This window comes from Polynucleobacter necessarius, assembly GCF_900096765.1.
Lineage (GTDB): Bacteria > Pseudomonadota > Gammaproteobacteria > Burkholderiales > Burkholderiaceae > Polynucleobacter > Polynucleobacter necessarius_F.
Map to the genome: position 1 here is coordinate 225,624 of NZ_LT615228.1, position 55,694 is coordinate 281,317.

63 protein-coding genes and 3 pseudogenes (2 of these 66 cut by a window edge) are annotated in these 55,694 nt (G+C 45.0%); 44 read left to right on the top strand and 22 right to left on the bottom strand.

Annotated features, from left to right (window positions below; genetic code table 11):
* The 8 genes and pseudogenes from DXE33_RS01190 to DXE33_RS01220 form a co-directional block, all read left to right on the top strand.
* Positions 1 to 192, top strand: the 3' portion of a protein-coding gene (locus DXE33_RS01190; RefSeq protein ID WP_162785389.1) for a hypothetical protein. It extends 3 nt beyond the left edge of the window; 192 of the gene's 195 nt are visible here — the last part of the coding sequence; the start codon falls outside the window, past its left edge; it ends in the stop codon at positions 190 to 192.
* A 2-nt stretch (positions 193 to 194) separates the two neighbouring features.
* Positions 195 to 857 carry a CoA transferase subunit A gene (locus DXE33_RS01195; protein WP_114638289.1) on the top strand — a complete coding sequence of 221 codons (663 nt, stop codon included), beginning with the start codon at positions 195 to 197 and terminating at the stop codon, positions 855 to 857.
* A 9-nt stretch (positions 858 to 866) separates the two neighbouring features.
* On the top strand, positions 867 to 1,547 hold the full coding sequence (locus DXE33_RS01200; RefSeq protein WP_114638290.1) for a 3-oxoacid CoA-transferase subunit B: 681 nt from the start codon (positions 867 to 869) through the stop codon (positions 1,545 to 1,547).
* Positions 1,540 to 2,091, top strand: coding sequence for a GNAT family N-acetyltransferase (locus DXE33_RS01205; RefSeq protein WP_114638291.1), 552 nt, complete (start codon positions 1,540 to 1,542; stop codon positions 2,089 to 2,091). The genes DXE33_RS01200 and DXE33_RS01205 overlap by 8 nt, the downstream gene beginning before the upstream one ends.
* Positions 2,092 to 2,211: 120 nt before the next feature.
* Positions 2,212 to 4,554, top strand: a complete 2,343-nt coding sequence (locus DXE33_RS01210) for a DUF3141 domain-containing protein (RefSeq protein ID WP_114638292.1) — start codon at positions 2,212 to 2,214, stop codon at positions 4,552 to 4,554.
* A 66-nt stretch (positions 4,555 to 4,620) separates the two neighbouring features.
* On the top strand, positions 4,621 to 4,998 hold the full coding sequence (locus DXE33_RS09700) for a MaoC/PaaZ C-terminal domain-containing protein (protein ID WP_197711958.1): 378 nt from the start codon (positions 4,621 to 4,623) through the stop codon (positions 4,996 to 4,998).
* Entirely contained in the window at positions 4,947 to 5,969 is a 1,023-nt protein-coding gene (locus tag DXE33_RS01215) for a bifunctional enoyl-CoA hydratase/phosphate acetyltransferase (RefSeq protein ID WP_331851812.1), read from the top strand. The genes DXE33_RS09700 and DXE33_RS01215 overlap by 52 nt, the downstream gene beginning before the upstream one ends.
* Before the next feature lie 17 nt (positions 5,970 to 5,986).
* A pseudogene (locus tag DXE33_RS01220) lies at positions 5,987 to 7,209 on the top strand (acetate/propionate family kinase).
* A 73-nt stretch (positions 7,210 to 7,282) separates the two neighbouring features.
* Here DXE33_RS01220 and DXE33_RS01225 read toward each other — a convergent pair.
* The gene (locus DXE33_RS01225; RefSeq protein WP_114638293.1) at positions 7,283 to 7,702 is read right to left on the bottom strand and encodes a hypothetical protein; all 420 of its coding nucleotides are present in this window, start codon (positions 7,700 to 7,702) and stop codon (positions 7,283 to 7,285) included.
* A 151-nt stretch (positions 7,703 to 7,853) separates the two neighbouring features.
* Here DXE33_RS01225 and DXE33_RS01230 point away from each other — a divergent pair, with 151 nt between their 5' ends.
* Positions 7,854 to 8,126, top strand: a complete 273-nt coding sequence (locus DXE33_RS01230; RefSeq protein ID WP_114638294.1) for an HU family DNA-binding protein — start codon at positions 7,854 to 7,856, stop codon at positions 8,124 to 8,126.
* A 73-nt stretch (positions 8,127 to 8,199) separates the two neighbouring features.
* Here the strand turns inward: DXE33_RS01230 and DXE33_RS01235 are convergent, their stop codons facing one another.
* On the bottom strand, positions 8,200 to 9,102 hold the full coding sequence (locus DXE33_RS01235; RefSeq protein ID WP_231970286.1) for a hypothetical protein: 903 nt from the start codon (positions 9,100 to 9,102) through the stop codon (positions 8,200 to 8,202).
* Between the two features lie 14 nt (positions 9,103 to 9,116).
* Here DXE33_RS01235 and DXE33_RS01240 point away from each other — a divergent pair, with 14 nt between their 5' ends.
* The 11 genes from DXE33_RS01240 (at position 9,117) to DXE33_RS01290 (ending at position 18,354) form a co-directional block, all read left to right on the top strand.
* On the top strand, positions 9,117 to 10,127 hold the full coding sequence (locus DXE33_RS01240) for a CorA family divalent cation transporter (RefSeq protein WP_114638295.1): 1,011 nt from the start codon (positions 9,117 to 9,119) through the stop codon (positions 10,125 to 10,127).
* Between the two features lie 426 nt (positions 10,128 to 10,553).
* Positions 10,554 to 10,796 carry a hypothetical protein gene (locus tag DXE33_RS01245; RefSeq protein WP_114638296.1) on the top strand — a complete coding sequence of 81 codons (243 nt, stop codon included), beginning with the start codon at positions 10,554 to 10,556 and terminating at the stop codon, positions 10,794 to 10,796.
* A 351-nt stretch (positions 10,797 to 11,147) separates the two neighbouring features.
* A complete protein-coding gene (locus DXE33_RS01250; RefSeq protein ID WP_331851783.1) occupies positions 11,148 to 11,795 on the top strand; it encodes a ferritin-like domain-containing protein in 648 nt (215 codons plus the stop codon).
* Positions 11,796 to 11,818: 23 nt separating this feature from the next.
* Positions 11,819 to 13,687 (top strand): B12-binding domain-containing radical SAM protein, encoded by a 1,869-nt coding sequence (locus DXE33_RS01255; RefSeq protein WP_114639683.1) that lies wholly within the window; start codon positions 11,819 to 11,821, stop codon positions 13,685 to 13,687.
* Between the two features lie 65 nt (positions 13,688 to 13,752).
* Entirely contained in the window at positions 13,753 to 14,451 is a 699-nt protein-coding gene (locus tag DXE33_RS01260) for a hypothetical protein (RefSeq protein WP_114638298.1), read from the top strand.
* Between the two features lie 2 nt (positions 14,452 to 14,453).
* Positions 14,454 to 15,155 carry a hypothetical protein gene (locus tag DXE33_RS01265; RefSeq protein WP_114638299.1) on the top strand — a complete coding sequence of 234 codons (702 nt, stop codon included), beginning with the start codon at positions 14,454 to 14,456 and terminating at the stop codon, positions 15,153 to 15,155.
* 27 nt (positions 15,156 to 15,182) lie between these two features.
* Positions 15,183 to 15,836, top strand: coding sequence for a 7-carboxy-7-deazaguanine synthase (gene queE / locus DXE33_RS01270; protein ID WP_114638300.1), 654 nt, complete (start codon positions 15,183 to 15,185; stop codon positions 15,834 to 15,836).
* 29 nt (positions 15,837 to 15,865) lie between these two features.
* Positions 15,866 to 16,330, top strand: a complete 465-nt coding sequence (gene queD, locus DXE33_RS01275) for a 6-carboxytetrahydropterin synthase QueD (protein WP_114638301.1) — start codon at positions 15,866 to 15,868, stop codon at positions 16,328 to 16,330.
* Positions 16,331 to 16,789: a tRNA adenosine(34) deaminase TadA gene (tadA, locus tag DXE33_RS01280; protein WP_114638302.1), complete on the top strand. Its 459-nt coding sequence runs from the start codon at positions 16,331 to 16,333 to the stop codon at positions 16,787 to 16,789.
* The gene (locus DXE33_RS01285; RefSeq protein ID WP_114638303.1) at positions 16,786 to 17,730 is read left to right on the top strand and encodes an LD-carboxypeptidase; all 945 of its coding nucleotides are present in this window, start codon (positions 16,786 to 16,788) and stop codon (positions 17,728 to 17,730) included. Before tadA ends, DXE33_RS01285 begins: the two co-directional genes overlap by 4 nt.
* Positions 17,731 to 17,850: 120 nt before the next feature.
* Positions 17,851 to 18,354: an SOUL family heme-binding protein gene (locus DXE33_RS01290; RefSeq protein WP_197711960.1), complete on the top strand. Its 504-nt coding sequence runs from the start codon at positions 17,851 to 17,853 to the stop codon at positions 18,352 to 18,354.
* On the opposite strand, the gene DXE33_RS01295 is transcribed toward DXE33_RS01290, so the two are convergent.
* From DXE33_RS01295 to DXE33_RS01315, 5 genes are read right to left on the bottom strand one after another with little or no spacing between them, the layout of a single operon-like run.
* Positions 18,351 to 19,223 (bottom strand): 23S rRNA (adenine(2030)-N(6))-methyltransferase RlmJ, encoded by an 873-nt coding sequence (locus tag DXE33_RS01295; protein ID WP_114638304.1) that lies wholly within the window; start codon positions 19,221 to 19,223, stop codon positions 18,351 to 18,353. The genes DXE33_RS01290 and DXE33_RS01295 overlap by 4 nt on opposite strands.
* Before the next feature lie 6 nt (positions 19,224 to 19,229).
* On the bottom strand, positions 19,230 to 20,021 hold the full coding sequence (locus DXE33_RS01300) for a phosphatase PAP2 family protein (protein ID WP_114638305.1): 792 nt from the start codon (positions 20,019 to 20,021) through the stop codon (positions 19,230 to 19,232).
* Positions 20,022 to 20,026: 5 nt separating this feature from the next.
* Positions 20,027 to 21,286, bottom strand: a complete 1,260-nt coding sequence (locus DXE33_RS01305; protein WP_114638306.1) for a glycosyltransferase family 9 protein — start codon at positions 21,284 to 21,286, stop codon at positions 20,027 to 20,029.
* A gap of 18 nt (positions 21,287 to 21,304) precedes the next feature.
* Positions 21,305 to 22,348, bottom strand: coding sequence for a lysylphosphatidylglycerol synthase transmembrane domain-containing protein (locus DXE33_RS01310; RefSeq protein WP_114638307.1), 1,044 nt, complete (start codon positions 22,346 to 22,348; stop codon positions 21,305 to 21,307).
* A 49-nt stretch (positions 22,349 to 22,397) separates the two neighbouring features.
* Positions 22,398 to 23,894: a glycosyltransferase family 39 protein gene (locus DXE33_RS01315; protein ID WP_114638308.1), complete on the bottom strand. Its 1,497-nt coding sequence runs from the start codon at positions 23,892 to 23,894 to the stop codon at positions 22,398 to 22,400.
* A 47-nt stretch (positions 23,895 to 23,941) separates the two neighbouring features.
* Here DXE33_RS01315 and DXE33_RS01320 point away from each other — a divergent pair, with 47 nt between their 5' ends.
* Entirely contained in the window at positions 23,942 to 24,739 is a 798-nt protein-coding gene (locus DXE33_RS01320; protein ID WP_114638309.1) for a DUF3047 domain-containing protein, read from the top strand.
* Between the two features lie 14 nt (positions 24,740 to 24,753).
* Here the strand turns inward: DXE33_RS01320 and DXE33_RS01325 are convergent, their stop codons facing one another.
* Complete coding sequence (locus tag DXE33_RS01325; protein ID WP_114638310.1) at positions 24,754 to 27,042, bottom strand: heavy metal translocating P-type ATPase; 2,289 nt, start codon at positions 27,040 to 27,042, stop codon at positions 24,754 to 24,756.
* A 51-nt stretch (positions 27,043 to 27,093) separates the two neighbouring features.
* Between DXE33_RS01325 and DXE33_RS01330 the strand changes: the two genes are divergently transcribed.
* The 13 genes from DXE33_RS01330 to DXE33_RS01385 all read left to right on the top strand — a co-directional run bounded on the left by DXE33_RS01330 (position 27,094) and on the right by DXE33_RS01385 (position 38,106).
* Positions 27,094 to 27,288 (top strand): heavy-metal-associated domain-containing protein, encoded by a 195-nt coding sequence (locus DXE33_RS01330; RefSeq protein ID WP_114638311.1) that lies wholly within the window; start codon positions 27,094 to 27,096, stop codon positions 27,286 to 27,288.
* A 188-nt stretch (positions 27,289 to 27,476) separates the two neighbouring features.
* Entirely contained in the window at positions 27,477 to 28,565 is a 1,089-nt protein-coding gene (apbC, locus tag DXE33_RS01335) for an iron-sulfur cluster carrier protein ApbC (protein ID WP_114638312.1), read from the top strand.
* Positions 28,566 to 28,589: 24 nt separating this feature from the next.
* A complete protein-coding gene (locus DXE33_RS01340; RefSeq protein ID WP_231970287.1) occupies positions 28,590 to 29,111 on the top strand; it encodes a DUF3305 domain-containing protein in 522 nt (173 codons plus the stop codon).
* The gene (locus DXE33_RS01345) at positions 29,111 to 29,671 is read left to right on the top strand and encodes a DUF3306 domain-containing protein (protein ID WP_114638314.1); all 561 of its coding nucleotides are present in this window, start codon (positions 29,111 to 29,113) and stop codon (positions 29,669 to 29,671) included. Before DXE33_RS01340 ends, DXE33_RS01345 begins: the two co-directional genes overlap by 1 nt.
* The gene (locus DXE33_RS01350; RefSeq protein WP_114638315.1) at positions 29,668 to 31,758 is read left to right on the top strand and encodes a 4Fe-4S binding protein; all 2,091 of its coding nucleotides are present in this window, start codon (positions 29,668 to 29,670) and stop codon (positions 31,756 to 31,758) included. Before DXE33_RS01345 ends, DXE33_RS01350 begins: the two co-directional genes overlap by 4 nt.
* Positions 31,755 to 32,012: a hypothetical protein gene (locus DXE33_RS09705; RefSeq protein WP_197711961.1), complete on the top strand. Its 258-nt coding sequence runs from the start codon at positions 31,755 to 31,757 to the stop codon at positions 32,010 to 32,012. The genes DXE33_RS01350 and DXE33_RS09705 overlap by 4 nt, the downstream gene beginning before the upstream one ends.
* 1 nt (position 32,013) lies before the next feature.
* Positions 32,014 to 32,349 (top strand): TorD/DmsD family molecular chaperone, encoded by a 336-nt coding sequence (locus DXE33_RS09710; protein WP_197711962.1) that lies wholly within the window; start codon positions 32,014 to 32,016, stop codon positions 32,347 to 32,349.
* A 161-nt stretch (positions 32,350 to 32,510) separates the two neighbouring features.
* Positions 32,511 to 32,759, top strand: coding sequence for a formate dehydrogenase (locus DXE33_RS01360; RefSeq protein ID WP_114638316.1), 249 nt, complete (start codon positions 32,511 to 32,513; stop codon positions 32,757 to 32,759).
* A 33-nt stretch (positions 32,760 to 32,792) separates the two neighbouring features.
* The gene (locus DXE33_RS01365) at positions 32,793 to 35,771 is read left to right on the top strand and encodes a formate dehydrogenase subunit alpha (RefSeq protein ID WP_114638317.1); all 2,979 of its coding nucleotides are present in this window, start codon (positions 32,793 to 32,795) and stop codon (positions 35,769 to 35,771) included.
* Between the two features lie 27 nt (positions 35,772 to 35,798).
* Entirely contained in the window at positions 35,799 to 36,455 is a 657-nt protein-coding gene (gene fdh3B, locus DXE33_RS01370; protein WP_114638318.1) for a formate dehydrogenase FDH3 subunit beta, read from the top strand.
* Positions 36,455 to 36,694, top strand: coding sequence for a hypothetical protein (locus DXE33_RS01375; RefSeq protein ID WP_114638319.1), 240 nt, complete (start codon positions 36,455 to 36,457; stop codon positions 36,692 to 36,694). Before fdh3B ends, DXE33_RS01375 begins: the two co-directional genes overlap by 1 nt.
* 77 nt (positions 36,695 to 36,771) lie before the next feature.
* The gene (locus DXE33_RS01380; RefSeq protein WP_114638320.1) at positions 36,772 to 37,797 is read left to right on the top strand and encodes a formate dehydrogenase subunit gamma; all 1,026 of its coding nucleotides are present in this window, start codon (positions 36,772 to 36,774) and stop codon (positions 37,795 to 37,797) included.
* A 27-nt stretch (positions 37,798 to 37,824) separates the two neighbouring features.
* A complete protein-coding gene (locus tag DXE33_RS01385) occupies positions 37,825 to 38,106 on the top strand; it encodes a hypothetical protein (RefSeq protein ID WP_231970288.1) in 282 nt (93 codons plus the stop codon).
* Here DXE33_RS01385 and DXE33_RS01390 read toward each other — a convergent pair whose 3' ends face one another.
* Positions 38,107 to 38,814: an ATP-binding cassette domain-containing protein gene (locus DXE33_RS01390; RefSeq protein ID WP_114638322.1), complete on the bottom strand. Its 708-nt coding sequence runs from the start codon at positions 38,812 to 38,814 to the stop codon at positions 38,107 to 38,109. It abuts the gene before it with no gap.
* Positions 38,807 to 39,502, bottom strand: a complete 696-nt coding sequence (locus DXE33_RS01395; RefSeq protein ID WP_114638323.1) for an ABC transporter permease — start codon at positions 39,500 to 39,502, stop codon at positions 38,807 to 38,809. The genes DXE33_RS01390 and DXE33_RS01395 overlap by 8 nt, the downstream gene beginning before the upstream one ends.
* A gap of 67 nt (positions 39,503 to 39,569) precedes the next feature.
* Here DXE33_RS01395 and DXE33_RS01400 point away from each other — a divergent pair, with 67 nt between their 5' ends.
* The 4 genes from DXE33_RS01400 to cls are packed head-to-tail and all read left to right on the top strand — an operon-like array spanning position 39,570 to position 41,995.
* Entirely contained in the window at positions 39,570 to 39,770 is a 201-nt protein-coding gene (locus DXE33_RS01400) for a hypothetical protein (protein ID WP_114638324.1), read from the top strand.
* Positions 39,770 to 39,964 (top strand): endonuclease/exonuclease/phosphatase family protein, encoded by a 195-nt coding sequence (locus tag DXE33_RS09930; protein ID WP_231970290.1) that lies wholly within the window; start codon positions 39,770 to 39,772, stop codon positions 39,962 to 39,964. Before DXE33_RS01400 ends, DXE33_RS09930 begins: the two co-directional genes overlap by 1 nt.
* Positions 39,937 to 40,521 (top strand): endonuclease/exonuclease/phosphatase family protein, encoded by a 585-nt coding sequence (locus DXE33_RS01405; protein WP_231970293.1) that lies wholly within the window; start codon positions 39,937 to 39,939, stop codon positions 40,519 to 40,521. Before DXE33_RS09930 ends, DXE33_RS01405 begins: the two co-directional genes overlap by 28 nt.
* Before the next feature lie 43 nt (positions 40,522 to 40,564).
* A complete protein-coding gene (gene cls, locus DXE33_RS01410; RefSeq protein ID WP_231970295.1) occupies positions 40,565 to 41,995 on the top strand; it encodes a cardiolipin synthase in 1,431 nt (476 codons plus the stop codon).
* Here the strand turns inward: cls and DXE33_RS01415 are convergent.
* Complete coding sequence (locus DXE33_RS01415; RefSeq protein WP_114638326.1) at positions 41,992 to 43,176, bottom strand: CaiB/BaiF CoA transferase family protein; 1,185 nt, start codon at positions 43,174 to 43,176, stop codon at positions 41,992 to 41,994. The two genes, cls and DXE33_RS01415, sit on opposite strands and share 4 nt — an antisense overlap.
* Positions 43,177 to 43,190: 14 nt before the next feature.
* Positions 43,191 to 44,357: pseudogene (locus tag DXE33_RS01420) on the bottom strand (acyl-CoA dehydrogenase family protein).
* 256 nt (positions 44,358 to 44,613) lie between these two features.
* On the opposite strand from DXE33_RS01420, the gene DXE33_RS01425 reads away from it, so the two are divergent.
* Both DXE33_RS01425 and DXE33_RS01430 read left to right on the top strand, forming a co-directional pair.
* Complete coding sequence (locus DXE33_RS01425) at positions 44,614 to 45,063, top strand: YqaA family protein (RefSeq protein ID WP_231970296.1); 450 nt, start codon at positions 44,614 to 44,616, stop codon at positions 45,061 to 45,063.
* A gap of 54 nt (positions 45,064 to 45,117) precedes the next feature.
* Positions 45,118 to 45,894 carry a 3-hydroxybutyrate dehydrogenase gene (locus DXE33_RS01430; protein WP_114638328.1) on the top strand — a complete coding sequence of 259 codons (777 nt, stop codon included), beginning with the start codon at positions 45,118 to 45,120 and terminating at the stop codon, positions 45,892 to 45,894.
* Between the two features lie 69 nt (positions 45,895 to 45,963).
* Here the strand turns inward: DXE33_RS01430 and DXE33_RS01435 are convergent, their stop codons facing one another.
* Positions 45,964 to 46,902 (bottom strand): Bug family tripartite tricarboxylate transporter substrate binding protein, encoded by a 939-nt coding sequence (locus DXE33_RS01435; RefSeq protein WP_231970297.1) that lies wholly within the window; start codon positions 46,900 to 46,902, stop codon positions 45,964 to 45,966.
* 197 nt (positions 46,903 to 47,099) lie between these two features.
* On the opposite strand from DXE33_RS01435, the gene DXE33_RS01440 reads away from it, so the two are divergent.
* Positions 47,100 to 47,693, top strand: coding sequence for a urate hydroxylase PuuD (locus DXE33_RS01440; RefSeq protein WP_114638330.1), 594 nt, complete (start codon positions 47,100 to 47,102; stop codon positions 47,691 to 47,693).
* Here the strand turns inward: DXE33_RS01440 and DXE33_RS01445 are convergent.
* From DXE33_RS01445 to DXE33_RS01455, 3 genes are all read right to left on the bottom strand, one after another.
* Positions 47,690 to 48,922 carry an NAD(P)/FAD-dependent oxidoreductase gene (locus DXE33_RS01445; RefSeq protein ID WP_197711963.1) on the bottom strand — a complete coding sequence of 411 codons (1,233 nt, stop codon included), beginning with the start codon at positions 48,920 to 48,922 and terminating at the stop codon, positions 47,690 to 47,692. The two genes, DXE33_RS01440 and DXE33_RS01445, sit on opposite strands and share 4 nt — an antisense overlap.
* A gap of 60 nt (positions 48,923 to 48,982) precedes the next feature.
* Entirely contained in the window at positions 48,983 to 49,147 is a 165-nt protein-coding gene (locus tag DXE33_RS01450) for a rubredoxin (RefSeq protein WP_114638331.1), read from the bottom strand.
* 65 nt (positions 49,148 to 49,212) lie between these two features.
* The gene (locus DXE33_RS01455) at positions 49,213 to 49,695 is read right to left on the bottom strand and encodes a rubrerythrin family protein (protein WP_114638332.1); all 483 of its coding nucleotides are present in this window, start codon (positions 49,693 to 49,695) and stop codon (positions 49,213 to 49,215) included.
* A gap of 157 nt (positions 49,696 to 49,852) precedes the next feature.
* Between DXE33_RS01455 and DXE33_RS01460 the strand changes: the two genes are divergently transcribed.
* Together DXE33_RS01460 and DXE33_RS01465 are read left to right on the top strand one after the other, a co-directional pair.
* Positions 49,853 to 50,779, top strand: coding sequence for a hydrogen peroxide-inducible genes activator (locus DXE33_RS01460; RefSeq protein ID WP_114638333.1), 927 nt, complete (start codon positions 49,853 to 49,855; stop codon positions 50,777 to 50,779).
* Positions 50,780 to 50,859: 80 nt separating this feature from the next.
* A complete protein-coding gene (locus tag DXE33_RS01465) occupies positions 50,860 to 51,960 on the top strand; it encodes an alkene reductase (protein ID WP_114638334.1) in 1,101 nt (366 codons plus the stop codon).
* A gap of 62 nt (positions 51,961 to 52,022) precedes the next feature.
* Here DXE33_RS01465 and DXE33_RS09660 read toward each other — a convergent pair whose 3' ends face one another.
* The 6 genes and pseudogenes from DXE33_RS09660 to DXE33_RS01485 all read right to left on the bottom strand — a co-directional run bounded on the left by DXE33_RS09660 (position 52,023) and on the right by DXE33_RS01485 (position 54,994).
* The gene (locus DXE33_RS09660) at positions 52,023 to 52,199 is read right to left on the bottom strand and encodes a hypothetical protein (protein WP_174222279.1); all 177 of its coding nucleotides are present in this window, start codon (positions 52,197 to 52,199) and stop codon (positions 52,023 to 52,025) included.
* Positions 52,200 to 52,211: 12 nt separating this feature from the next.
* A complete protein-coding gene (locus DXE33_RS01470; protein ID WP_114638335.1) occupies positions 52,212 to 52,754 on the bottom strand; it encodes a cytochrome b in 543 nt (180 codons plus the stop codon).
* 98 nt (positions 52,755 to 52,852) lie between these two features.
* Positions 52,853 to 53,041 carry a hypothetical protein gene (locus tag DXE33_RS01475; protein WP_114638336.1) on the bottom strand — a complete coding sequence of 63 codons (189 nt, stop codon included), beginning with the start codon at positions 53,039 to 53,041 and terminating at the stop codon, positions 52,853 to 52,855.
* Between the two features lie 23 nt (positions 53,042 to 53,064).
* Positions 53,065 to 53,574: a bestrophin-like domain gene (locus DXE33_RS10760; protein WP_456299488.1), complete on the bottom strand. Its 510-nt coding sequence runs from the start codon at positions 53,572 to 53,574 to the stop codon at positions 53,065 to 53,067.
* Complete coding sequence (locus DXE33_RS09940; RefSeq protein WP_231970300.1) at positions 53,495 to 53,788, bottom strand: hypothetical protein; 294 nt, start codon at positions 53,786 to 53,788, stop codon at positions 53,495 to 53,497. The genes DXE33_RS10760 and DXE33_RS09940 overlap by 80 nt, the downstream gene beginning before the upstream one ends.
* Before the next feature lie 60 nt (positions 53,789 to 53,848).
* A pseudogene (locus DXE33_RS01485) lies at positions 53,849 to 54,994 on the bottom strand (alpha-hydroxy acid oxidase).
* Between the two features lie 144 nt (positions 54,995 to 55,138).
* On the opposite strand from DXE33_RS01485, the gene DXE33_RS01490 reads away from it, so the two are divergent.
* A protein-coding gene (locus DXE33_RS01490) for a DMT family transporter (protein ID WP_114638337.1) crosses the window boundary here: on the top strand, positions 55,139 to 55,694 show its 5' portion. It continues 359 nt past the right edge of the window; 556 of the gene's 915 nt are visible here — the first part of the coding sequence; its start codon is at positions 55,139 to 55,141; its stop codon lies beyond the right edge, outside the window.

Here is a 55,694-nt window from a genome sequence, read left to right on the forward strand (position 1 = left end):
CTTAGTAACAATTTGCCTGACGATCATGAACATTTTCACAAGCTGGCCACTTTGAAGGGCCTGATTTTGTTGAGAGGCCATATTCATGCGCTACGTGCTGAGCATGGCGTACCTGATGACAAGAGCCCATTGGATGAAAATGTATTTCAACAATTGCACTTAAGTCATTTTGTATCAAAGAAGGAGAATTAAAAATGAAAAAGGCTGTTCCTGTTGAAGAGCTGGTTGCTAGGATACCCTCTGGTTCTACTTTGATGATTGGCGGATTCATGGGAATTGGTACACCACATCGAATCATTGATGCTTTAGTTGCTACAGGTACTGGTGAGTTGACGGTCATTGCAAATGATACTGGGAAGCAGAATTATGGAATCGGAAAGTTAATCTCTAGTGGGCAAGTAAAACATGTGATTGCAAGTCATATTGGTCTTAATCCTGAGACTCAGTCAAAGATGTTTTCTGGGGACATTACCGTTGATCTTGTTCCCCAAGGAAATCTTGTTGAACGTATTCGTGCCGCTGGATTTGGTTTGGGCGGCGTCTTAGTTAAAACGGGTATTGGCACATTGGCTGAAGAAGGAAAGCAAAAGGTGGACATCAATGGAGAGCAGTGGTTATTGGAGCTACCAATTTTTGCTGAATTTGCTTTGATTCATGCTCATCAGGCTGATTATCTCGGTAATCTTGCATATCAATTAACGGCTACTAACTTCAACCCTGTAATGGCAATGGCTGCATCAACAGTGATTTGTGAGGCGAGCGAAATCGTTCCTGTCGGCATGATTACACCAAATGATGTAGTAACTCCAGGCGTTCTGGTATCAGAGCTAGTGGCAATGCCGCATCGTCATCATTAGGAAAAGCATATGATTAAAAAATTGTTACCCAATGAAGTAATCGCTATGCGAGTTGCACAAGAACTTTCTGATGGTATGTTGGTAAATCTTGGCATTGGATTGCCTACCCAAGTGACCAAATATTTGCCTAATGGAATGCTGGTTTATTTGCAGTCTGAAAATGGACTTATCGGCTTAGGCGCAAGACCGCCAGAGGGAATGGAGGACGAAGATTTAACCGATGCTGGTGGGGTCTCTGTCATGGCCATACCTGGTGCCACAAGAATAGACTCGGCACTGTCATTCGGGTTGATTCGGGGAGGCCATTTGGATAGGACGGTATTGGGCGGATTGCAAGTTGATGCTCGCGGAAGATTAGCCAATTGGATGATTCCCGGGAAAATGGCGCCCGGTACGGGCGGCGCTATGGATTTGGTAACGGGTGCCAAGAGAGTGGTGGTGGCTATGCAACACGTTGCAAAAGGGGAGCCCAAGATTCTTGAGGAATGTACATTGCCCCTGACATCAACTAGACCAGTTAGTCTAATAGTTACTGAATTGGCAGTGATAGAGCCAACGGAAAATGGCTTAGTGCTACGTGAATTAGCGCCAGGCGTTTCTACTGATGAGGTAATCAATGCCACAGCTGCAAAATTGATTGTTGCTGAAGATTTAAAGCCAATGCCTATTATGCGAGATAGTAATGAGTGACTTAGAGATGAAAAATGAGGCCTTAAATTCCCAATTTATTAGGGTGTGGCCCTTGGTTCATGGCGGTGAGTACCAAATCAGACCAATTACAAATAGTGATCGCAGCGCTGTCTTAGATTTATTCGATCACCTGTCCTTAAAAAGTCGGTATTTTCGGTATGCGCATGCTATGTCGACACTGCCTAATGATTTATTAAATCAAATTATTAGCGCAACAAGAGTTAATGATTTTGCATTGGTCGCTATAGTGCAAAAGCCAGGTGAGCCGGAACGTCTGGTAGGAATTTCACGCTACGTTAGAGATGATCAAGGTTCTCAAGGTGAATTTTCTCTGTCGGTCAGTGATGATTTTCACCATGAGGGAATAGGTTCGCATTTGATGCAAGGCATTTTGGATTGCGCAAAATTAAATGGCTTAACTCAAATATACGGATATGTATTAAAAGAAAACCAGGATATGTTAATTCTCATGCGTCATTTGGGGTATGAGTTACATACTGATGAAGATGACTCAAAGATGTATATAGCGAGCCATCAGACATAAAAAATATGTAATAAATATGTCGTAATACTGTCATATTCAATTAGTCATAAACATTACACATATTTGTCATGCTAACTCTCTAGAGTATTCAATGAAGCTCTAACAACTTTGGGGAACAGCATGATCGAATTCAATCAATATAACCCTATTTCATCTTTGCAAAATTTGCTCAAGAGAAATATGGATGCAGCTGAAGTTGTAAAAAAGGAGCAGCAACAGGCTGTCCATAAAATCTCAGAATTGGCCACACTCAATCTTCGAAAGATGCAGGAGATTGCGCTGGGTGAGCCCAAAAAAATTGAGCACGCTTTGGACAGATCCAAGGAAAGCACTCAGAGTTTGCTTTTTTCTAATCCGGTGGAAATGTGGAAATCCTGGAATGAGTACCTAACCGACTCCAATCAGCGTAAGGCTTTGGTTTTTGAGACCTTACGTAAGCGTGGCAACATTTATGTTGATCACGTTGAGTCTGGTATGCCGCCGGTCTTAGATTTTAAGTATGAAATCATTATGGATGGCAAGGATTTAAGCTCTCCAGTCAATTACCTCTTATTGAAAATTGTTCCTCCACAAGGTGTAACTATTGACGAAGGACGTGCGCCAGTCATGATCATTGATCCTCGGGCTGGTCATGGTGCAGGTATTGGCGGCTTTAAACCAGATAGTCAAGTGGGGGATGCTTTTGCTGATGGGCATCAAGTCTATTTTGTTGCATTTAGACCGATGCCAGAGCCAGGGCAAACTTTGGCAGACGTTTGTGATGCTGAAATCATGTTCTTGCAGGATATTATTTCGCGTCATCCAAACTCACCAAAACCTATTGTGGTGGGCAATTGTCAGGGTGGCTGGGCTGCAATGTTACTGGCAGCATCCGCACCCCAGTTGGCTGGTCCCTTGGTTTTGAATGGCTCCCCTATGTCATATTGGGCTGGAAAAATAGGTGAGAATCCTATGCGCTATACCGGTGGAGTTAAAGGTGGGGCTGTGCCTGCACTGTTTTTAGCTGATCTAGGCAATGGCTTATTTGATGGCGCAAATTTAGTAGCTAACTTTGAGTCTTTAAATCCCAGCAATAGCTTCTTTGGTAAGTATTACAACTTATATGCCAATGTTGATACAGAAGCACAGCGATTTCTTGATTTTGAAAAGTGGTGGGGCGGCTATTGCTTTTTAACTGAATCAGAGATGCGATGGATATTAGATAATCTCTTTATCGGTAATAAATTAGCTAGTGGTGACGCAGTCTTGGGATTAGATAGGATTGATTTAAAAACCATTCAATCCCCAATTATTGTGTTCGCCTCTCATGGAGATAACATTACGCCTCCTCAGCAAGCTTTAAATTGGATTCCAGATCTATATGCTAGCGTCGAGGAGATTAAAGCGAGAGGGCAGCGTATTGTCTATATGCTGCATGATTCAATTGGCCACTTAAGTATTTTTGTGTCCAGTGAGGTTGCCGGTAGAGAGCATGTCGCTATTACCGATACTGTCAGAGCAATTGAGGCACTTTCTCCAGGTTTATATGAGATGAAGCTCGATGACGAAGAGGATCGACTTCATATCAGATTTGAGCCTAGAGGTATGGGTGATATTTTGGCTCTGGGTGATGGTAGGGACGATGAGGAGCTATTCTCCGAGGTCGCTGAAATGTCTAATATCAGCACGGCCATCTATGATCGATTTGTTCGACCAGTTGTCAAGAATGTAGTAAGCCCTGAAGCGGTAGAGCTGATGCGTGAATCACATCCTTTGCGCACTCAACGACTGATTTTTTCGGATAAAAATCCATTGATGCCAATGATGGATAAAGTAGTTGAGGGTGTCTCACAAGAAAGAAATCCTGTGAGCAAGAATAATCCCTTCTTGATGGCAGAAAAAATAACAACTACCTTAGTTGAAACGCAGCTGAATCTATATCGCAATATGCGGGATGCGATGACAGAAACCCTTTTCTTTTCCATCTATACCTCCCCATTCATTAAAGCTTCGATTGCGCCAAAAGGTGTTGAAGTGCCGAAACGTCATCATGTGGATGTACGTCAAATGCCAGAAGTACATTCAGCCCTATCAAGCATTGAGGAAGGCGGATTGGCCGAGGGCGTAGTGCGGATATTGCATTTATTAAATAGTGCACGTGGATATGTAAGACGAACACGCTTAGAACGTGAATTAATTGCGTTGGGACATTCCGCACTATTTCCAGATATGTCTCATGAGGATATTGTGAAATTAGTTCACCAGCAATCCATGATTGTTGATTTTGAACCAAATAAAGCATTCGATACCTTGCCGATTCTTCTAAATACTGTTGATAAGCAGAAAAAAGCGCTAGCACTGGTAATGGATATTGCAGGGCCTCGCGAAACAATGCACCCATATGTTTTGAAAATGTACGGCCAAATTGAAGAGATGCTGTCTAAAAAACACCATCGGCCAAAACAAATCGAGCAATCAGAATGAATTTGTCAGAGTCTGGTTTTAAAAACCATACATGGGATGAGTTACAAGTAGGGCAAAGTGCTTTTATTGAGCGCCGCATTTCTGCGCGTGATTTATTTTTTATTTGCTCATGCATCTGGAAATTTAAATCCTCTTAATATTCCTCTTCCCGCAGAGCAAGAGGTCGAAGATAATGAAGCGGTTGCCCCTTCAATGTGGGTGGGCTCGCTCATATCTAGCGTCTTGGGGAATATTCTTCCAGGGCCCGGCACATTGTATCGATCTCAAGATTTCAATTTTTTAAATTATGCGCATGTTGGTGATTTACTCAGGGTAGAAGTCAAGTTAATTGAAAAAAAGAATGTCCGCAAGTCGTATTTGAAACGCATGTTCATAAGCAAGATGGAATCTGCATCGCAAGTGGACTGGCAGTGGTCGACGCACCAACAAGCACGATTTATTTGAAGCCTCATGAGTTACCAGGCTTGTTATTGTCAGAGCACGATCATTTCCATCGCTTAATAGAAGAGGCGAAAAGCTTGCCTCAAATGCCTACCGCCGTCGTATGTCCAGATGATGCTAATTCATTGGCGGGAACACTTTTGGCTATGAATCAAGGTTTGATTAACCCAATATTAATTGGCTCTCAAATTGCAATACAAAAAGCTGCTCAATTGGGTTCTATCGATATATCGAACATGCAGCTAATCGACATTGCGGACCATAAACAAGCAGCGGCAAAAGCAGTCGAGTTAGTTCATCAGAAACAAGTTGCAGCCATTATGAAGGGTAATTTACATTCTGATGTGTTGCTTTCTCAAATCGTTAAAAAAGATGGGGGTCTGAGAACCTCCAGAAGAATCTCGCATGTCTTTGTATTGAACGTGCTGACATTCGAGCAACCATTGTTTATTTCGGATGCGGCAATCAATATCGCTCCAGACCTTGCTACTAAAGTTGATATTGTTCAAAATGCGATAGACCTTGCTCGGGCATGCGGCATTGTTTTGCCACATGTAGCCATTCTGTCCGCTGTAGAGACTGTCAGCTTAAGCATTCCATCCTCAATGGATGCTGCAATTCTCGCCAAAATGGCTGATCGCGGCCAAATCACTGGGGGTCAAGTGGATGGTCCGCTAGCCATGGATAACGCGATTGATATGTCTGCGGCGCTCACAAAGCATCTCAATTCACCAGTTGCTGGTAAGGCTCAGGTTTTAATCGTGCCCAATCTTGAGGCTGGGAATATGCTGGCTAAAGAATTGACTTTTGTTTCTCATGCCCAGCCAGCAGGCCTTGTACTGGGAGCGCAGGTGCCCATTATGTTAACTAGTCGAGCTGATAACGAGCGCGCAAGATTGGCATCCTGTGCTCTAGCCCAGCTTTATCATCAATTTCAATTAAGTGGTTACTCAAGCTTTAATTTGAGTGAATAATCATCGTAGATCTTGTTATGAGCATCAATACTCTTATTTCTGGCCCATGCATTTTGACGATCAATGCAGGATCGTCTTCTATTAAATTTTCCTTATTCACTGTCCCCCAAGAAAATCAAGTCATTGTTGGGCAAATAGACGGCATCGGAGCCAAAAACGCAATCTTTGAAGTGCGGTGGGCGGGCGCAGGTGATAAGGAGGTGCTTTCATGGTCAAACGACGATGAGCCTAAAAATCACCGTGAAGCGCTCAGTTTTTTAGTTGGATGGATCAACAACCGATTCAATTATATTGATATTGCGGCAATTGGACACTGTGTGGTACATGGCGGCCAAAAATATCTTGCCCCGACGCTGATCAATGAAGAAATCATGCATGAACTTGAATCACTCATGGCGCTGGCTCCCTTGCATGAGCCGCATAACTTAGCTGGAATTAGGGCGGCCCAAGAGAATTTCCCCAGCGTTCCTCAGGTTGCCTGCTTTGATACCGCATTTCATCGAACGCATTCATTTGTTGACGATTGCTATGCAATCCCCAGAAGCTTTTATAACGCAGGAGTTTGTCGCTACGGCTTTCATGGACTCTCCTATGAGTACATTACAGAGCGTTTGGTTGGAATGTTCCCCAAGGAGTCAAGAGGCAGGGTGATCATTGCTCACCTAGGGAATGGGGCCTCAATGGCTGCATTAAAGAACTGCATTTCCGTTGCCTCTACGATGGGGTTTTCTTCCTTAGATGGGTTACCCATGGGGACTCGCTGTGGTGAGATTGATCCTGGAGTATTGCTCTATATGATGCAGCACGATGGGCTTAATGCAGATCAAATTGCCAATATCCTGTACAAAGAGTCTGGCTTAAAAGGCCTATCTGGCGGTTTATCGAATGATATGCGTACATTAGAAGCCTCTGATAAGCCAGAAGCTAAAGAGGCTATGAATATTATGTGAAGGAAGTAAAGCGTGAGATCGGCGCATTGACAGCACTTTTAGGCGGCCTAGATGTATTAGTCTTTACTGGTGGGATCGGTGAAAATTCTGCAATGATCAGAGCAAGAGTGTTAAAGGAGATGTCCTGGATTGGCATTGATCTCGATGAAGACAGCAATCTTGCGGGTGAGACTATCATTTCTTCCGACAATTCAAATGTGCTTTGCCTGAAGATGCACACGGATGAAGAGCGCATTATTGCCAGGCATACCTATGAGCTCAGTAAAAACCAAGAGTTGGTGGTCTCTTAGGCTAAGAAGTCTGCGATCTTCAAAGTACCGCTATTAAACAAGCATCCAATCTCTCTAAAGAGTGAGTGGGCAATCACTTGTAGGATAGCTGAAGATCGTCAATTTCTTTAATTTCAAGCTGACCGAAGATAAAGCTTTCCGACTTGATCAATTTCCACTCTAGATCCTGAAAAACATCCTGATAAGGCCCTGAGAATTTACGAGAAATGCCATAGAAGATATCAGTTAGCTCTTCCTCAAGCGCCTCTGGAACGGTCTGCGAAAAGTAAATCACTTTCTCACCATTATAAGTTTCGCTAATGCTAGCCCCTTTGATATCTTCAATACAAATACCAACTTCAGGCCGGTAGTTTTTTATGAAGGTTGGCCTAGAATTAGTCAGTACCGAGCCTAATTTCCAGACTAGGCCACATTTGATTTCCATGTTTTCTTTTTGAAACACTTCTCGATCAACAATAGAGCCAATTTCAAGTGGAATGATCTGGTAAGGCATTGTGCTACCCCCTTGATTACATGGAAACAGACTTAGATAAATTGTTTCATTGCTTTGTGACAAAACGATGATGTGATGATTTATTGATGTCATATAAGCATGATAAATTTCAATTTAACGAATACGTAATTCGCCTCCCAAATGAATCCAAATGAATAAAGCTGAACTCATTGATCATATTGCGACGGGAGCAGATATTTCAAAGCTTGCGGCCGAAAAAGTGCTCAATTCAATTATCTTTCGCATCACCACTACTGTGGCGATGAACGAAGAGGTGCGTATCATCGGTTGGGGTTCATTTATTCCTGCGCCCAGAAGTGCCCGCATAGGGCGCAATCCAATTACTGGTGATGCTGTTCAGATTGCCGCTAGCGTGAGTGTGAAATTTAAACCTGGAATTGCATTTAGAAGTGCCCTGAATTAGTCGGAATAAAAAAGGGCTAAGTTGATTCTTCTGGGTACGTAACAAGTTCTCGAAAAATTATGAATGCGATTTTCTAAAATCGCCAAGTGACGCCAATCTCTGAGCGGGTAGCATTGGGTCCGCTCGCAGATACTACGGTTCCGAAATTGCTGGCACTGCGCATTGCCGAGAGGCCGATATCAATATCATTGGCAGGGGAGATAATAAGAGCCATCAGGCCGTAGGTGCTTAAGTACTGCTCGGGTATTGGCGGATTGGTGGTTGCGCCAATATCAAGCGCTACTTTGATTCCTGGCATCAATGTCCATACAGGCGCGAATGACATCAAGAAGATATTCGTGCGGTTCAGATCCATACTTTGACCAACGGCATAGTTGGTGTTGTAAGGTGAATGCATATAAGACAGGTTCAAGTGAACTTCGATCTGATCCCAGTAGCGAGAGGCAATGAAATTGGCCCCGTAATTGAATGCGGCTAACCCAAGTCCATTGACTTGTTGTAATTTGCTGGCAGGAAAAATCAGCGTAGGCTTGATAGCAAGGGCATATTGGTTTTCTTTATCCTCAAAAAAACGCCACTTCATGCCAAGCATTGAATTTGAGAACCTGGTGTAGCTTCCAGTAGGCTCGGTGTAATAAGTTGTTGCTATAGAGGCTTCAAGTGATTCATTTAAGCCTCTGGTGTAGGTAAATGGAAATGCTTTGGCGCCTCCCTGTCCTGCAAACTCCTCTCCTGGGGTCACAATGTCAATTGGCGCTGTATTGGTGCTGCCATGTCGATTGATCGCAAAAAAGTACTGCTCAATTTGATTTCTGCCTGCCTCAACGGTACCTGCGTCATCAGTATTGAGTGGCTCAAAGGCTAACGCCGTAGATGAAGTCAGCAGTAGAAGAATAATGAATTTAAGCACTGTAGGGGGTGGGCAAATGAAATATATGACCTTAAATTGCTCTGATGACAGCCTGATGTCTGTCATACAATACGGCCTATATGAATGATCTCGCCCACAATTCTTTTCCAGTTGATGGTGTCGTTTTCGCCTGGGGTATGAATAGCTCTGGCAAAAACTATGAAATTCCATTGGATGAAATTACTGAGAAGTTAGATGATCCCGAGCAGTCAATGTGGCTGCACTTGAATCTATCGCATTCACAAGTGCAACGATGGCTGGATAAAACCAACTTAGTGCCAGAGCGAGTAGTAGAGATGATTCGAGAAGGTGTTACTCGAAGTCGTTTGGAGCGCATTGAAAAGTTAGACGACTGCTTGCTGATGGTGATGAACGATTTTCATCAAGAATTTGGCTTTAAAGAGGGTGAGGCTACCTTAGGAACCTTATGGGCAATCCTCACTCCACGCTTAATGATTTCTTTAAGAAATAAGCCGCTCAATACAACCGATAAACTCAGGGCGGATTTAAGGGCTGGGCAACTGCACCCACATTCTGCCATTGAGTTGTTTCATGAGCTGATTGATTTACGGGCTGAGTATTTGAGGACTCTATTGATTGGATTGTCTGAAAAGATGGATGATCTTGAAGAAATGCTACTCAAAGGCCGCGATATTCCAGAGCATGAAAACTTAGGCCGAATTCGTATTCACTGCAGTCGTTTGCGACGTCAGTTTGCTCCAGAGCTGGTGGCTCTTCATCGATTGCAAAAACACTTACCATACTGGTTCTCTGCTCAAGATAAGGCAAGACTGAGCGACGATGTAGATTTGTTGTCCTTTCTGGTGCAGGACATTTCCAATCTCTATGACAGGGCAAAGGTATTGCAAGATGAACAGGCAGCGCACGTAGCAGAATTTAATGCTCGTAACTTGCAAGTCTTGTCTATTATGACGGTCATATTTCTCCCAATGACTTTATTAACAGGAATTATGGGGATGAATATGGAGGATCTACCAGGCCTTAAAGGTTCATTCTATGAAGTCATGATGCTGATGGTTGCTGCTGGTAGTCTTGTTTACATAGGATTGAAGTACAAAAAGATTATTTAAAAGCTTGAGAAATTTCAAGTATTAAATTCTGTGCTTCTACTTGTAAGAATTGAGCATAACTTTGAGCACGCTCGATTGCCTCTACAAAATTATTTTCATAGTATTTCATGCGCGCCTCTTCAATTGAAATTAATTTAGGTACTGAAATACCGGTTCTTTGATACCGGTTCTTTGGGATGTTTCAAAAAGACTTAATCTTTGGTGGTTACGGGCATGATGCAAGAGCTGCCCTAAGCGTCTATAGGGATTATTTTAGTAGTCATCTAATTGCCTCGATCCTTAAGCGGTGATCTTGTGTGCTGATCATTACACTATGGTGAAAGATTGATAACAGTCACGATTTCATCCCTAACGGGTTCATCAAAATGTCATCTCCCAGGTGGATTATCTGATCCCAGATCCAAGTGAAATTGAAGGAGAGTCATCATGTTAGATCGCATCCCAAATGACAAAGTGATTGATTTAAGAAGAAGGGCGGCTGAGTATTTTCAAAAAGCTGCCTGGAATCAGTTGCTAGCCTTGGACAACTATCGAGAGAATAATTTGCTTGCTGCAGAGCGATTCGCACAACTCTCATTTGAGGATCAAATGAATGCTGTTGAGTGTGCTGAGTTGGCCGATGCTGAAGCGGATCTCATGCTTGAGTTGGAGATAGTGGAGGAGAGTTAACTTACGGTTTTGGCTGATTCCTCGTACAATGACTTCTTGTACAGCCAAAATTACTTTGTTTAAATGCTACCTCACCAAGCTGGTGACATCAATGTTGCACAATTCAATTTAATCTATATTGACTGTTTTATCGTCAGTAGATTGTGCTATCGAGTTATTGGTCGAGTGCTGAGATTTTGTAATATTTTTGTTCGTGGATTTTCTTCATGATTGAGTTACGTCAAACTGCTCTTGAAATACTACTAACGAAAGATACGCAAACTAAGGTAAGCCGAGTGAATCAATTATTTGAGGCTTATGAGCTTAATCTAGTGGATATCAATTCAGAGTTTATCGCTCGAAGACCGGGGTTTGGAGTTGCCGGGACGCCCTCAAAAACCAGAATTAATTCTGCCGCTCCAAGTTCCGAAAAGAAGAATGGATACTCTTGAAGGTAGGGCTTCATTATTGCATTCGCTTGCACACATAGAATTTAATGCAATTAATTTGGCGCTTGATGCGATTTGGCGTTTTGCAAAGATGCCAAAACAATATTATTCAGATTGGCTGAAGGTGGCAAAGGAAGAGGCTTATCATTTTAATCTGGTGAATGAGTATCTCAGATCACTAGGATTCCCTTATGGATATTTTCAAGCGCATAACAGTCTATGGGAGATGGTCGAGAGAACTAAGGACGCCATCATTGCCAGAATGGCGCTTGTTCCCAGAACGATGGAGGCAAGAGGTTTAGATGCAGTGCCAATGATTCGGGATCGATTTAAGCAGATCAAGGACGCACGCGCGGTCGAGATTTTAGACATCATTCTTCATGATGAAATTGGACATGTGAGAATTGGTAATTACTGGTTTAATTTCTTGTGCACCCAAAATCAGTTATCACCCACTTCAACCTATAGAGAGCTTGCGCGGCAATATCGTGCCCCTAGGTTGAAACCGCCATTTAATATGGAGGCTCGTCGGCAAGCAGGCTTTAGCGATGAGGAGTTAAGTCAATTGTGAAAATTCTGAGCTTAATTCCGCCAATGACGCAGTTAAATACGCCGTATCCATCAACTGCTTATCTCACAGGCTTTTTGAGATCGCGTGGATTTAATGCTGTACAAGAAGACTTGGCTCTGAGCCTAGTGCTGGATCTTTTTACACCCAAAGGCCTAAGCCAGATTCATGCTCAGGCGCTTGAAATGCCAGAGGAGCTTCGTAGTGCTAGTGTGAATTATTTCCTAGATTACTTTGAAGACTACCAAGCAACGATTGCACCAGTTATCGCCTTTTTGCAGGGGCGTGATAGCACATTAAGTCACCGTATCAATGCTCGGACTTTTTTACCAGAAGGTCCGCGGTTTTCTTCCCTTGAGGCCTATGATGATCAGACGGGTGATCCTATCGATTGGGCTTTTGGGGCTCTTGGCTCGCAAGATCGTGCTCGGCACTTAGCCACCTTATATTTAAATGATCTCTCAGATGTGCTGCGAGATGCTGTAGATGATCGTTTTGAATTTGTTCGATATGCCGAATCCTTGGCAAGCAGTCAGCCGACATTTACTCCTCTAGCTCTGGCTCTGACGGCTGATCAGACTTTGATAGATCAGTGCCTTCATCGCTTAACCATTGCGGTCATTGAAAAGCATCAGCCTAATCTAGTCCTCCTATCTGTGCCATTTCCTGGAGCAATGTATGCTGCTTTAAGAATTGCCCAGACTATCAAAAAGTCAAACCCTGGTATTCATATTGTGTTAGGTGGTGGTTATGTCAATACTGAACTACGGGAGTTAAAAGATGCTCGTATTTTTAATTTCATAGACTTTATCACTCTCGATTCTGGTGAGAGACCTGTGCTTTCTTTGATCGAACATCTTGAGGGTAAGCGCTCTGGTGAAAGATTAGTTCGCACGTTCATTAGAAATGATGAAGGAGTTGTTGAGTATATGAATTGGCCTGAACCCGATATTCCATTTGAAGATGTTGGGACGGCAACCTGGGATGGTTTGCCACTTAACTCCTATTTATCCTTGCTAGATATGCTCAATCCAATGCATCGCCTGTGGAGCGATGGCCGCTGGAATGAGTTAACGGTTGCACATGGGTGCTATTGGAAAAAATGTAGTTTCTGCGATGTCACTCTTGATTACATCTCTCGTTATGAGACTGCCTCAGCGGCTCTTTTGGTGGATCGAATTGAGGCTATTGTTGCCCAGACTGGTCAAACTGGTTTGCACTTTGTAGATGAAGCAGCGCCACCCAAAATGTTGAAAGTATTGGCAGAGGAGTTGATTCGCCGCAAGGTGCAAATCTCTTGGTGGGGCAATATACGATTTGAAAAAACATTTACGCCGTCATTGGCCGAGCTATTAGCCCGTAGTGGATGTATTGCAGTGTCTGGTGGTTTAGAGGTTGCCTCTGATAGATTATTAGATCTCATGAGAAAAGGTGTCTCAGTAGCACAGGTTGCTCAAGTTACCAAGGGATTTTCTGATGTAGGAATTTTGGTGCACGCCTATTTAATGTATGGATTTCCGACTCAAACAATTCAAGAGACGGTAGATTCTTTAGAGTATGTCAGGCAGCTTTTTGAAAATGGTTGCATTCAAAGCGGGTTCTTCCATCGTTTTACCTGTACGGTGCATTCGCCTGTTGGTCAGAATCCTCAAGAGTATGGCATTGAGTTGCAACCCTTGCCAGATATTACCTTTGCTAAGAATGATGTGGCGTTTATTGATCCCACTGGCGTAGATCATGATGTCTTAGGCCTGGGCCTGAAAAAGGCTATATATAACTTTATGCATGGGGTGGGCTTTGATCATGAGGCGCACACTTGGTTTGAGGGGCTCGATCTGCGCATTCCAAAGACATCAGTCTCAAAAAATTACATTTCCAACGCCTTTTATTCATAGTGTTTATTTAGCTCTAAGAGGCTTACAATTATTTTTTAAAACCAAAATCGAGCTAAGCACATAGCATGAACTTATCACGCCGAACTTTTATTGCATCTGCCGCTTTATTACCTGTTGCCTGTGGAGTTCCTCTCTCGTATGAGGGTGGTGTTCCTGTGTCAGCTCCTAGCCCTACGCCAAAAGTTAGGCAACCTCAAGTAGGCCAAGAATGGATATATATTAAAAAAGATGTATTTAACGGAAAAACATTAGGCTTGATAACTGAGCGGGTTGTGAGTGTAGGTAGCAATATTGTTATTGAGCGAAGTGAAAATGGTGCTGCATTACCCAATGAAATACAAACTTCATGGGGTTTTGTGCAAACCGATCCGCAGTGGTCTAAAGTTTTAAATTTCAGACCGGCATTAGCGCTTTGGCCAACTGAGCTGACAGCAGATTGGAGTAAGCAATTTATTACCAAGTACACAGTTGCTGGATACCCAGATGGGGAGTTGGGTTGGCAGGAGTATATGAGCGCTCAAGGTTGGGAAAAAATTACGGTTCCAGCTGGAGACTTTATTGCCTTACGTTTTCATAACCTGATCAACTATGAGAGTGACGATCCTAATAAATTTGCTTGTATGCATAATGAAACTATTTGGTTTGCTCCTCAGATAGGCCGTTGGGTTGCTCGTGAAATTTCAGGATCTTATAAAATTCAAGGCGAGGGTGGAACTGTTATTTCTGAAAATAGCTATCAATGGCAACTTGTATCTAATAAGTAAATATGTTCCGAAAATCATTCATCTTTGTAATTTCAGGGTTTCTCTCCGCCTGCATTGCAACGCAGCCCTATCCAAAGGGTGAGCTAGTATCTCAGCCTGATCCAGCCCCGATAGTTCGAGCGCCTAAAGTTGGTCAAGAGTGGGTTTACCAAATTCACAATGTTTTTAATCAAGAGATTGTCGATATAGTGACTGAAAAAGTAATTTCCGTTGGTCAAGAGGTACGAATTACTCGATCAGGCTTAAAGGCCGGACCATTGCCAGATGAAATTCAATCGCCTTGGGGTTATGTGATTCAGGATCCTCATTGGAATCCTCCGCAAAAATTTCAGGAGAGAATCCCGCTTTGGCCTAAGCAATTAATGACCGGATGGGGTGATTTTTATACAACGCGCTATGAAGTGGTTGGATATCCGGATAGTAGCTATTACTGGGGTTTAAGTATTGCTGCTCAGGACTGGGAGCGCGTTCAAGTTCCAGCGGGTATTTTCACAACTTTGAAGTATCACAATGAAATGCCTTATTTCCAGAGTAATGATCTATTTAGAATCGGTAATATGCGTGAGGAAGATGTTTGGTTTTCTCCTGAGATAGGCCGCTGGGTTTTGCGTAGAGGAAGCGGGCGCTATATAACTAGCGGCGTTTTTTGGGCTAACGCCTACTGGGAAGACTATTTGCAATGGGAGCTTGTCTCCTGGAAATAGCAAAGCGCTTAAAATAGGCGTATTGCTATGTATACCGTTAAAGAACTATTTCCTACCCTTCAAGGCGAAGGAGCTCACGCTGGTCGTGCAGCTGTCTTTTGTCGTTTTGCCGGCTGCAATTTATGGAGTGGTCGCGAAGAAGATAGAGCGACAGCGGTTTGTCAGTTCTGCGATACCGATTTTGTAGGCAGTGATGGTGTGGGTGGTGGAAAATTTGAAAGTGCTCAAGAATTAGCAAATGCTATAGAAACTTCATGGAAAAGTACTTTAGCCGGCCCACAGCAGCGTTATGTAGTTTTTACTGGTGGAGAGCCTCTATTGCAGCTAGATGAGGCCTTGATTGATGCGCTTCATCAAAAAGGATTTGAAGTCGCCATTGAAACCAACGGGACTATCAAAGTTCCCAAAGGGGTAGACTGGGTTTGTGTGAGTCCTAAAGCGGGATCTGAATTAATTGTGCTTCAAGCAAATGAATTAAAGCTGGTGATACCTCAAAAAGGACATGGGTCCTTGGAGAAATTGTTGGCTCGTTTTGAAAAGATGGATTATCGCAATCGCTTTTTGCAACCAATGGATGGGCCGGACTTAAAAGTGAATACTGAGTTAGCAGTGAGTTTGTGTCAAAAACGACCCTTATGGCGTTTGAGTATTCAATCTCATAAACTCATTGGAATTCGATAAATACTTAAACCCAATAGATGACTTACTGAATGACTAAGAAACAATCTGCAATTTCAATCACCCGCCGACTAGAGTTTGATTCTGGTCACCGCACCCCAAATCATGATGGGCAATGCAGGCATTTGCATGGACATCGTTATGCCATTGAGGTGACGTTGACAGGCGAGGTTGCCGATCATCCTGGCAAAGCTGATGATGGAATGGTCTTAGATTTTGGTGATATCAAACGCCTTACTAATGAATACATTGTTGATAAATGGGATCATGCGTTCTTGGTGGCAAAAGAGGATGAAGGCCTGGTCGCATTTTTGTCAAGCTTGCCCAATCATAAGACGGTGATTTTGGAGCATGTTCCTACCGTAGAAAACTTAGCTAATGCTGCATTCGCAATATTGCAGCCAGTTTTTAATAAAGCATTCGGTGGGCGTCTTGAGCTTTCTGCTATTCGATTATATGAGACGCCTAATTGTTGGGCTGATGTTCATCACTCTTAAATGAAGCAAAACGAGCTTGACCAACAGTTTATGCAACAAGCTATTGAGCAAGCTCAATTAGCGGCTCTTGCTGGTGAAGTTCCTGTTGGCGCTGTTCTGGTTAAGGACGGTCAAGTAATTGCTAAAGCATTTAATAAGCCGATCACCAGTCATGATCCTAGCGCTCATGCCGAGATGCTGACATTAAGACAAGCAGCCCAAGTCGAGCAAAACTATCGTCTACCAGGCAGCACTCTATATGTCACCCTTGAGCCTTGCGCCATGTGTTCAGGTGCAATATTGCACGCTAGAGTTGATCGGGTGGTTTTTGGTGCTACTGACCTTAAAACTGGTGCTGCAGGAAGTGTTTTAGATGTATTCTCTTCAAAACAAATCAATCATCAAACGCGTGTTGAAGGTGGGATTATGAGTGAAGAGTGCGGCCAATTGCTACGTAGCTTTTTTAAGGAACGTCGTTGAAAGCGATTCATTTAATTGCACCTTCGGGAGCAAGTCTAGAGGAGCGGACTCCTTTGGCTGGTATTGCTTGGTTAAAGAGTCAAGGAATTGCTGTTGCTAACGCAGAATGTGTGCACCGCGTCCATGAGCGCTTTGCGGGTACCGATGCAGAGCGTTTGGCTGAACTTAACCACTTGCCATCAATAGATTCTGAGTCAGTCGTGATGGTGATGCGAGGCGGTTATGGTTTACATCGTTTGCTTTCTCAGATCGAATGGGAAGCCATTGCCAAAGCAGTTAAGAATGGACTACAAATCTGTGGCCACAGTGACTTTACAGTATTTGAGTTGGGTTTATTGGCTAAAACAGCGGGTATCACCCTATCTGGCCCGATGCTCAATTTTGATTTTGGTGGGTCTGATGAGGGTGGCAAGTTAATTGCCCCTGATGGATTTATGTGGAAGCATTTTTTAGATGCCATCCAAGAACGAAAATTAAATTGCACGATTAATGCCTCCCAATCTTTTCTGGGTTCTGCAAGTTCAAGCAGCTTGGTTGGAATGCTATGGGGTGGAAATTTGACAGTCTTGGCCAGTCTAATTGGTACGCCATATTTGCCCAATGCCCGACAAACTCAGGGAGGCATCTTATTTTTAGAAGATGTTAATGAGCACCCATATCGTTTGGAGAGAACGATGATGCAGTTGCTCGATGCGGGAGTCCTCGAAAATCAAGGGGCAGTTTTATTGGGTGGTTTTTCAGCATATCGTCTTTACGATAACGACCGGGGCTACTCATTAGCACGTGCTATTGAGGCAATTCGTCAGCGCTTGCCAAATCACATCCCTATGCTCACCGACTTACCATTCGGTCATCAGGCAAATAAGTTAACTTTGCCAGTGGGTGCTCAAGCAACGCTTGATTACAACGAGTCTGGCTTTACACTGAAATCTAGTTGGTAGGACCCATGAGAAGGCGCACTAGTGTCGCTATTGTCTTTGCACTGCTCACATTTACCAAGGTTGCTATGGCAATAGAAGAGCCAAAATTTACGGTACTGGAAAAAACCCCCACCATTTGAGTTGAGATTATATGAACCAATGATCCTGGCAGAGGTTCAGGTAGAGGGCGACTTAGATCAAGCATCTAGTCAGGGATTCCGCTTGATTGCTGCTTATATTTTTGGTGAAAATCAAGTTAACCAAAAGATTGCCATGACTGCTCCCGTAGCAGTAGAGCAACAGAGCGCAAAGATTGCGATGACTGCGCCTGTCAGTATTGAATCTAACTCAGGGCAATGGATAGTCTCATTTGTGATGCCAGCAGAGTACACGATTGAGTCCCTGCCTAAGCCTTTGAATCCTAAGGTGCAGATCAGGCAGATCCCCCAAGTGAGGCGGGCGGTGTTTCAATTTTCTGGGTTCTATAACAGTCAAAAAGTTGCCGACAAAACCCTTGAGCTTGAGCAGTGGATGAAGGGTATGAATCTTGTGCCTCTTGGTGATCCAAAATTTGCTCGCTATAACCCACCTTGGACGCTGCTCTTCATGCGTCGTAATGAGGTCATGATTGATGTGCGCGATTAGTTTTTAGCTTCAACACTCTTTAACAAGAACTGCGCGCCGCCATCTACACCCAACGCTTTAGTCAGCACAGGTAGCGCTTGGGATAAATGTTTTTCTAATGTCCATGGTGGATTAATAATGAACATGCCGCTTGCCTGCAGGCGACGTTCACCTGGCGCATTTTCTATTCGCAATTGTGCGTGCAACCAGGAGCGTTTATGCTTGGTTGCAATCTTTTTCATTTGATCTGGCAGAGCTGCGGACTCTCTTCTAGAAAGAGTGGGGTACCAGATGGCATAACAGCCTGTGGCAAACCGTTTTAAGGCTTCTTCCATAGTTTCTTCTAGATAACGATAGTCTTGTTTATCTTCATAAGACGGGTCTATCAGTACCAAACCGCGTCTGCTTGGTGGGGGCAATAGCCCCTTCAGTCTTTTAAAGCAGTCTTCAGCATAAATATCAATTTGTTTTGACTGTTTTAACTCCGCAATATTGTGGCGCAGAATATCAATTTCTTTAGGGTGGAGCTCAAATAACTTTAGACGGTCTTGTGGTCGCAACAGTCTTGCAATAATGAATGGCGATCCAGGATAGGTGCTCAGCTCTTCAGGCGTATTTTCAGGCTGAATGGCTTCTAGATATCTTTGAATACTTTCAGGCAGGGGGTTGGAATTTGCAAAAGCTTGCAGACGAAAGATTCCACCTTCAGCTTCTTTGCTCACTGTAGCAAATCCATCTTTGAGGCTGTAAATTTCAGCGCCAGCATGAGTGTCCACGATCGTCAGAGCCCCAGGCTTTTCTTGTAAATACTCTACAAGATGAATCAGTGTCAAATGTTTGAGAATGTCAGCATGACTGCCAGCATGAAAAGCATGTCGATAGCTAAACATAGAAAATTATTGTGAGTTTTTTGGCAATGATCCGAACTGCGCTTTACCAAAGAAAATAAGAGTAATGACAACAATCGCAATCGATGCATATTGCAGTGGAAGATTAAGGTCTATATCCAGAACTTGGGTACTATGAACGTAGATGGAGGATAGACCACCAAGAGCAATAATGCGTGGCCAGGCTTTTCGGGGGCTTAGTTGCGCTTCAGGAATACGCAATGCACAAAGGGCACCAATCATCCCGCACCACAGCCCAATTCCGGCGCCTGCCATGACATCGGTAAGCCAGTGGGCGCCAACTGCATTACGGGAGAGTCCAGTGAGTGCGGCTAGTAAAAAGAGGAACCCCAGAGGTTTGCGATTTTCAGTGTCGCTAGCAAAGTAGATGGCGCTCATCACGGCAAATGCCGTTAAGGTATGGCCAGAGGGAAGTGCTTTATCAAGGAGCGTTTCTCCAATACTATGAAAGCTGTTATTTTCTAATACCCTAGCCGGCCTAGGTAGGTTAAATATTCTTTTGAGGATAGTGCTAGCAATTGCCGAAAATGCACCAGCAAACAATCCGGCGCTGAGTAATCGTGGCGCTAACAAGAGTAGAGGAAAGAAGAGTGAAAAACTGCCCCAGCCATTGCCTAAAAAAGTGAGCCAAGCCCATAGCATATCTGGCAGCAATTGTGTGAGGCGGTTGATAAATAAAAAACTACTGCTTTGCAGTCCACCAAAATAAATTCCAAATGCGAACGCGATTGGGGCTAGTGGAATTAGCCATGCAAAATGAGGAATAGCATTTTTGCTCATTAAGCTTAGCGACCTTTTGCCTTGTCAGCTTGCTCAAGTTGTACATTGACCTTTTCTAGTACTTGCGCTACTGAAATGGCCTGCATACAAACATTATTGCTACACGGTGTCTTGCGATGATTAGCGGCGCTCACACAAGGGGAGCAGGCTAGATTGGCGGTTATGGCAATTGAGTTACCAACAGAGCCATAAAGAGCAGGTGTTTCTGGGCCAAAAAGTACCACGGTGTGAAGGGATGTCACAGCAGAGAAGTGGCCTGGACCTGAGTCATTGGTCACCATGACATCGGATAGTGTGTAGAGCGGAGGGAGTTCTGCAAAACTCACTTGACCAGCAAAGTTAAGAGCATTCTTCACATTCGCAACTGAGCGCACTTTGTCTACATAAATAAATTCTGCAGGAGAACCGGTAATGAGAATTAAATCGGTTGGATAGCGTTCATGTATCGCTTGAATTAACTCAGAAAACCGTTGTTGTGACCAGCGACGCTGCGGCAATAGATCACTCGCATTTGGGTTGATGAGGATGATTCTATCTTTGCCGTAAGTGAATGCAATATTGGCTTCTTTGGCTAACTTCTCGATACGGGCTTTAACTTTCTCTAGTGCGCCAGGCTGAATGACTGCTTGCTCTAAGCGAACTTCAGAATCTGCAATATGTATTTTGCTAAAGGGTACTTCAATTTCAGTGGCAAAAGCAGCATGAATCAGGGAGAGAAAGTTCTTAGTGATATGGATGTGTGGGTTGTAATGCACCTTGCGGGTTAGCATGAAGCCCCGCCATAAACCCTCGCCATGAAAAATGTGATAACCCACTCGACGTCTTGCTCCACATAAACCAGTAAGGAGGGCGGTAAAACGTGAGAAGAGTTCTAAGTCAATTACGGTATCAATACGATGGCATCTAGCAACAATCAAAAAGCGTAGGGTATCTTTAATGAGGCCGCCTAAGCTAGAAGAATCAATCGTGAAGATATTTTCTGGCTTGACTGTGTTCAGTAGGGTAAGACTTGCACGATTACTCTTGAAGATGAGGAAAAAGAGTTCGGCGCCACGAGCTTGTGCATTGCGCATGGCTGGATCAACCAATATTGCACTGCCCATTTCTGAGAGTTCAATAAAGAGTAGTTTTTTTGGAGTTGCTGGACCACTGCTAAACACATTTTTTAAGCCATCCAATAAGGCCACCACTGGACTGACGATGGCGCACAAAGGCACACCAACCCAATGATCAATGGCACGCATGGTATTGACGCTAATAGTCATAGTTTTGCTCTGCAGAAATTATTTTCGTTTTAGTAAAAAGTAGGCGCCTGGAAGAACAGAGATCACCGTAATTGCACCATAGCTAATGGAGGCAAGCACTGTTAATGAGGGATTAACTCCCCACAAGGCCAATACTGAAGAAAGGGTAGCCTCGCGTAAGCCCCATCCAGAGATGCTAATTGGTAGCATAAGTAGAAGGCTCAAGGCTGGGAGGCCAATCATGAGGCTGGAGATTGGTGCCTCAGCGCCATAGGTCTTAAGACAAAAGCCAAAAGCCAAAATAATGAAGCCATGAATCCCGATCGCAAAAATGGCTTGGGCAATATTCATTGGCCATGAGAAAGCTAAGCGAATGCCTGGCATGGCGTTGTTCATCCGCAAGCGATCCAGCAACTTTTGCAAAAGACTGCGGCTGTTTGGCCAAGCCAGAATAATGGATGCAATCAGTCCCGCAAGTAGCATAATTGCAATGACAAAGTAGCCCAAGTCTTGCCCCCAGAGGGCCAATGTGGCGCCGCCTAGGACTAGACCAATACCCCCTAATAGATTGTTCCCTGCCAAACCTATTAAGCGATCAACCAAAACCATCGAAAAACTAAGACGCAGTTTTGGGGTAGCATGCTCTAAATCCACGGAATGGTGGAGCTCTTCATTCAGCTCCGAAGTATCTTTTAAGTTTCCGGCGCTGGTGAGATGAGTTGCAGTAATTGCACGATAACTATCTCCACCTAAAGTGCTCGGAAGTCCTTGATTAATTAATCCCCCTGCAAAGTACAGGGCAACATATGTTTTGAAAGAGCTTTTGAAGCCTACGCTGCGCATAAGAAATCCCCACCGTATGCCTCCGCATATAAAAGCGCAACAAATAGCAATTCCTGCTGCAATCAGCCAAATCGGCTCCATCTTGATTTGCGAGTCTAGTAGTGTGTGCCAATCAATTCCGCTGGTGGCTTTCCATAGGAGTGCTAGAGAGAGGATGATGCGAATCGAAGGCCATGCCCGTTTCAGAGCGGATTTCCACCCTGAGGGAGTTTGGGGGGTGGAGTGGGGTTCTGAACTCATAGGCGTAAGGATAATGCTTTGGTCGCCTAAGGTCTTGAATTTGGGAGAATTACTCCGCCAATAGAGGGCCTTGCCAGTGACTACACAGGCTAAAGTCAAACTGAGAGAGTATTTTCCCAAATCGTGAAATTTCAAGGGTATCTAAAGGCTCGCAGCGCTCAAACCCGGACTGATTGCGAACTGGATTGGGAAAACTCATTCCTGACCAGTTAATGAGCAGAATATTTGAGCCCTTGGGTAATTGACCAAACCATAAATCAAATTGATCTTGGCGTTGATCCAGAATAAATACTGGGATTGGTTTTGCATACCATGCAGCCCGACTGCCAAGTGTCCAATTTTGGACGGCAATCCCATTAACCTGGTTGGTTTTGCTTAAGTAGACGGCTTTTTCTCCTGCCGCTTTCCAGCCGTAGAGATCAGCAATGGGATTGGACTTCATCGCTGCTGAATTAATGCCGCCAGATAGAACATAAGCAAATCCAATGCAGCAAAGTGAAATTTGTGTGACTAATAGAATTTGAATCAGTCGACGATGTTGTGTCGACCATGCTTTTGCTAGGCCAATGCCCGCAAAAGGTGCAAGACAAAACCATGCGGGAGTTGTCCAGTGTGGCAAGCCTCCGCCACCAGCTAGTGCACTAAAAATTCCAAACGGAACGAAAAAGAAACCCAGTAATGCAAAGAGTGAAAATTTTGTGCCGTGAATACAGTTTTTTATGAAGAGGTATCCACCTAATACAAGGAGGGAGCCATATACAAGTATCTGCACACCAATATAGGCTGCAAACCTTCTCCATAACCAGGTTCCGCCAGAGCCGTGAGCAATTTGATAGTTAAATGAAATCCAATCGTTTGCCCAATTCCAGTAGAGCACAGGAGTAATCAGGGCCAGCGCAAATGCAGCTGCCAGCCAGAATCCCAGTTTTGTAATCCAGGGTTTTCTGGGTGCGCTTAAAAATACGATGAGAAGAGCAATAGCTGTAAATACTGCGGTGTATTTGCTAAGGCCTGCTAGCCCCAGCAAGCCTCCAGTGATCAACCAGTCTGTAGCCGTAAATTGATCTCTTGTTAGCCAGCGTAATGCCATCAACATGAGGCATAAACTCAATGGTGTTAGTAAGGTGTCTGGTAACAAACCAATTGCTAAGATATGGGGCAAGGGTGCAGCAACCATGGCTAGCACTGCCATCAGTCCGCAAGTATTGGCCGAAGGTAATGCGCTGGTTAAATAGCCTGCATTTCGACCTTGAATAAAGTGGTGCGTCTGAATAGTGACTTGGTAAACAAGATAACAGGAAATAATCCAAAGCATTTCTGGAATGAGTCGAATCATGCCCTCTGATGAAGTGAGGGCTATGAGTGGCCACTGGATCCACCCTACTAAAGGAGGGTGATCAAAATAGCTCCAGGCTAAGTGCTGCGCATAAAGGGCGTAGTGAGCCTCATCCACTGAAAACCCGATTGCAAATCCTAGTGCGAAATGCACGAGAGCCGCTAAGCAAACAGAGATTGCTGCCCAGCTTGAAGGAGATTGGTGGCGCATGGGTCAATTTTAGATGCAGTCGAGCATTTCTTTGGGACAATTAGAAGATGCTGAAGTCAATTCTTTCTTTTTTAATGATCCTGTCGATGCTAGCCCTTACGGCTTGCGCTGGGTTTGGCGGCGGATCAGTACAAGATGAATCAGGTCAGGCATTCAACCCAGATCAAATGCAAGCTCAAGAAGAACTTCCTAAGTTCTCGGCAGAGACTGCGCGGGAGGGCATGCCCAATGGTTGGAATTTTTATCGCATAGCTCCATACAAAAAGAATACGATCTACCGGCTAGAGAACTATCAAGGTAAAACAGTATTAAGTGCCAACTCTAAAACCTCTGCTTCTGGATTAGCTGTGAAGTTGCGCCCACGCTCACCAAATAATTTATGGCTACAGTGGGAATGGAAGGCTATCAATGCATTACCCGATGCCGATAATACCGAAGGGTATCGCGATGATGCCCCTTTGAGAATTTTGGTGGCTTTTGATGGCAACAAATCAAAGCTCCCATTGAAAGAAAAATTGAATTTTGAAATGGCCAATTTAATTAGTGGTCAAGAAATGCCCTACGCGACCTTGATGTATATCTGGTCAGGAAAGACTCCGGTCGACACTATAATCGCGAATGCGCATACCTCTCGCGTCAAAATGATTGTGGTCGACTCTGGCTGGGATAATTTAGGTGTATGGCATCAGCATCAGCGTGACTTGGTAGCTGATTACAAGCGAGCCTATGGTGAAAATCCTGGAAATTTGATTGGTGTCGCCTTGCTAACGGATACTGATAATACGAAGTCAGAAACACGCACTTTTTATGGTGATATAGAGTTGATTCGTAAACACCCAAAATAAATTTCGTGGACTCGTTAAGCTAATTGGGTGCGCATGCTTGGCCGCCACCTTTTCAATAGTAAGGCGTTACTCAATACGCAAAAACTTGAAAGTGCCATTGCGCTTCCAGCCAGCATGGGTGATAAATAGCCCAGCGCCGCCAAAGGAATGCCAGTGCAGTTAAAAATAAATGCCCAAAATAAGTTTTGCTGAATTTTGATCCACGTACGTTTAGATATATCAATTGCATCAGCGACTAATTGCGGATCACCGCGCATCAGCGTGATACCTGCAGCTTGCATTGCTACATCTGTTCCTGTCGACATGGCCATGCCCACATCGGCACTTGCTAAAGCGGGTGCATCATTGACGCCATCCCCCACCATTGCTACCCATTGACGGTTTTGGTTTGGTCCTGATGCTTGAAGCTTGCGAATGATGTCTGCTTTATAGCCTGGCATCACTTGTCCAAAGACTTGATCGATTCCGATGGATTGTCCCACGCGTTTAGCTGCAACATTGTTATCGCCTGAGATCATGACGGTCTGAATATGAAGTTGGTGTAAAGCAGTTACGGATTGCTTTGAGCCTTCCTTAATTTTGTCGCCAAAGACAATAATTGCAAGAGGCCTTGGCGGAATAGTCTGAAGCATCAATACTGAAATCGTTTGCCCGGACTCTAGATGATCGCGAGCTTTTTCTAGAATAACTGTGTGATAACTGTTTTCTTCTAAGGAGGCAATGCTTTGTAGTGATAAAGGTTGATTGATCAAGGGTCCCAAGCTAGGCGTGCCGCTAATTCCAATACCTGGAAGCGCTCTACTTTGTAGGGGGTTAATGGGTGTAACTCCCGCTGCTTTTGCTGCCTCGATTAGAGCCTTTGCAAGGGGATGCTCGCTACCCATTTGCAATCCGGCTGCGCTTGCTAAAAGTTCTTTGGAATCTACTTTATCCGACAAGGGAATCAAAGCCAACATTGTTGGCTTGCCATGAGTGAGTGTTCCAGTTTTATCGAAGGCAACAATATTGAGTCGATGCGCCAATTCAAGAACCTGTGGATCTTTAATGAGGATGCCGAAACGCGCTGCAACACCTGTTCCCGCCATGATTGCTGCTGGGGTTGCTAGACCCAGCGCGCATGGGCAGGCTATCACTAGAACAGAGACGGCTCTCAAAACGGCAGTCGATGCTGAATCTAAATAGATCCAGTTCATTAATCCCGTTAAAAGGGCAATTACAATAACGCTGGGAACAAATATTGCACTCACTTGATCCACCAACTTTTGGATTGGGGCTTTTTGTGTTTGCGCATCTTCAACTAAGGTAATAATTTTAGATAGAACGCTCTCCACACCAACAGCCTGGGCATCTATCACTAATACACCCTCGCCATTAAGAGACCCGCCAATCACTCGGGCACCCAGCATTTTTTTGACAGCTTCACTCTCGCCGGTGAGGAGTGATTCATCAACATGGCTGTTGCCAAAAATGATTTGCCCGTCTACTGGGATGCGTTCACCAGGCATCACTAGAATCCGATCTTTTGGAAAGATCTGATCTAAGGGGAGCTCGCGAAAGTGATCCAAAAAAGGACTGCCGTCAATGGACGTATCTGGAGGTAATACCTTGGCATTCTCTGGCCAGAGATTTTGAAGGGCGCGGATAGCTTCGCTGGTTTGCTGTTTTGCTCTTGCCTCTAACCATTTTCCCAGTAACACCATACAGATGATGACGGCTGAGCCCTCAAAGTACAGCTCATGTTTAGCATGTGGTGAGACAAGCATGTAATAGATGCTTAAGCCGTATGCAGCACTTGTGCCTAAGGCGACTAATAAGTCCATATTGCCTGAGCTGGCAATGAGAGACTTCAAACCAGATTTGTAAAAACGCCATCCTAGAAAAAACTGAACTGGGGTTGCGAGAAGTAGTTGCCAATCTGGTGCGAGAGACCAATGAATTCCGAACGGCATAAAAAGCATCGGCAAAAAGAGTGGGGCGGACAGCGTAAAGCCGAGTAACACTCGTCCTAGACCATCTGACCCCCAAAAAGTTAGAGCTTTACTTGCTTGAGCATTTCCCTGGGGGTTGCTCGGCTGGGCCGTATATCCGGCTTTCTGGACAGCATTGATGACTTGCTCAAGGCTGGTCCTAGACCCCATCTTCAATCTAATCTTTGCCTGCTCAGTCGCCAAATTGACGCTAGCAGCCTCCACCCCCGGTATGTGATCGAGCGCCTTTTCAACCCGACTTACGCAGGAGGCACAGGTCATGCCGCCAATGTCGAGGGTAAACAGCGAGGGAGTAGCATCTTTTGGGGGTTTCATATATAAGATAATCTACCCCATACCAAGTAAATTCAAGAGAGAGGGGTCTATATGTTGAGTCTTAAAGTATCGGGCATGACCTGTGGTGGCTGTATCAATGCAGTGACAAGAGCAGTGCAAGCTCAAGACCCAGGCGCTCGAGTTCAGGCAGATTTGGTTACCCAGATCGTCCAGCTCGAGACCACTTTATCACTGGCACAGGTCAGTCAACTGATTACGGATGCTGGATTTCCGGTGGTAAATTAACCTGCGTTTTAGATGGTCTTTTGGAAATTACAACTGCGATCAGATCGTTGATGGGGTTTGATTAATCTGGCAATCCCACTTCAAGCAAATTTTTGCTGGTGCGGTTAATCTACCCGCTATTTCATTAGAAATCATTTCAGGTATTTTTTGGGAGACAAGCCCTCAAATACGGACCATAGGAGAAAGTAGTGTCAGTCACTGTAGAAGCCGTACAAGCAGCATTAAAGGGCTTAATTGACCCCAATACAAAAGTTGATTATGTAACGGCAAAAAATGTAAAGAACTTAAAAGTTGAGAATGGCGACATTTCCTTAGATATCGTCCTAGGCTACCCTGCAAAAAGTCAGTTTGATGCTATTCGTAAATCAGTGATCAACGCTATCCGTGAATTGCCAGGTGTTACGAACGTCAGCGTCAATGTCACCAGCCAGATCGTCGCACATGCTGTTCAGCGCGGTGTCAAGTTATTGCCTGGCGTAAAAAATATTATTGCTATTGCTAGCGGTAAAGGCGGTGTTGGTAAATCAACTACTGCAGTGAATCTAGCCTTAGCCTTAGCAGCAGAAGGTGCTCAAGTAGGCATCTTGGATGCCGATATTTATGGTCCAAGCCAGCCGATGATGTTAGGGATCACTGGCAGACCAGAGTCTCTTGAAGAAAATACGATTGAGCCAATGGAAGGTCATGGATTGCAGGCAAGCTCTATTGGTTTCTTAATTGATGATGATGCTCCGATGGTGTGGCGCGGTCCCATGGTTACTTCTGCGCTAGAGCAGTTGCTTCGTCAAACCCGTTGGCGCGATTTAGATTATCTGATTGTGGATATGCCACCAGGTACTGGAGATATTCAACTCACCTTGTCCCAGAAAGTTCCAGTAACAGGTTCTGTTATTGTGACCACCCCGCAAGATATCGCCTTACTTGATGCGCGTAAGGGCCTCAAGATGTTTGAAAAAGTCGGGGTACCTATCATTGGCATTATTGAAAACATGAGTACTTATGTGTGTCCAAGCTGTGGACATGAAGAGCATGTATTTGGTGCCGGTGGCGGTGAAAAAATGTGTCAAGAGTATGGTGTCGACTTTTTGGGCGCTTTGCCACTCAATCTTTCAATTCGTGAGCAGGCAGATTCCGGTCGTCCCACTGTGGTTGCTGACCCAGATGGTGCAATTAGTGCGATTTACAAAAACATTGCTAGACAGGTCGCCATTCGAGTTGCTACCCTATCTAAAGACATGAGCAGCAAGTTTCCAAATATCGTGGTTCAAAATACCTGAGGATTTATGCGCTTTGCAGTGCTAATGCGAAAGCAAAATATGGATAACCCATGGATTTCTTATCGATGGGTTCCTCAAGAAGTATTGCCAGACTTTGGGCAATTCAGTGCCAATCATGAGCAAATCAACCGCATAGCGGGAAAATTCTTGGAGCGTGATTCTGAGGGTGAGTCTTGGCTCTTTACCGGTTATGAACTCAATCTATTTCCTGATGAGGCAGAAGGCTACTACCTTAATGTTTCAGCTACTACCCCATGTTGGTTTGTGATGTGGCGCTTAGAGGAGGATGTCGAGCGCTATGTGGATGAGTCATCTATTCCTATGGCCAAATCAGAAGCAAGTCTTGCCGTGCCTCATCGCATTTGTGTCAGTTATAACGAAGCAGCTCGTTTGCTAGATGGCGGTGAATCGGTAGATACAGTCCCCTTGAATGATGAGCATAATTCTTGGTTGCAAGAGTATGTCGATCAAAAGTACCGACCTGAACCTAAAAAGCGTCATAAACCTGCCTCATTTAAAGGCGCTGAGCGTCCGGCGGAGGAGTAATGGCAGATGGTTTTCTAACTCGCTGGTCCCGAAGAAAATCAGGCAAGCTTGATGAACCGGTTGAGGCAAAAAAAGAAGTAGACCTTCCGGCTGAGGTGGTGAGTGTTCCTAATCATCCAGTGTTACCTGCTGTCACCCTGGATGATGTAGAAAAGATTGATCCATTAGCGCCAGACTTTTCCGCATTTATGAAATCTGATGTCGATCCTGCCGTGCAGCAGGCTGCTCTGAAAAAGATGTTTAGCGACCCGCACTTCAATGTTATGGATGGTCTAGATATTTATATAGATGACTATTCCAAGCCAGATCCGTTACCCGCTGGAATGCTGCAAAGAATGGCGCAAAGTGAGATGCTCAAGTTGTTTAGCAGGCCAAATGATGAGGAAGGTTCTGCTAAGCCACCGGAGAGTAATTTAAAAACAGACAACCCTTTAATTGGGGCTACTCAGTCTAGTTCTGTTACGACTTCTGATGTATCTTCTGCAGAAGAGATGCCCAGCGTCGATAATGCATTCGAACCAATTAATCAAAAGAAACAGTCTTCAGAAAATAGCCAATGAGTCAACAATTAGTCTGTAACTGCAATAGCACTATGCCCTTGGATGAAATGGCCTTAGGTGTTCCAATGCATCATGCTTTGTGTAGGCAGGAAGTGGGTTCTTTCTTAAAAGCATTAGATGGTGATGATTCTGTAGTAGTTGCTTGTACCCAAGAGGCTGCCCTATTTGGTGAGTTGGCAGATCAGTCTGAAAAACCCCTGGTAGCTCCGCTGCGTTTTGTCAATATTCGCGAAATGGCTGGCTGGACACAAGAGGCAAAGTTCTCGGGTCCAAAAATTGCTGCATTACTTGCTTTAGCGCAAATGCCAGAGGCCGATCCAGTCCCTGAAGTGAATTATGAAAGCCAGGGTCGATTACTCATTGTGGGTCCAGGCCCACAAGCGCTGCCTTGGGCAGAAAAGCTCAGCAACTCATTGGATGTGTCCGTTCTCTGTACCAAGCCTAGCGATTTGCCATTGACACGAAATTATCCAATCTATAGTGGCACAGTTACCAAGTTAGAAGGGTATCTCGGTAAGTTTTCAGTTGATTGGGAATTACGAAATCCTATTGATCCAGAAATGTGCACTCGCTGTGGCGCGTGTGTCGAGGTTTGCCCTGAAAATGCCATCGATGCCTCTTTTCAGATTGATTTAGATAAATGCAAGTCACATCGCGCTTGCGTCACTGCATGCGCTAGCATCGGAGCCATTGCATTTGATCGTGTAGACCGCAGTCGTAATGCAGAGTTTGACCTCATTCTGGATTTACGCACAAATCCACAAATGCGCATGAGTCAGACTCCTCAAGGTTACTTTGCACCAGGGAAAGACCCTTTAGATCAAGCACTGATAGTCAATCAGTTGCTTGAGATGGTGGGTGAGTTTCAGAAGCCAAAATATTTTGCTTACAACGACAAGATCTGCGCTCATGGCCGCAATGGCAAAGTAGGGTGCAATGCTTGTATCGATGTTTGCTCTACCGGTGCAATTGGTTCTGTCTTTAAGGGCGGGCAGGGTAGCGTCGAAGTTAATCCGAATTTATGTATGGGTTGTGGCGCTTGCGCTACAGCGTGCCCATCGGGCGCAATTCGCTACAACTTTCCCAGCGTTGCTCATCAGGGCAAAGAGTTGAAAACAATTGCTACAGTGTTTGCAGAGCAGACTAAGAAAAACAAATTAACTTTGACACCTAGTTTGCTTCTCCATTCTCATCAGGAGGGCGCCAGCCTGATTGAAAGTTTGGGACGAGCTTCTCACTTGTACCCAAAGCAGTTTGAAGGATTGCCTGCATTTCTTATTCCTTATGGTGTTGAGCATATCGCTTCAACCGGATTGGACTTATGGCTAGGCGCCTTAGCTTATGGTTATTCTGAAGTTATCTTGCTGCTGAGTGGAGAAGAAGATCCGGCATATCGCGCAGTACTGCACGAACAGACAAAGCTAGCAAATGCCATTTTGCAAGCCTACGGATTTGAAAATCGTATCCGAATGATTGAGGCGGCATCTCCTGATGACACAACTACTGTTTCCAAGGTGATGGGTGAGTTACGTAAGCGCGGCACCTTGGAGTCAATTTGTACGCCGGCAAGTTTTGGCTTTTCATTACAAAAGCGTGAAACACTAGAAGCAGTTCTCGAGCACCTCCAAAAGCATGCGAAAACTCCTCTGCCATCTGGTGGTGTAGTCCTGCCCAGTAATTCGTTGTTGGGTGGATTGGTGATCAACACTGATGCATGTACCTTGTGTATGTCGTGCGTTAGCAGTTGCCCAGAAGGTGCCTTACTTGACAACCCTGATGAGCCGATACTATCTTTCATAGAGAAGCAATGTGTTCAGTGCGGTATTTGCGTACAAACTTGTCCAGAGCAGGCATTGACTCTTGCACCCCGCTTACAGACTATTGAGCAGCGCAAACAAAAAGTAACCCTCAATGAGACTCAGGCATTTCATTGCATTAGTTGCGGCAAGCCATTTGGAACCTTAAAAATGGTGGAGTTGATGCTCACTAAGCTTGGAACGCATGGTGCATTTTCTGGGTCGGCAATGGATAGGTTAAAAATGTGCGGTGATTGCCGTGTAGTTGATATGGTGAAAAAAGAAACATGACCCAAGAAAATCTCAATCCATCCTCTACAGAGGTGGGCGACGTAGGTTTGCCTGAAGACCTCGCTAGGGCTGATCTATATGGTCTGATTGCACGCTTTTTTCATCTTCCGCCAGACCAGGAGTTATTGGATCAGATTGCTGCTAGCGCTGATCAGCAGGATGCTAGCAATGAACCCCCTCTAGCCAAAATATGGATGGATGTGGTGGAGGCTGCTAAAAATAACCCAGCCAAGGGCTTGGCACGAAGAGTTTGATTTGAACTTCATTAGTGTTGGCAAGCCTAATGTAGTTTTAAATGCCTCCTTTTATTTAGCGGGGCATCTGAATGAAAGACCGTTGGTCAATATTCGCAGGGCTTTAGAGGGGCTTGGTCTAGAGTCTGCAGATGAGGTTACCGAGACTGAAGACCATCTCTCAGCCCTGTGTGAAGTAATGCGCTATCTCATAGAGCGGGCGAGGACGTGGAGATTTCAAACCTTACAAATCAAAGGGTCTTTTTCAATGAGCACATTCGCCCTTGGTATGACGAGCTATGCGATTCAATTGAAAGCATTCCAGAAATGCATCTCTACCACCCTGTCGCAGCATTGACGCGTGAATTCTTTGCCATTGAAGGCCAAAGTTTTGACATGATTTAATGTTGCGCCGCATCAAATTAATCTCCTAATATCTCCGTATTGCACCAATATGTCAAAAGTGCGATAAACGATTAAACTTGATCACAATCAAGAATAATTAAATAGGAGCATGCCGTGAGCACTAAATCCAAAGTTGCTGTGAGCGAAGACAACCAGCCATCGCGCCGTAAGTTCTTTATTGGTGCAGGCGCTGCAGTTGGTGCAGTTGCTGTGGTTTCTCAAACCTCCGTTGGTAAGGCGGTGATTCAGGAAATTGGCAGCGCAGTCAAAGCTAAAGAAGATAGCAAAACCATGACTGCACACATGCGTAAATATTACGAAAGCACCATGCATGCTCTAAATGAGCGATCTTTATTTCATTGACATCAAATAAAAATATTCAATCAGGGACAACATATGAGTCTGACTCGTAAATCAAATACCCCACAAAGTAGCCGTTCTACAACTCGACTCATTGGTAGTTTGTCACGCGGTCTCAAGGCTGCTGTGCCAACCATGGATCGACGCACTTTCCTCAAGCGATCTGGACTAGGCGTTGGTGCTGGTATCGCTGCTAGCCAACTGAGCTTGGTGCAAAAGGCGGTTGCTGAGCCAAGTAAAGCCATGTTGGACGGTAAGGGCAAGATTGAAGTTAAAAGAACGATCTGTACGCACTGTTCGGTAGGCTGTGCTGTAGACGCCACTGTTGAAAACGGTGTTTGGGTGCGTCAAGACCCAGTATTTGATTCTCCAATTAATATGGGTGCGCATTGTGCTAAGGGTGTAGCTTTGCGTGAGCACGGTCATGGCGACTATCGTTTGCGCTACCCAATGAAATTAGTTGATGGGAAGTATCAACGGATTTCCTGGGATCAAGCGCTCACAGAAATTACTGCTCAAATGAAGAGCATCCGTGAAAGATATTCACCAGATGCCATGTTCTTTATCGGGTCCTCTAAGCACAACAATGAGCAATCATATTTGTTGCGTAAATGGGTTTCATTCTTTGGAACCAACAATACAGACCACCAAGCGCGCATATGTCACTCCACAACCGTTGCAGGCGTAGCTAACACCTGGGGTTATGGCGCGATGACCAACAGCTATAACGACATGATGAATGCAAAGGCAGCTTTGTACATCGGATCTAATGCGGCTGAAGCCCACCCAGTTTCCATGTTGATGTTGCTGCATGCAAAAGAGAATGGCTGCAAGGTGATTGTGGTTGACCCACGTTATACCCGTACCGCAGCAAAATCAGACCAATACGTGCGCATTCGTTCGGGCTCTGATATTCCATTCTTGTTCGGTGTTCTGTATCACATCTTCAAGAATGGCTGGGAAGATAAGAAATACATCAATGACCGCGTTTATGGCATGGATGAAATTCGCAAAGAGGTCATGGAGAAGTGGACCCCTGCTAACGTTGAGGCCGCTTGTGGTGTACCTGAGGCGCAGGTTTACCAAGTGGCAAAAACTATGGCAACCAATCGCCCGAGTACAGTGGTCTGGTGTATGGGTCAGACCCAGCACACCATCGGTAATGCCATGGTTCGCGCTTCCTGTATCTTGCAACTAGCCTTAGGTAACGTTGGTAAGTCTGGTGGCGGTACCAACATTTTCCGTGGTCACGATAACGTTCAAGGTGCAACAGACGTTGGACCTAATCCAGATTCATTGCCCGGCTATTACGGCTTGGCAGCAGGCGCTTGGAAGCATTATGCAACTGTGTGGGGCGTCGACTACGAATGGATTAAAGGCCGCTATGCCCCAGACATGATGGAGAAATCGGGAACTACAGTTTCTCGTTGGGTTGACGCTGTTCTAGAAAAAAATGACATGATTGATCAACAGACCAGTGTGAAAGGTCTATTCTTCTGGGGTCATGCACCTAACTCGCAAACTCGCGGTCTTGACATGAAGCGCGCGATGAACAAGCTGGATTTATTGGTGGTAGTTGACCCATTCCCAAGCGCAACTGCAGCGATGGCTGCTATGCCTGCAGCAGAAGGGGATGCGGTTAATAAGAACCGTAATGTATATTTGTTACCAGCAACCACGCAGTTTGAAACCACTGGTTCAGCAACAGCTTCAAACCGCTCACTGCAGTGGCGCGAAAAAGTAATCGATCCATTGTTTGAATCAGTGCCTGACCATGTGATCATGCAAGCATTTGCCGATCGCCTCGGGTTTGGTGAAGAGCTGTCCAAAAACTACAAGATGCTCAATTCGAAGTTTGCCGGTAAGCAATGGCGCGAGCCGCAAATTGAAGACATCCTGCGCGAGATCAATCGTTCTTGCTGGACCATTGGTTACACCGGTCAAACCCCTGAGTGCTTGAAGGCTCATATGCGCATGGTTGCTACATTTGATCCAAAAACACTCAAGTCACGCGGCGGAGTGGATCCAGTCACTGGCTATGACACTACTGGTGATTACTATGGTTTGCCTTGGCCCTGCTATGGCACTGCTGCCATTAAACATCCAGGCTCACCCAATCTCTATGACACCAGTAAGAGCGTGATGGAGGGCGGTGGAAACTTCCGTGCGAACTTCGGTGTTGAGCGTAATGGTGAAAGTCTGCTCGCTGCCGATGGATCATGCTCTAAGGGCTCTGCGATTACCACTGGCTACCCTGAATTTGATCATGTCTTACTGAAAAAATTAGGTTGGTGGGATCAGTTAACCGATGACGAGAAAAAGCTTGCTGAAGGTAAAAACTGGAAGACCGACTTGTCTGGCGGTATTCAGCGCGTTGTCATGAAAAATGGTTGCCATCCATTTGGTAATGCTAAAGCGCGTGCGGTTGTTTGGAACTTCCCAGATCCAATTCCAATTCACCGTGAAGCTTTGTACAGTACGAACGAAGCAATGATGCGTAAGTACCCAACGATTGACGATAAGAAGAATTTCTGGCGTCTACCGACTCTTTATAAGACCGTTCAAAATCAAAACTTGAACAATAAGCTTTATGAGAAATTCCCAATCATTCTGACTTCAGGTCGTTTGGTTGAGTATGAAGGTGGTGGAGATGAAACACGTTCCAATCCTTGGCTAGCCGAGCTACAACAAGAAAATTTTGTGGAGATTAATCCTCAAGCGGCTGCTGATCGGGGTATTAAAAATTGGGACTATGTATGGGTCAAGTCGCCAACCGGCGCCAAGATCAAGGTGCGTGCTCTAGTTACCGAGCGCGTTGATCAGGGCACAGCCTTTGTCCCATTCCACTTCGCTGGTTGGTGGCAAGGTGAAGATATTCGTAAGTACTATCCAGAGGGCGCTGCACCGGTAGTTCAAGGTGAGGCTGTTAATACCGCTACTACTTACGGTTATGACATGGTCACCATGATGCAGGAGACTAAAACCACCATGTGCCAAATCGAAAAATTTGCCTAAGTCTAAAAATAAGGTCAGGAGAACACAATGGCAAGAATGAAATTTATCTGCGACACAGAGCGCTGCATTGAGTGCAACGGCTGTGTTACAGCGTGTAAGAATGAGAATGAAGTTCCTTGGGGTGTCAATCGTCGTCGTGTTGTTACAGTAAACGATGGCATCATTGGCCAAAAGAAATCAGTTTCGGTTGCTTGTATGCACTGTACTGATGCACCTTGTATGGCGGTATGCCCTGTAGATTGCTTCTACCGTACCGACGAGGGCGTTGTATTGCATGACAAGGATATTTGTATTGGACGTGGCTATTGCTCTTTTGCTTGCCCATTTGGTGCCCCACAGTTCTTGAGCAAGGGCGCATTTGGTTCACGAAGCAAAATGGACAAATGCACATTCTGTAACGGCGGCCCAGAAGAGAATGGTAGTGTTGCAGAATTTGAGAAGTATGGTCGTAATCGTTTGGCAGAAGGCAAATTACCACTGTGTGCTGAGATGTGCTCAACCAAAGCGTTAATTGGCGGTGATAGCGATGTGATTACCAGCATCTTTAATATGCGTGTCACTACTCGCGAGAAGAATGGTAAGTATCCTGGCTCGCAGGCGTTTGGTTGGTTAACTGCTTACGGTGGCCCAGGAACCCCAGCGCCAACCCCAACACCTGCTGACAAAATCCCAGGAGCTAAATGATGAAATCAATTTTAAAGACTCTGGGTATCTGTTTCGCTGCCACCGCATTATTGGCCGCCTGTTCTGAGCCGCTCGAGATTGCCGCTAAGGTTGCTAAACGTCCCGATGTTGCTCCATATATGGGCGCAAATAATGGTTTTATGACTAAGGGGTGGACCCCAGGAAATCAAGCTAGTTGGACTGAAGCAATTAATAAGCGTACTCAGGGTCAAAACGAATACAGTCGAACTAATAAGTGATCATCAAAAAAACAATAAATAAAACGATAACGTTCAAGGACATTTTATGAAACGATCATTTTCTAAAGCGCTAAGTAATGTTGGTGGTTACAGCTAGCTTGTCGCTTACTCTTGCAAGTGGCATGAGCTTCGCAGAGCGTGCGCCGATGGCTCCTATGCCATCGCCTAGTGGGGTGGATATTCCGGCATCTTCTGTTCCGGCCAATCCCAATGCCTTAGCCAATGGCACCCAAGCTCAATCTCAACCAGCCAATCCGTCGATATTCACATCTGCTAATAGCGATCCATACAACTACGTCAGCATCCCAGACAAAGAGGCTAGCGTTCTAATTCAGCGCTCTGGTCAACAGTGGCGTGTGATACGAAACGGCATCATCACTGTGTATGGCGGCTGGCTGCTAGCGTTTGCATTCTTTGGTATTGTTGCCGTATACACCTTGAAAGGTTCAATTAAATTGCATGAGCCAATGTCTGGAGTCAAGATCAAGCGATTTGGTGCCTTCGATCGTATTACTCACTGGGTGATGGCATTTAGTTTTATTGGGCTAGCCTTTACCGGCCTCATGATTTTGTATGGCAAATATTTTGCAATGCCATTAATGGGTGGAATGGCTTATGGCTCATTCTTAATGGCTTGTAAAAACATCCATAATTTTACTGGTCCGCTGTTCACTCTCAGTATTGTGATTTTCTTCCTCCTGTTTGTTGGTAAAAATATTCCTGAGAAGGGTGACCTTCAGTGGTTGCTCAGCTTTGGCGGAATGTTTAGCGGTAAACATGTGCCAGCCGGATTCTTCAACATGGGTGAAAAGTTCTGGTTCTGGTTTGGTATGACATTCCTTGGTTTATTGATCTCTGCATCAGGCTTTGTACTCGATATGATTGTGCCGTTCATGAGCATTGAATATACCCGTGGCACCATGCAGATTGCCAACATCATTCACAGCAGCGCTGCGATTTTGATGACAACCATGGCAATGGGGCATATTTATATTGGAACTATCGGCATGCAGGGTTCTATCGATGGTATGAAGACCGGTTATGTAGATGCTACGTGGGCTAAAGAGCACCATGAGCTCTGGTATGACAAACTGAACAAATAAGGATAGAGCCATGAAAAAATCATCGCTTTGGCATTTTGCGTTTTAGGATCTGCTTCTGTTTATGCGACTCTGCCACCCTTAAGTCCTGAGGCACAAGCTGCCGCAGACTTAGCCAAAGCTAAAACAGCCTACGGTGATAAGGTTTCAGCTTATCAATTGTGTCAAGCGCAAAATCGCGTAGCTGATCGCTTTAGGGTTGCGGGAACACCTGCACCAGCGGCTTGTGTTGCACCACCACCATTTGTGCCGCCAGTAGCTGCTGCCGCAGCTCCAGCGCCAGCTCCAACTGTGGCGCCGGCTGCAAAGTAACTAATCGGCCAGCAATTCCTGTTGGAGATAGCGTTTAGCAGCTGAAGTTTGTGGATTTGAAAAGAAGGGGCCTGCAGGTCCCTTTTCTTTTATCTCACCTTGATCAATAAAGATAATGTATTGAGCGAGTCTTTGAACTTGCCCTAGCTGATGTGAGGAAAAAATAAGTTCTGATCCATGGTCGGTAAATCCTCGCATGATTTGTTCAACTTGCTCAGTAGCATGAGGATCTAAATTGGCCATCGGTTCATCCAGTAAAACTAAATTAGGCTTTAGTAAGAGGGCTCTAGCCAAGCATAGTTTTTGTCGCTCCCCAGCAGAGAGTTTATGCGCTGGACTATTGGCTAGATGGTCTAGTCCAACGGTTGAAAGCACGCGATCGACCTCTTGGTTGGTAATGGAGGGGTCAACATCCTTGATAAGGTCAATATTAGCCCTTACTGAAGCTTTGATCATTGGTGTGTGATGCAAAACTAACACTGTTTTATTTGCAAACGAATAATGAATGCTTCCAGTATCGGGCTCAATGAGACCATCTATCACTTTGAGAAGAGTTGTTTTGCCAGCACCATTGGGGCCAATCAGAGCGATTCGGCGATCAGCGGGAATAATGGCATGCGGTATGTTGAGAATGGTTCGTCCATTGCTTATGATTCTGATATTTTTAAGCTCAATCGACTTACTAAATTGTTCCGGTAAGTTAACCATAGCGTCGCTCCGCAACTTGGCGAACGCCAATCGTAAATAAATTCGCAATTAGCACGATTCCTAGCAAGACAATTCCAAGTGCGAGAGCTAGCGGAAGATCGCCCTTGCTGGTTTCTAATGCAATTGCTGTGGTCATGGTTCTGGTCGAGTGATCGATATTGCCACCCACAATCATTACCGCTCCAACTTCTGAGATGGCGCGGGCAAAGCCCGCCAGGATTGCAATGATGAGTGAAAAGCGGCAGTCCCAAATCAGCCATTTATAGCGAGCAAACGATGGTAGACGCAGACTCAAAAAAGAGTCACGATGGATCTTCCATGCGTCTTCAAGAATTTGACGGCTTAGCGCAGCAATTAAGGGGGTTGTCAGCAGTGTTTGAGCTATGATCATGCCCTTAACCGTAAAAAGCCATCCCCAGGCTCCGAGAGGTCCTGAGCGAGACAGAAGTAGATATACGATTACCCCAACAATCACTGTCGGCACCCCCATCAGGGTGTTGAGGATCACAATGATGGCCTTCTTGCCCTTAAAAGTCTCTGTTGCTAATAAGGCACCTATTGGCAACCCCAATAGCACCCCCAAACCCAGAGCTGTCAGGCTAACCTTAAGCGAGACCAAAACAATGCCGATAACACCCCCATTTAGGTGTAAAAGTAGGTTGATGGCATCTTGAATGGCTATGAACATGCGCTTGATTCTATCAAGGGAGTGGCAAAATGTACTTAATGCGAGTGATTTACTTATTTACTGACCTATGGCTGAGGTAGTCTGTTTGTGCAACGAGGTTTTTGATGTTGACCTACGTGAGTACCTAGATACCCATCTCATCAACTCCATTGATGAGTTGCGGGAGCAGGCCTCTATCTGCAATAAGTGTATGCAGTGTCAAGATCTCGTTGAGAGCGAAATTTATTTGGCAAGAGTTCGACGCCAGCGTGCTGCGGGGCAGATTTAATGAGCTCTAGCAGAGGCACACGCTTTACTGTAATGAGCATGAATGTCCATAAGGGTTTATCTCCTTTGCATCGACACGTCACCATTCATCAGTTGCGCCAGAGAATGCGCAGCCATCATCCTGACCTGCTTTTTTGCAAGAGTTACAGCAAGAGCATCGAGGTAGAGTGCGCCGCTTTAGTCAATGGCCGCTAACAGAATTAACTCATTACTTATCTGAAGATTTTTGGCGCGATTGGCATTATGGAAAAAATGCAGAATATCCCGATGGACATCACGGTAACGCCATTCTTTCAAAACACCCCTTAAGTAAGGGGAATAATTACGATATTTCTGCCTACCGTTTTGAAAAGCGTGGTTTATTGCACAGTATGATTCAGTTGGGTGATGCGAGCCGATTAATTCATTGTTTTTGTGTTCATCTAGCTCTGTTTGAGCGAGGTAGAGAGCGTCAGTTAATTGAAATTATTCGCCATATTGAAGAACTAGCTGGAGCTGCTCCAACCATAGTTGCGGGCGACTTTAATGATTGGCGAAATCGAGTTGGCGAACCGATGCGTGAAGCAGGTTTTAATGAAGTTTTCGAGATGTTGACTGGGTCACCCGCGAAAACTTTTCCAAGTATTAAGCCAATGCTGGCTATGGATCGCATTTATGTTCGTGGACTCAAAATTCATTCTGCAGAAATTTTGTATGAATGGCTAAAACTATCTGATCATCTCGGTATAACCGCACAATTGGAACTCGAATGAATGACTTGCTCAGTTTTTTCTGAAATCTAGCTTAGATATCAATTTGAATTGGCTAATACCAATTCATTTTTTGCTAGTCACTATTTTTATCGCAGTCATCATTTCAGTCAGAAGGCCAGTGGGGGTGGCATTTGCCTGGATATTTATTGTGATGACCTTCCCCTTGCTAGGAATAAGTCTATATATTTTGATTGGTGAACGCCCAGTAGGTCGTGGCTTGACTCGCAAGATCAAGCGGATGGATCGCGAATACGCAAAAATTACTGAAGCCTTGCGCCAGCAATATGCACCGGAGAGGCTCAAGCTACCCTCGGAAGCTAGAGCGCTAAGTCTTCTCGCAGAGTCTAAAAACGGCACTCCAGTTGTATCTGGAAACAAGATCAAGCTATATACGAACTCTTTGGAAATCCTGCAACTATTTATCGATGAAATTAATCAGGCTAAGGAAAGCCTTCATATGGAGTTTTATATTTGGGCTCTTGGTGGAGATGCTGATCGCGTTGGAGAAGCGGTGATTGCTGCTTCAAAGCGCGGCGTTAAGTGCCGTGTATTGTTGGACTCCTTGGGCAGTAAGAGCTGGTTTAAATCCCATTGGCCTGCACGTTTTCGCAGGGCTGGTATTGAGGTAACCGAGGCATTGCCTATTCAGGTAGGACGATTCCAGTTTAGACGTGCAGACTTACGTCTTCATCGCAAAATCTTCGTGGTTGATGGGTCCGTTGTTTGGACGGGCAGTATGAATCTGGTTGACCCAAGAACTTTTAAACAAGACTCAGGGGTGGGTGAGTGGGTTGATGCAATGGTACGTGTTGAAGGGCCAGTAGCGGCCCAATTTGAGCTTACCTTTTCATTTGATTGGAGTGTTGATAATCCAAAAATTACTCACTTCAATGATCGCAGACCACCCATTGCGCCATATGAGGGTGCTGCTATTGCCCAGGAGCTTGCTTCAGGCCCAGTGTATCGGGATGACATTTTGTATCAGGTCATCCTGTCAGCAATTATTGACGCACGTGAGGAGTTGACAATTACAACCCCTTACTTTGGGCCTGATGATGGTCTGTTGCAGGCTTTGATGGCTTCTGCAAGACGTGGTGTTAAGGTGACGCTGATTGTTCCTAAGCTCAACGATTCAACTCTGGTAGCCTGGAGCAGTAAAAGCTATTACCAAGACCTGATGAACTCTGGCGTGAGGATTGCCGAGTTTCATGGCGGCTTATTGCATACCAAGAGCTTATTGATTGATCGCCGAATTGCAATTTTTGGCTCAGTCAATTTTGATCAACGTAGCTTACGTTTAAATTTCGAAATCAGCCTAATTGTCTACAACGATGAGTTTTGCTCAAGATTACAGATCTTGATTCAGTCTTATTTGGATCAGTCGGAGTATGTTGATCCACTCGCTTGGGCTAAGCGGCCCGCATGGCAACGTTATTTAGAGAACGCAGCTCACCTCACTTCACCGCTTCTTTAGATCGTGCTGTCAGCCCGCATTTGAGCGATCTGCTCTGGTGAGATTCCAAGCTCGCGTAAGATTGCCTCAGTATGTTGACCTACGGCAGGGATGGCATCCATGCGGTAATCAAAACTATCGTTTTGGCCTGGAGGCAAAAGAGCCGGGACGCTTCCTGCGGGAGTATCCACTTGTATCCAACGCTTGCGGGCTTTGAGTTGGGCATGCTCCCACAAGCCCTTCATATCATTTAATCGTGCATTTGCTATTTGGGCATTCTCTAGTCGTGCAATTAATTGATCGATTGTCAGCGTCTTAAAGCATTGATCAATGATTGCCAAGAGTTCAGTGCGATTTTCATTGCGCTTGAAGTTCTTATCAAATCGCTCATCTTGAGATAGGGTAGTATTTTCGAGAACCACATCACAAAACTGCACCCATTCACACTCATTTTGTAAGCCCAGCATGACGGTACCTCCGTCGCCCGCTTTAAATGGGCCGTAGGGGTAGATGGTTGCGTGTGACGCACCGTTGCGAGGAGGAGGCTCTGCACCATCATAGGCGTAATACATTGGAAAGCTCATCCACTCACTGAGGGATTCAAGCATCGATACATCGATGACAGAGCCTTTACCAGTTTTTCCTCTTTGCAAGAGTGCGGCCAAGATATTGGTATAGGCATACATGCCTGCTGCAATATCAGCAATTGAATTGCCTGCTTTGCTGGGTGTTTCTTTTGTTCCGGTGACAGATAAAAATCCTGCCTCACTTTGAATTAATAAATCATAGGCCTTTTTGTCTCGGTAGGGACCGTCATTTCCGTACCCTGAGATGTCGCACAAAATGAGGCCCGGATTTTCTGGTTGAAGTAGCTCCGCAGTCAATCCCATGCGCGCTGCAGCTCCAGGAGCGAGATTTTGAACAAGTACATCTGCAGTTTTAAGTAATGTTTTAAGGGCTTCCAACGCTGCTGGTTGTTTTAAGTCGAGAGTCAAACTCTCCTTGGAGCGATTGACCCAAACAAAGTGAGACGATAGACCTTTTACTTGTTTGTCATAGGCTCTAGCGAAGTCACCGCTTCCTGGGCGCTCAACCTTGATGACTCGCGCGCCAAGATCGGCTAATTGGCGAGTGCAAAAAGGAGCTGCAATAGCATGCTCAAGTGATACTACAGTAATGCCATCAAGTGGACGGATGCTCATATATTGATCTCAACCTAAAAGGATCTTGGCAGACCAAGAATATGCTCGGCTACATAGGAGTAGATAAGATTGGTTGAAATGGGCGCTACTTGATATAGGCGCGTCTCCCTGAACTTACGCTCAACATCGTACTCGTTAGCAACCAAATCCCCCGTGTGTTTGAAGACAAACGTTAGCTGCCTCCCAAGAAGCTTTAGCGGCTAAGTACTTGGCTATATTTGCTTCAGGGCCGCAGGGTTGATGGTGATCAAATAATTCACAGGCTTTAAAGCGCATCAAATTAGCGGCTTCAGTTTCGATATAACTATCGGCAATTGGAAATTGAATACCTTGGTTTTTTCCGATCGGGCGATCAAATACAACGCGATCGTTGGCATAGCGTCTGGCACGATCAATGAACCAGTAGGCATTGCCAATACATTCGGCGGCAATCAAGACGCGTTCAGCATTTAAACCATCGAGAATATATTTAAACCCTTGACCTTCGGTGTCTATCAGATTTTCTGCTGGAATTTCTAAGTTATCAAAAAAGACTTCATTCGTTTCATGATTCACCATATTGGCAATTGGACGAACTTCCATGCCCTTGCCAATCGCATCAGCAAGATTGACGATGAATATCGACATGCCTTCAGATTTGCGCTGCACTTCAGTGATTGGAGTTGTGCGTGCTAACAAAATCATTAGATCCGAATGCTGGATGCGCGAGATCCAAACCTTTTGACCGTTAACGATGCCTTATCTCCCTTTTTAACAGCGGTAGTCTTGAGTTTGGTGGTATCTGTACCTGTTGTAGGTTCGGTAACCGCCATACTTTGAAGGCGTAACTCACCAGTAGCAATCTTGGGAAGGTACATTTTTTTCTGGGCTTCAGAACCATGACGTAGAAGGGTGCTCATGTTGTACATCTGGCCATGGCATGACCCTGAGTTTCCGCCGGAAAAATTAATTTCCTCCATGATGACCGAAGCCTCGGCCAATCCTAGTCCTGAGCCACCATATTCCTCTGGAATTAATGCGGCTAACCAGCCCGCTTCCGTCATGGCTTTCACAAAGGCTTCTGGATAGTCACGTTCATGATCAATTTTTTGCCAATAGGTTGAGTCATAATTACTGCAAAGATCGCGCAAAGCCTCCCGCATATCTTGGAATTGATCGGGCTTGGGGATAGGGTGATTCATGGGTGTCTCTATAGTTGAAATATGTGGCTACTTGCTGCCTAGACCCATTAGTTTAAGCAAGAAATGAAATTCTTGGGGATTATCAAAAACAGGGCAAAATAGATCTAATTCGATGAAAAATCTGATCAAAACCACTCAATACGGGCTGAACAACTTGCAGCAAAAATATGGTCAACCACTGGTAAATGGAGCGGGTGCTTAGTGGAGCACACATTGGTACATTTTTTTGATTGGTTTGGCTTGCCTTCGGGTAGGATTGCCGGCGGTATTTATCAGCGCCTTTGTTTCGGCAACCTTGCTACCGATTGGTTCTGAACCAATTCTATTTGGATATATTTCTTTAAACCCTCATCTCTATTGGGTCGCCATTGTGGTGGCAACTGTTGGTAATACATTGGGCGGAATGCTTGATTGGTGGCTTGGGCTGATTGCTCGTAATAGCATGAAGTCTGTAGGAGAGCCAAAAGATGCTCGCCTTAAGAATTGGCTAGAAAAATGGGGTCCTAAAATTCTGCTACTTTCTTGGTTGCCTGGATTTGGCGATCCTTTGTGTTTAGCCGCGGGTTGGCTGAAGCTGGATTGGCGTCATTGTCTTATTTATATGTTTATAGGCAAGCTCTTTCGCTACCTCACGCTCACCTGGTTATTGACGTTAGTCCCGGATAGTTTCTGGCACCAATTGGGTCACTGGCTTCATTTAATCTAAACCCTGGCGTTGTATTCTATGTCTTTCCCTTATTAACTTTTCGAGAAAATGGATATGTCTTCTTTACAATGTAAAACTGCACTCGTTACGGGCTCTACTAGCGGTATTGGATTGGGTATGGCAATTGCATTAGCAAAGCAGGGCGCCAATATTATGGTTAATGGTTTTGGTGAGAAGGATGAGGCGCTTGCAAAAATTAAAGCTTGCGGTGTTGAGGTGGATTACCACGGCGCCGATATGAGCAAACCTGCTGAGATTGAAGACCTTATTAAGCAGACTGAGAAACGTTTTGGCGCGCTCGATATTTTGGTGAACAATGCTGGCATTCAATACACGGCCAATATTGAGGATTTCCCAACGGATAAGTGGGATGCGATTATTGCAATCAATTTAAGCTCTGCATTTCATACAACGCACCACGCTTTGCCTGGAATGAAGAAACGCAATTGGGGTCGCATTATTAATATTGCTTCAGTGCATGGATTGGTTGCATCCACGCAAAAAGCAGCTTATGTTGCCGCAAAGCATGGCATCGTTGGCCTCACTAAAGTGACCGCCCTTGAAAATGCTCTTACTGGCATTACTTGTAACGCTATCTGCCCAGGCTGGGTGTTAACTCCCTTGGTGCAAAAACAAGTTGATGCGCGAGCTGAGCGTGAAGGCATTTCAAACGAGGCTGCAAAGACTGCATTGGTCTCTGAGAAGCAGCCATCTGGAGAGTTCGTTTCTCCAGAGCAACTAGCTGCTTTGGCAGTGTTCCTCTGTAGTCCTGATGCCTCTGAGGTTCGCGGAGTTGCCTGGAATATGGATGGCGGCTGGACTGCTCAGTAAATTAAAAAGCCGCTATTAAAGCGGCACCTGCTTTACAAAATAACCGCTGATGATTCCGCTGATGATTCATTACTCAGCGGTTATTTTTCTGTCAGCAATAATCTTTCCCCATAAAGCAGATTGACTAGCAATATATTTTTGTAAATCTTCTCTGGTACCAGGATTGGGTGTTAAACCATGTTCGGCCAATTGAGCATTAGTAGCTTTATCTTTCAGTACCGCAACAAGTGCTTTATCCCATTTTTCCAAAATGATGTCTGGTGTTTTACCTGGTGCAACAAAAGCGTACCAGTTGCTGGCGTCAAATCCAGGGTAGCCTGACTCTGCAATAGTGGGAACGTTTGGCAGTGTCGGGGCACGCTTTAAGCCGGTTGTGGCAATCGGAATGAGCTTGCCATTTTTAATGTAGGGGTCTGCAGTTGCAAGAGCGGAGTAGTAAGAGGAGACGCGTCCGCCCAATAGGTCTACCATTGCCGGACTACCGCCTTTATAGGGAATATGAACCGTATCAATATCTGCACGGACGTTCACCAATTCACCTTGCAGGTGTGAGGCTGAACCACTGCCAGTGGATGCAAAAGCAATCTTCCCAGGATTCTTTTTAGCCAGTGCTACATACTCCTTGAAATTCTTGACGCCTAAATCGGGAATCACTACTAAAACATTGGGGAAGGTAACACCCATCGTGAGAGGTGCTAAATCTTTTTGAGGGTCATATGGCAATTTCATCAGATGAGGTGCAATTGACAGTGGACCAACAGAGCCAAACAGAATGACCGATCCATCAGCGGGCGCGTTAGCGGTGTAGGCGTGAGCAATATTGCCGCCAGCGCCAGGCTTGTTATCCACAATGACATTTTGTCCAAGGTCCTCACTGAGTTTTTTGGCAATCACCCGTGCAGCACTATCGGCAGATCCACCTGCCGCAAATCCAACAACGATGGTGATTGTTTTCTTGGGTGGAAATTCTTGGGCTCTAACACCAGAAAAATGGGTTGAAAGTGCCATCGAGAGGCAGGTCAGTACTTTAAGAAAAAAGGGCATTCGCATATGGTGTCTCGTAGTGCTTATATTCTTGTGATTTTGCGCCCCAAAGGGCCCTAAGTCACTATTTTAAGTAAGAATTCTGAATTTTTCCTGATCAGTACAAAATTAGCAGAATCGTTTATAGTTACACCGCATTCATCAATAAAGGAGATCCTTTCATGGCATCAATTTTGACCTCATTGGGACGCACCGTATTAGCAGGTTTTGTGCTCCTCGTTTTAATTATTTTGGCTTTAGGCGGTAACTTCGGATCTACTGAGTTGCCTTTCGTATTCCGCTGGTTGCACGTGATGTTTGGTGTGATGTGGATTGGATTGCTCTGGTACTTCAACTTTGTGCAAATTCCTTCTATGCCAAAAATTCCTGATGAGCAAAAGCCAGCAATTGGTAAAGTGATTGCTCCTGCTGCATTATTTTGGTTCCGTTACGCAGCTTTGTTTACCGTATTAACTGGTTTGATCGTTGCTACATTAAACGGTTATGCACATCAAGCGTTTACATTACAGGCTCCATTCCGCGCAATTGGTTTGGGTATGTGGATTGCATTGGTTATGGCATTTAATGTATGGTTTATCATCTGGCCTAATCAGAAACGTGCTCTTGGTATCGTTACTGTAGAGGCTGATGTAAAAGCAAAGTCTGCTCGCGTTGCGATGTTGACATCGCGCTTGAACACATTGTTATCCATCCCAATGTTGTTCTTGATGGTTGCTCAGTCACACAACACTACTTGGTTCGTGATCGTTTCTTAATCACCCATCAGTGCTGCAAAACTAAAGACCCGCACTGCGGGTCTTTTTATTTTGAGCTCGAATAGATTATGGGAGTATCGGAGGAAGTTCTTTAGTAAGGGCGCCACGCTGGGCTGTAGCGCTTCCCATGAGGACAAAGCCAATAGCTTGCCATCATCCGATTTAAAGCGAGCCTCAAGGCCATCATGGGAAGAATTGGTTTTCCATTGGCCAAGCGCACCTTTTGCCGGAGGTGAAACTACAGTTGCCAGGGCAGGGGTTTTCACCATCACTGGCATGGCTGGATAAGCAAGTGCAGTTGGAGTGCCAGTTAGCGTGACCGCAAGTGCTCTAGCGGCTTGCATAATCGGCATGACGTATGGCAACACTAATCCTTCTACTTCAGCGCAATCACCTAAGGCATAGATATCTTTTGCACTTGTTTGTAGTTCGCGATTGACCTGGACACCAAGGTTGGTAGCAAGCCCAGCCTTTTTCGCAAGATCTAATCTCGGCCTCAGTCCTACTGCCGACAAAATAACATCGCAAGCGAGGGTGCTGCCATTAGCTAGTGTGAGTTGAAGTTGGTCAGCGTTACGATCAACCGATTGAACGGTGGTAAAGAAATGCCATTTGACGCCAGCTGCGCTTAATTTATTTTGCAGATCAGTTGCTGCCGCCTCTGGAATCAGGCGTCCGAGCGCTTGAGGTGCGAGATCGATGACATCCACCTCATATCCCCCTAGAACAAGATCATTGGCAAACTCACAGCCAATCAGCCCTGCACCTAGAATTGCCACTCTTTTTTTATCAGCAATGGCATTGCGAAAGTTGGCATAGTCCTCAAGATCATTGACCGTCAATACTTCATTCGCGGCATTTCCTTGGAGCGGCAAGCGAATTTGATCTGCGCCAAGACCTAAGACGAGTTTGCCAAAAGGAATTGCACCTTTGCTGGTCTGAATGGTTTTTGAGGCTATATCAATTGAATCAACCTCGGCTTGAGCGACGATAGTTAACTCTAATTGCATAGCCATTTCATCTGCCGAAGTTGATACTAGCTGAGTAGCATCTTTCTTTCCCTCTAGAGCAGTCGAGAGCATAGGCTTAGAGTAAAAATAGCCAGGCTCTTTTGTCACCAGAGTAGTCGGAATGGATTTATCTAATTTTCGGATTTCACGAATGACGGTATAACCTGCTAATCCGCTACCGATTACTACGATAGCGGATGAAGATGTATTTTGGTCCAAGACTAGCTCCTTTAGGTGCAATCAGTGCGGTTCGAAATTACGCGGTGAGTAAAAGAAAGCTTAGATCTGAACCATTTCGAAATCAGACTTTGCTACGCCACAGTCTGGGCACTCCCAATCTTCTGGGATATCTGCCCATGCAGTGCCTGGAGCGATTCCATCTTCTGGTAAGCCCTTTGCTTCATCGTAGATAAAGCCACATACGATACATTGCCATTGTTTCATGTTAATTCCTTTAGTAATTGACAGAAGTTTAAATTCAGTTCCGTTTTATTTCTTGCTTGCGATTGTTAAGCAGCAAATACCTTTGCCTTCTCTAGCGCCTCTTTGTAGTGATTTGCATGGCGCTCTTCCACATTAGCCAAGGCTCCGAAGCGCTTAGCAGCTTTAGCTAATACCGCCTGAAACTGCTCTGCATGCTCTTTCGATTCTGCAATTTGCTCATCAATCTCTTTGATTGCTGCCTCATTACCCTCCTCAACAGCAGTTTTACGAAATGATGGATACATTTCAGTGTATTCATAAGTCTCGCCTTCAATAGCGATTTCCAAGGCGCGAGCTGGAGTAATGGTGCTGGCGGGGTAGAGCAAATCCAAGTGACCAAAGGCGTGCATCACTTCTTGATCTGCAGTGGCTTCAAAAATTCTTGCGGTCTCTTCGTCGCCAGCTGCCCTGGCTAATTTTGCAAAATAGCGATATTTGATGTGTGCCATGGATTCACCTGCAAATGCGGATTCCAAGTTTTGGATGGTTTTAATTTCTGGGCGTGCCATTTTTCGATTCCTTTACTCAAATGTTTAAATTTGTTGGGCTTGTAAAACATCATCGTATTACTTGCTCAACCATGGAATGAATTCTGAACCCCATAGTTTAATCAGTCCAATAAATAATTATGCTAATATTAATCTAATTATTCGATAAGGAGGCAATATGGCCTATTTACCGTCTCTCAGACAGCTAAGCTATCTGGTTGCTCTGGCAAAAGAGCTCAATTTCACCCGTGCGGCTCAGGCTTGTTTCGTAGGGCAATCGACTTTAAGTGCTGGCTTAAAAGAATTAGAGGATGGCTTAGGTATTCAGTTGGTTGAACGTGATCGTCAAAATGTGTCGATTACACCTGCTGGCCTAGAAGTGCTGGAGCGCGCTAAGGCGATTCTGACGGCATCTGAGGATTTGGTTGAGTATGCTGGCGCTACGGGCAAGCCAATGACCGCCAATATCCGTTTGGGCGTGATTCCAACGATTGCACCTTTTCTGTTACCCACTGTTCTGCCAGAGGTGCGAAAGCAATTTCCTGATCTTAAAATTACTCTTAGGGAAGACCTAACAGCAAATCTGCTTGCGAGGATTGCTGATCACAAATTAGATTTCGCTCTTATAGCATTGCCTTACGATGTCAGTGGACTGCGCGTTGAAGAATTATTTGATGATAATTTTTGGATAGTAGCCCGCGAAGGTGACCCCGCATTAAAAGGTAAGGAGGTGATGCTTCCAGCAAAGATGGCTGAACGATTGCTATTGCTGGAGGAGGGGCACTGCTTGCGCGAGCATAGCTTGCAAGCCTGCAAGAAGGCGGACATTCAGAAGAATGAGGCAATGGAGGCAACCAGCTTACTTACTTTATTGCAAATGGTGGAGTCTGGTTTTGGAATTGCGTTAATCCCTGAAATGGCGGTAAAGAGCAGTCTTCTAAACAATACAGAATTAGTGGCTAAGGCGATGGCGGCACCAGCCCCCAAAAGAGTGATTGCGCTGGTTGCAAGATCCTCAACTGCGCACGTCACTGAGTTTGCTGCTTTATCACAATGCATTCGCGAACGCTTTGGGGAGGGTCTTCAAAAAGTTCGCACTCAATAAAGGAAGGTGTAGGAATAAAAACAAAAAATAGAATTCATTTGTATGATTGCTTTATTCACCATTTATTAAAAAGGTAATCCATGTCAGGCAAAGAAATTATGTTCACCCCAGTGAAGCTGGGTGCAATAGCTTTAAAAAATCGTTTGGTTATGGCGCCATTAACTCGTATGCGTGCTGTTGCGGGAGACGTTCCAAACCCTTTGGCAAAAATTTATTATGCCCAGCGTGCTAGCGCTGGTCTTATTATTTCAGAGGCTACGCAAATTTCACCCCTCGGTATGGGGTATCCAGCAACTCCTGGTATCTATTCGCCAGAACAAACTGCTGCTTGGAAAGAAATTGTGGATGCGGTTCATGCCAAGGGTGGATCGATGGTTGCGCAGTTATGGCATGTAGGAAGAATTTCTCACTCATCCCTGCATTCAGAACAAGGTCTTCCTGAGGCGCCTTCAGCAATTGCTGCTTCTGGTCAAACGTATGGCGCCGATTGGAAATTACATGACTACGAGACGCCTAAGGCAATGACCCTGGATGATATTGCGCGACTCTTAAAAGAGTATGAGATCGCTGCCCAAAATGCAAAAGCAGCTGGTTTTGATGGTATTGAGATTCATTCGGCAAATGGCTATCTACTTGATCAGTTTTTGCAAGATAAAACCAATCAACGTACCGATCAGTATGGCGGCTCTATTGGAAATCGTTTACGTCTCTTGGGAGAAGTGATCGACTCTGTTAGCAAAGTCTTTTCAAGTGATCGGGTAGGGTTAAGGCTTTCACCTTACGGAACGTTTAACGATATGGCTGATAGCGATCCGGTTGCATTATTTAGCGCAGCTATCCAAAAACTCAATGCCTACAACTTAGCCTATGTTCATATGATTGAACCTCGCGCTACCAGCGCAGGCGGCAATGAGCATATTGACGATCAAGCTCCAGTTACTTCAGAGATCTTTCGCAAAGCCTACCAAGGTAAATTCATTACTGCAGGCGGATACGATCAGGCGATGGGGGAGAAGGTCTTGGAGGATGGCTTGGCCGATGCGGTAGCTTATGGCCGTTTGTATATTTCTAATCCGGATTTAGCGGAACGTTTTCAAAAAAACGCACCCCTCAATCCCTACAACCGTGCAACCTTTTACGGCGGTCAAGAGGCGGGTTATACGGACTATCCAACCTTTTGAGCTTTTAAACTAGCTAGTCGCTATATGCTGGTCACTAAGCCTCATTACCTTCGTAGTGAGGCTTATTTTTTATCTTCAGAGTCGTTTAATAAGTCGTAGTGATTGGCAATCAATAGAACAGCAATCGATGCGCAACCCAGTGCAAAAAATTGCCATTGATGTAAAACGGCTGTACCTACTACCGTCATGAGAGCCGTCCAGCTAACTACTAGTTTGGCTTTTTTAGAAAGCGGTTTCATCTTAATAAATCCTTAAGCAGGCGCCTTAACTTTATTTAACATTCGACGCAGTGTATTGTCCTTCAGGATGTAATGTTGCCACAAGCCAGCTAAAGCATGAATGCCAATCAGGAAATACAGCGAATTTCCTAAAAATTCATGAATTCCTTCAACTATTTTTTTCATCTCAGGATTCGGGGTCAGAAGCTGAGGCCATACCAATCCAAAGAAATGAATTTCTTTACCGCCATACTGAAAATACAGCATGCCAAAGATAGGTGCGATTAAGAGGATGGCGTATATTAGCCAATGCATCGCGTGAGCCAAATAGGCAAATACTGGTTTAGGATTTGTTGGCTTAGGAACGCCATAAATGTAACGAACCATCAGGCGAAGCGCCATGGCTAAAAAAATCAACTGGCCAATGACCCCATGAACTGTTTTACAAAGTTCACGTGGCTCATTTCCTTTGGGGAATTGCCCTTTTAGCTCAATCGCAATAAATGCAGCAATTATTAGCAGGAAGGCGAACCAGTGCAGAAAGATGGAGATTGGGTGGTAGTGGGCTTTACTCATATTGAACCTGGTCAAAGAAAGGATTTGACACAAATGATAATGAATCTCATTAACATTTACAAGTTCAGGGTTAATTTCCCTTATTTGAGGAATCGCAACTAATTGAGCCTTACTTTGGCGCTTAACTCGCTGGCCAAACCCCGTTTATCAATCTGGGAAAGCCTTAAAGCCTCAAGCTCAAAATCGAGCTGGCCAGGATGAAAGTCATCGTCGTTTTGTAAGTGGACGACATAAGTCCATACCAGCTCGCGACCACGGTTTTTAAAAACATCCACTACACGTTTCATATTTACCGCCTAGTTGATGAAGCTTATTTGCTAGTAGCAGGTTGGGTACCTATTTGGGGATTTAAGGCTTGCTTGAGAGTAATAAGGTTCTTGGGTTCAATGCGAATGATGCCGCCTCTAGGGCTGTCGATATCGGCGATCAGGAAAAAGGATACAGCAACCACAAATGGAAAAATCATGAACAGGCCAATATTTTTCCGGAAATTACGAGCCCCAAATCCAACCAGTATGTTTGCGCATACTGCAATAGCGGCCATTAATGCCCAAGCTGGATAGGGGATGCGATTCCACCAAGCAGCTTGCACGTAGCCCTGGGAGTTCAAAACGTCGTTCATACCTGAAACTACCAGTGCAGTTGTAGCTGTACTTTGAGCGCGGGCAATCGGGAGGATTTCTTTCCATAAAGCTGCTTGCAGCTCATCAGTTTGATGTCGTATATCTTGGATTTTTTCTTTACTTTGTCGTGAGTAAAACAGAATGCGTTGGTCTAGATACTGGCTTAAAAGATCTTTTGTTCTGGCTGGGCAGTAAATCTGCCCTCAGATATTCAGTTCCAATGGCGTTGGCTTCAGCCTCTTCAAGAGTTTCTCGATTGTCATGGCGGTCAATTGCCATTGAGAAGGTAAAGCCAATAATGAGTGCCAATAATGTCAGTGTGGCGGTCTGAATAACCCCTAAGTCTTCAGAAGTCTCGGTATCTTTGGTGCGATAGCGACTGAGTACTGCATTGCCAAACCAAACAGACAATGCGAATACAAGGAATGAAATTCCAAAGACGATAACGGGGTGGTTAAGTAAGTAAGAAATTTAGAAAGTTCCTGGATAAAGAATATCTCTAGTGACATTGTGAATATCACGATGGCCAGTAAATGCCATAGTGATGTCGAGCTCGTTGTGAATCAGCTCTAGGCACTTGGTGACACCTGCCTCGCCCATGGCACCTAAGCCATAGAGAAATGGGCGACCGATCATCGTACCGCGAGCACCTAGTGCTCAAGCTTTGAGAACATCTTGCCCAGAGCGAATACCGCCGTCCATCCAAACTTCAGTATCTTTGCCAACAGCATCCACAATTCCAGGCAAGGCCTTGATGCTAGAGATGGCGCCATCAAGTTGGCGGCCTCCATGGTTGGAGACTATCAGGGCGTCTGCGCCAGAGTTTGCAGCTAAGCGTGCATCCTCTTCATCCAAGATGCCTTTAATAATGAGCTTGCCACCCCAGAGCTTTTTGATCCACTCTACGTCACCCCAATTGAGGCCTGGATCAAATTGCTCTGCAGTCCAAGAGGAAAGGGAGGACATATTGCCAACGCCAGTGGCGTGACCAACAATGTTGCGGAAGGTTCTACGTGGTGTCATTGCTATGCCCAAACACCAGCGCGGCTTAGTTGCCATATTGATCATATTGGCGAGAGTGAGTTTAGGTGGCGCTGATAAGCCATTTTTCAGATCTTTATGTCTTTGTCCCAAAATCTGCAAATCCAAGGTCAATACCAGCGCAGAACATTTAGCCGCTTTTGCGCGCTCAATGAGGCGCTCAATAAAGCCGCGATCTTTCATGACATAGAGCTGAAACCAAAACGGTTTTGTAGTGCGCTCGGCTACATCTTCAATGGAGCAAATGCTCATAGTGGATAAACAGAAAGGTACACCAAATTTTTCAGCTGCTTTTGCTGCCAAAATTTCTCCATCGGCATGTTGCATGCCAGTCAGTCCAGTTGGCGCAAGAGCTACTGGCATTGCTACCTCTTGACCCACCATCTTAGTTTTAGTGGTGCGGTTAGTCATATCAACCGCTACACGCTGACGTAATTTAATGTTCTGAAAATCAGATTCATTCGCGCGATAGGTTGACTCAGTCCATGAGCCAGAATCAGCGTAGTCATAAAACATCTTGGGAGTGCGCTTCTGATGTAAAACTCGCAAGTCTTCAATACTGGTGATGATTGGCACAGTTAATCCTTTTTTGTTGCTCTTTTAATGGGCATTACTCTAATTAAGCTCTATCTTAGCAATACCGGGTCAATTGTTTCTACAATGCTAGGGTATCCCTAATGCGGGGGCCCAAAAATACTGGTCTATCCATGACTCATCTGTATGCCTAAATTAAACCTTGCAACCGTTGCCTATCTATTAATTGCCACTGCATTGTGGGCTGGCAATGCAATTACTGGCCGTTTGCTAGTTGGCAGTGTCTCTCCGATGACTTTGAGTGCAGTGCGCTGGGGTTTGGCTGCCTTGCTTCTATTGCCTTTGGGATGGCGAGTTTTTAAACCAGAGAGCGCGTTGTGGCAAAACAAAAAGCGATTCCTGTTATTGGGATTGTTTGGCGTAGGGAGTTATAACGTACTGCTATATCTAGCTTTGCAAACTTCAACGGCAATCAATGTCACTCTCATTGGGGCTAGCATGCCAATTTGGATGCTATTGATTGGCGCCGTGTTTTATCAAGTGAAGCCTAATCTCCTGCAGTTGATTGGTGCAATCGTATCTCTAATTGGGGTGGCTATTGTTTTCACGAGAGGAGAGTTAGCCACATTGCTATCGATGCAGATGGTGATTGGAGATTTGCTCATCATGCTGGCCACCATCTTATGGGCCTTCTACAGTTGGATGCTGAGCCACCCTGGGTCTAGCACAGAGCGTCAATGGC

What these genes read in the sequence shown, in the direction of transcription:
- DXE33_RS01235 (WP_231970286.1), bottom strand. Translation starts at nt 9,102, where the DNA reads ATGACAGACATCAGGCTGTCATCAGAGCAATTTAAGGTCATATATTTC.
- DXE33_RS09930 (WP_231970290.1), top strand. Translation starts at nt 39,770, where the DNA reads ATGAGCTCTAGCAGAGGCACACGCTTTACTGTAATGAGCATGAATGTC.
- DXE33_RS01255 (WP_114639683.1), top strand. Translation starts at nt 11,819, where the DNA reads ATGACGCAGTTAAATACGCCGTATCCATCAACTGCTTATCTCACAGGC.
- DXE33_RS01375 (WP_114638319.1), top strand. Translation starts at nt 36,455, where the DNA reads ATGAAATCAATTTTAAAGACTCTGGGTATCTGTTTCGCTGCCACCGCA.
- DXE33_RS01440 (WP_114638330.1), top strand. Translation starts at nt 47,100, where the DNA reads ATGGCATCAATTTTGACCTCATTGGGACGCACCGTATTAGCAGGTTTT.
- DXE33_RS01435 (WP_231970297.1), bottom strand. Translation starts at nt 46,902, where the DNA reads ATGGCACTTTCAACCCATTTTTCTGGTGTTAGAGCCCAAGAATTTCCA.
- DXE33_RS01395 (WP_114638323.1), bottom strand. Translation starts at nt 39,502, where the DNA reads ATGTTCATAGCCATTCAAGATGCCATCAACCTACTTTTACACCTAAAT.
- DXE33_RS01205 (WP_114638291.1), top strand. Translation starts at nt 1,540, where the DNA reads ATGAGTGACTTAGAGATGAAAAATGAGGCCTTAAATTCCCAATTTATT.
- DXE33_RS01230 (WP_114638294.1), top strand. Translation starts at nt 7,854, where the DNA reads ATGAATAAAGCTGAACTCATTGATCATATTGCGACGGGAGCAGATATT.
- DXE33_RS01295 (WP_114638304.1), bottom strand. Translation starts at nt 19,223, where the DNA reads ATGTTTAGCTATCGACATGCTTTTCATGCTGGCAGTCATGCTGACATT.
- DXE33_RS01365 (WP_114638317.1), top strand. Translation starts at nt 32,793, where the DNA reads ATGAGTCTGACTCGTAAATCAAATACCCCACAAAGTAGCCGTTCTACA.
- DXE33_RS01265 (WP_114638299.1), top strand. Translation starts at nt 14,454, where the DNA reads ATGTTCCGAAAATCATTCATCTTTGTAATTTCAGGGTTTCTCTCCGCC.
- DXE33_RS01390 (WP_114638322.1), bottom strand. Translation starts at nt 38,814, where the DNA reads ATGGTTAACTTACCGGAACAATTTAGTAAGTCGATTGAGCTTAAAAAT.
- DXE33_RS01330 (WP_114638311.1), top strand. Translation starts at nt 27,094, where the DNA reads ATGTTGAGTCTTAAAGTATCGGGCATGACCTGTGGTGGCTGTATCAAT.
- DXE33_RS01460 (WP_114638333.1), top strand. Translation starts at nt 49,853, where the DNA reads ATGGCCTATTTACCGTCTCTCAGACAGCTAAGCTATCTGGTTGCTCTG.
- DXE33_RS01450 (WP_114638331.1), bottom strand. Translation starts at nt 49,147, where the DNA reads ATGAAACAATGGCAATGTATCGTATGTGGCTTTATCTACGATGAAGCA.
- DXE33_RS01350 (WP_114638315.1), top strand. Translation starts at nt 29,668, where the DNA reads ATGAGTCAACAATTAGTCTGTAACTGCAATAGCACTATGCCCTTGGAT.
- DXE33_RS01380 (WP_114638320.1), top strand. Translation starts at nt 36,772, where the DNA reads ATGTTGGTGGTTACAGCTAGCTTGTCGCTTACTCTTGCAAGTGGCATG.
- DXE33_RS01415 (WP_114638326.1), bottom strand. Translation starts at nt 43,176, where the DNA reads ATGAGCATCCGTCCACTTGATGGCATTACTGTAGTATCACTTGAGCAT.
- fdh3B (WP_114638318.1), top strand. Translation starts at nt 35,799, where the DNA reads ATGGCAAGAATGAAATTTATCTGCGACACAGAGCGCTGCATTGAGTGC.
- tadA (WP_114638302.1), top strand. Translation starts at nt 16,331, where the DNA reads ATGAAGCAAAACGAGCTTGACCAACAGTTTATGCAACAAGCTATTGAG.
- DXE33_RS01320 (WP_114638309.1), top strand. Translation starts at nt 23,942, where the DNA reads ATGCTGAAGTCAATTCTTTCTTTTTTAATGATCCTGTCGATGCTAGCC.
- DXE33_RS09660 (WP_174222279.1), bottom strand. Translation starts at nt 52,199, where the DNA reads ATGAAACCGCTTTCTAAAAAAGCCAAACTAGTAGTTAGCTGGACGGCT.
- DXE33_RS01470 (WP_114638335.1), bottom strand. Translation starts at nt 52,754, where the DNA reads ATGAGTAAAGCCCACTACCACCCAATCTCCATCTTTCTGCACTGGTTC.
- DXE33_RS09705 (WP_197711961.1), top strand. Translation starts at nt 31,755, where the DNA reads ATGACCCAAGAAAATCTCAATCCATCCTCTACAGAGGTGGGCGACGTA.
- DXE33_RS01400 (WP_114638324.1), top strand. Translation starts at nt 39,570, where the DNA reads ATGGCTGAGGTAGTCTGTTTGTGCAACGAGGTTTTTGATGTTGACCTA.
- DXE33_RS01345 (WP_114638314.1), top strand. Translation starts at nt 29,111, where the DNA reads ATGGCAGATGGTTTTCTAACTCGCTGGTCCCGAAGAAAATCAGGCAAG.
- DXE33_RS01340 (WP_231970287.1), top strand. Translation starts at nt 28,590, where the DNA reads ATGCGAAAGCAAAATATGGATAACCCATGGATTTCTTATCGATGGGTT.
- DXE33_RS01475 (WP_114638336.1), bottom strand. Translation starts at nt 53,041, where the DNA reads ATGAAACGTGTAGTGGATGTTTTTAAAAACCGTGGTCGCGAGCTGGTA.
- DXE33_RS01210 (WP_114638292.1), top strand. Translation starts at nt 2,212, where the DNA reads ATGATCGAATTCAATCAATATAACCCTATTTCATCTTTGCAAAATTTG.
- DXE33_RS01325 (WP_114638310.1), bottom strand. Translation starts at nt 27,042, where the DNA reads ATGAAACCCCCAAAAGATGCTACTCCCTCGCTGTTTACCCTCGACATT.
- DXE33_RS01200 (WP_114638290.1), top strand. Translation starts at nt 867, where the DNA reads ATGATTAAAAAATTGTTACCCAATGAAGTAATCGCTATGCGAGTTGCA.
- queE (WP_114638300.1), top strand. Translation starts at nt 15,183, where the DNA reads ATGTATACCGTTAAAGAACTATTTCCTACCCTTCAAGGCGAAGGAGCT.
- DXE33_RS01240 (WP_114638295.1), top strand. Translation starts at nt 9,117, where the DNA reads ATGAATGATCTCGCCCACAATTCTTTTCCAGTTGATGGTGTCGTTTTC.
- DXE33_RS01465 (WP_114638334.1), top strand. Translation starts at nt 50,860, where the DNA reads ATGTCAGGCAAAGAAATTATGTTCACCCCAGTGAAGCTGGGTGCAATA.
- DXE33_RS01305 (WP_114638306.1), bottom strand. Translation starts at nt 21,286, where the DNA reads ATGACTATTAGCGTCAATACCATGCGTGCCATTGATCATTGGGTTGGT.
- DXE33_RS01195 (WP_114638289.1), top strand. Translation starts at nt 195, where the DNA reads ATGAAAAAGGCTGTTCCTGTTGAAGAGCTGGTTGCTAGGATACCCTCT.
- DXE33_RS01225 (WP_114638293.1), bottom strand. Translation starts at nt 7,702, where the DNA reads ATGCCTTACCAGATCATTCCACTTGAAATTGGCTCTATTGTTGATCGA.
- DXE33_RS01245 (WP_114638296.1), top strand. Translation starts at nt 10,554, where the DNA reads ATGTTAGATCGCATCCCAAATGACAAAGTGATTGATTTAAGAAGAAGG.
- DXE33_RS01310 (WP_114638307.1), bottom strand. Translation starts at nt 22,348, where the DNA reads ATGAGTTCAGAACCCCACTCCACCCCCCAAACTCCCTCAGGGTGGAAA.
- DXE33_RS01315 (WP_114638308.1), bottom strand. Translation starts at nt 23,894, where the DNA reads ATGCGCCACCAATCTCCTTCAAGCTGGGCAGCAATCTCTGTTTGCTTA.
- DXE33_RS01260 (WP_114638298.1), top strand. Translation starts at nt 13,753, where the DNA reads ATGAACTTATCACGCCGAACTTTTATTGCATCTGCCGCTTTATTACCT.
- DXE33_RS01300 (WP_114638305.1), bottom strand. Translation starts at nt 20,021, where the DNA reads ATGAGCAAAAATGCTATTCCTCATTTTGCATGGCTAATTCCACTAGCC.
- DXE33_RS01430 (WP_114638328.1), top strand. Translation starts at nt 45,118, where the DNA reads ATGTCTTCTTTACAATGTAAAACTGCACTCGTTACGGGCTCTACTAGC.
- queD (WP_114638301.1), top strand. Translation starts at nt 15,866, where the DNA reads ATGACTAAGAAACAATCTGCAATTTCAATCACCCGCCGACTAGAGTTT.
- DXE33_RS01455 (WP_114638332.1), bottom strand. Translation starts at nt 49,695, where the DNA reads ATGGCACGCCCAGAAATTAAAACCATCCAAAACTTGGAATCCGCATTT.